The sequence below is a fragment of the Apibacter adventoris genome, assembly GCF_002964965.1.
In the GTDB taxonomy this organism is placed as follows: domain Bacteria; phylum Bacteroidota; class Bacteroidia; order Flavobacteriales; family Weeksellaceae; genus Apibacter; species Apibacter adventoris.
In genome coordinates this window covers 115,344-173,014 of the sequence record NZ_PSZN01000023.1, presented here as the reverse complement: position 1 = coordinate 173,014, position 57,671 = coordinate 115,344, and the positions used below count along the sequence as shown (strand labels likewise).

The 57,671-nt window shown below is 27.0% G+C and carries 47 protein-coding genes (2 of these 47 cut by a window edge); 35 read left to right on the top strand and 12 right to left on the bottom strand.

Going from position 1 to position 57,671, the window contains the following annotated elements:
* From C4S76_RS10475 to C4S76_RS10460, 4 genes are all read left to right on the top strand, one after another.
* Positions 1-472, top strand: the 3' portion of a protein-coding gene (locus C4S76_RS10475; RefSeq protein ID WP_105194413.1) for a DUF3341 domain-containing protein. 71 nt of this gene lie to the left of the window's left edge; the window shows 472 of its 543 coding nt (coding positions 72-543); its start codon lies off the left edge, out of view; its stop codon occupies positions 470-472.
* A complete protein-coding gene (locus C4S76_RS10470) occupies positions 447-1,127 on the top strand; it encodes a c-type cytochrome (RefSeq protein WP_105194412.1) in 681 nt (226 codons plus the stop codon). Before C4S76_RS10475 ends, C4S76_RS10470 begins: the two co-directional genes overlap by 26 nt.
* Positions 1,128-1,131: 4 nt before the next feature.
* Positions 1,132-2,472 carry a quinol:cytochrome C oxidoreductase gene (locus tag C4S76_RS10465; protein WP_105194411.1) on the top strand — a complete coding sequence of 447 codons (1,341 nt, stop codon included), beginning with the start codon at positions 1,132-1,134 and terminating at the stop codon, positions 2,470-2,472.
* Between the two features lie 275 nt (positions 2,473-2,747).
* Positions 2,748-3,254 carry a hypothetical protein gene (locus C4S76_RS10460; RefSeq protein ID WP_245915831.1) on the top strand — a complete coding sequence of 169 codons (507 nt, stop codon included), beginning with the start codon at positions 2,748-2,750 and terminating at the stop codon, positions 3,252-3,254.
* A 107-nt stretch (positions 3,255-3,361) separates the two neighbouring features.
* Here the strand turns inward: C4S76_RS10460 and der are convergent, their stop codons facing one another.
* Entirely contained in the window at positions 3,362-4,669 is a 1,308-nt protein-coding gene (gene der, locus C4S76_RS10455) for a ribosome biogenesis GTPase Der (RefSeq protein ID WP_105194410.1), read from the bottom strand.
* A gap of 157 nt (positions 4,670-4,826) precedes the next feature.
* Between der and C4S76_RS10450 the strand changes: the two genes are divergently transcribed.
* The 18 genes from C4S76_RS10450 (at position 4,827) to C4S76_RS10360 (ending at position 28,442) form a co-directional block, all read left to right on the top strand.
* Positions 4,827-5,321 carry an acyl-CoA thioesterase gene (locus tag C4S76_RS10450; protein ID WP_105194409.1) on the top strand — a complete coding sequence of 165 codons (495 nt, stop codon included), beginning with the start codon at positions 4,827-4,829 and terminating at the stop codon, positions 5,319-5,321.
* 3 nt (positions 5,322-5,324) lie between these two features.
* Positions 5,325-5,879, top strand: coding sequence for a dTDP-4-dehydrorhamnose 3,5-epimerase (gene rfbC / locus C4S76_RS10445; RefSeq protein WP_105194408.1), 555 nt, complete (start codon positions 5,325-5,327; stop codon positions 5,877-5,879).
* Positions 5,876-6,727 (top strand): dTDP-4-dehydrorhamnose reductase, encoded by an 852-nt coding sequence (gene rfbD / locus C4S76_RS10440; protein ID WP_105194407.1) that lies wholly within the window; start codon positions 5,876-5,878, stop codon positions 6,725-6,727. Before rfbC ends, rfbD begins: the two co-directional genes overlap by 4 nt.
* 17 nt (positions 6,728-6,744) lie before the next feature.
* Positions 6,745-8,283, top strand: a complete 1,539-nt coding sequence (locus tag C4S76_RS10435) for a lipopolysaccharide biosynthesis protein (RefSeq protein ID WP_105194406.1) — start codon at positions 6,745-6,747, stop codon at positions 8,281-8,283.
* A 10-nt stretch (positions 8,284-8,293) separates the two neighbouring features.
* Positions 8,294-9,127, top strand: a complete 834-nt coding sequence (locus C4S76_RS10430) for a glycosyltransferase (protein ID WP_221405014.1) — start codon at positions 8,294-8,296, stop codon at positions 9,125-9,127.
* A gap of 22 nt (positions 9,128-9,149) precedes the next feature.
* Positions 9,150-10,607, top strand: coding sequence for an O-antigen ligase family protein (locus C4S76_RS10425; protein ID WP_105194405.1), 1,458 nt, complete (start codon positions 9,150-9,152; stop codon positions 10,605-10,607).
* The gene (locus tag C4S76_RS10420; protein WP_105194404.1) at positions 10,607-11,476 is read left to right on the top strand and encodes a glycosyltransferase family 2 protein; all 870 of its coding nucleotides are present in this window, start codon (positions 10,607-10,609) and stop codon (positions 11,474-11,476) included. Before C4S76_RS10425 ends, C4S76_RS10420 begins: the two co-directional genes overlap by 1 nt.
* A gap of 54 nt (positions 11,477-11,530) precedes the next feature.
* Positions 11,531-12,487 carry a glycosyltransferase gene (locus C4S76_RS10415; protein WP_105194403.1) on the top strand — a complete coding sequence of 319 codons (957 nt, stop codon included), beginning with the start codon at positions 11,531-11,533 and terminating at the stop codon, positions 12,485-12,487.
* 4 nt (positions 12,488-12,491) lie between these two features.
* Positions 12,492-13,655 (top strand): glycosyltransferase, encoded by a 1,164-nt coding sequence (locus C4S76_RS10410; RefSeq protein ID WP_105194402.1) that lies wholly within the window; start codon positions 12,492-12,494, stop codon positions 13,653-13,655.
* Positions 13,656-13,832: 177 nt separating this feature from the next.
* Positions 13,833-14,897, top strand: a complete 1,065-nt coding sequence (locus C4S76_RS10405) for a glycosyltransferase family 4 protein (RefSeq protein ID WP_181044108.1) — start codon at positions 13,833-13,835, stop codon at positions 14,895-14,897.
* A 41-nt stretch (positions 14,898-14,938) separates the two neighbouring features.
* A complete protein-coding gene (locus C4S76_RS10400) occupies positions 14,939-16,405 on the top strand; it encodes a glucosyltransferase domain-containing protein (protein WP_181044107.1) in 1,467 nt (488 codons plus the stop codon).
* A gap of 151 nt (positions 16,406-16,556) precedes the next feature.
* Positions 16,557-17,651, top strand: coding sequence for a DUF1972 domain-containing protein (locus tag C4S76_RS10395; protein WP_105194399.1), 1,095 nt, complete (start codon positions 16,557-16,559; stop codon positions 17,649-17,651).
* Entirely contained in the window at positions 17,636-18,820 is a 1,185-nt protein-coding gene (locus C4S76_RS10390) for an O-antigen ligase family protein (protein ID WP_146105735.1), read from the top strand. The genes C4S76_RS10395 and C4S76_RS10390 overlap by 16 nt, the downstream gene beginning before the upstream one ends.
* A gap of 67 nt (positions 18,821-18,887) precedes the next feature.
* The gene (locus C4S76_RS10385; RefSeq protein ID WP_105194397.1) at positions 18,888-20,303 is read left to right on the top strand and encodes an exopolysaccharide biosynthesis polyprenyl glycosylphosphotransferase; all 1,416 of its coding nucleotides are present in this window, start codon (positions 18,888-18,890) and stop codon (positions 20,301-20,303) included.
* 542 nt (positions 20,304-20,845) lie between these two features.
* Entirely contained in the window at positions 20,846-25,150 is a 4,305-nt protein-coding gene (locus tag C4S76_RS10375) for a CusA/CzcA family heavy metal efflux RND transporter (protein ID WP_105194395.1), read from the top strand.
* 9 nt (positions 25,151-25,159) lie between these two features.
* Positions 25,160-26,296, top strand: a complete 1,137-nt coding sequence (locus C4S76_RS10370) for an efflux RND transporter periplasmic adaptor subunit (protein ID WP_105194394.1) — start codon at positions 25,160-25,162, stop codon at positions 26,294-26,296.
* 118 nt (positions 26,297-26,414) lie between these two features.
* A complete protein-coding gene (locus tag C4S76_RS10365; RefSeq protein WP_105194393.1) occupies positions 26,415-27,671 on the top strand; it encodes a putative DNA modification/repair radical SAM protein in 1,257 nt (418 codons plus the stop codon).
* A gap of 15 nt (positions 27,672-27,686) precedes the next feature.
* Positions 27,687-28,442 carry a TIGR03915 family putative DNA repair protein gene (locus C4S76_RS10360; RefSeq protein ID WP_105194392.1) on the top strand — a complete coding sequence of 252 codons (756 nt, stop codon included), beginning with the start codon at positions 27,687-27,689 and terminating at the stop codon, positions 28,440-28,442.
* 257 nt (positions 28,443-28,699) lie between these two features.
* Here C4S76_RS10360 and C4S76_RS10355 read toward each other — a convergent pair whose 3' ends face one another.
* A complete protein-coding gene (locus C4S76_RS10355) occupies positions 28,700-31,144 on the bottom strand; it encodes a TonB-dependent receptor (protein WP_105194391.1) in 2,445 nt (814 codons plus the stop codon).
* A gap of 250 nt (positions 31,145-31,394) precedes the next feature.
* Here C4S76_RS10355 and C4S76_RS10350 point away from each other — a divergent pair, with 250 nt between their 5' ends.
* The 5 genes from C4S76_RS10350 (at position 31,395) to C4S76_RS10330 (ending at position 34,963) form a co-directional block, all read left to right on the top strand.
* The gene (locus C4S76_RS10350; protein ID WP_105194390.1) at positions 31,395-31,772 is read left to right on the top strand and encodes an NADH-quinone oxidoreductase subunit A; all 378 of its coding nucleotides are present in this window, start codon (positions 31,395-31,397) and stop codon (positions 31,770-31,772) included.
* 20 nt (positions 31,773-31,792) lie between these two features.
* Positions 31,793-32,338, top strand: a complete 546-nt coding sequence (locus C4S76_RS10345; protein WP_105194389.1) for an NADH-quinone oxidoreductase subunit B — start codon at positions 31,793-31,795, stop codon at positions 32,336-32,338.
* Positions 32,339-32,848: an NADH-quinone oxidoreductase subunit C gene (locus tag C4S76_RS10340; protein WP_245915830.1), complete on the top strand. Its 510-nt coding sequence runs from the start codon at positions 32,339-32,341 to the stop codon at positions 32,846-32,848. It begins immediately after the preceding gene.
* 26 nt (positions 32,849-32,874) lie between these two features.
* Complete coding sequence (locus C4S76_RS10335; protein ID WP_105194388.1) at positions 32,875-34,122, top strand: NADH-quinone oxidoreductase subunit D; 1,248 nt, start codon at positions 32,875-32,877, stop codon at positions 34,120-34,122.
* A 166-nt stretch (positions 34,123-34,288) separates the two neighbouring features.
* Positions 34,289-34,963, top strand: a complete 675-nt coding sequence (locus C4S76_RS10330; RefSeq protein ID WP_105194387.1) for a MarC family protein — start codon at positions 34,289-34,291, stop codon at positions 34,961-34,963.
* 200 nt (positions 34,964-35,163) lie between these two features.
* Here the strand turns inward: C4S76_RS10330 and C4S76_RS10325 are convergent, their stop codons facing one another.
* The gene (locus C4S76_RS10325; RefSeq protein ID WP_105194386.1) at positions 35,164-35,481 is read right to left on the bottom strand and encodes a heavy metal-binding domain-containing protein; all 318 of its coding nucleotides are present in this window, start codon (positions 35,479-35,481) and stop codon (positions 35,164-35,166) included.
* Positions 35,482-35,687: 206 nt separating this feature from the next.
* Between C4S76_RS10325 and C4S76_RS10320 the strand changes: the two genes are divergently transcribed.
* From C4S76_RS10320 to C4S76_RS10300, 5 genes are all read left to right on the top strand, one after another.
* Positions 35,688-37,733: a S9 family peptidase gene (locus C4S76_RS10320; RefSeq protein WP_105194385.1), complete on the top strand. Its 2,046-nt coding sequence runs from the start codon at positions 35,688-35,690 to the stop codon at positions 37,731-37,733.
* Between the two features lie 581 nt (positions 37,734-38,314).
* The gene (gene ggt, locus C4S76_RS10315) at positions 38,315-40,063 is read left to right on the top strand and encodes a gamma-glutamyltransferase (RefSeq protein ID WP_105194384.1); all 1,749 of its coding nucleotides are present in this window, start codon (positions 38,315-38,317) and stop codon (positions 40,061-40,063) included.
* A gap of 366 nt (positions 40,064-40,429) precedes the next feature.
* Positions 40,430-40,648 (top strand): hypothetical protein, encoded by a 219-nt coding sequence (locus C4S76_RS10310; RefSeq protein WP_105194383.1) that lies wholly within the window; start codon positions 40,430-40,432, stop codon positions 40,646-40,648.
* Positions 40,649-40,726: 78 nt separating this feature from the next.
* The gene (locus C4S76_RS10305) at positions 40,727-41,419 is read left to right on the top strand and encodes a GLPGLI family protein (protein WP_105194382.1); all 693 of its coding nucleotides are present in this window, start codon (positions 40,727-40,729) and stop codon (positions 41,417-41,419) included.
* 15 nt (positions 41,420-41,434) lie between these two features.
* Entirely contained in the window at positions 41,435-44,056 is a 2,622-nt protein-coding gene (locus tag C4S76_RS10300) for a carboxypeptidase-like regulatory domain-containing protein (RefSeq protein WP_105194381.1), read from the top strand.
* Positions 44,057-44,060: 4 nt separating this feature from the next.
* Here the strand turns inward: C4S76_RS10300 and C4S76_RS10295 are convergent, their stop codons facing one another.
* Genes C4S76_RS10295 through pepE form a run of 5 tightly spaced genes read right to left on the bottom strand, consistent with a single transcriptional unit; the run spans position 44,061 to position 48,290 of the window.
* Positions 44,061-44,507 carry a YqaA family protein gene (locus C4S76_RS10295; protein ID WP_105194380.1) on the bottom strand — a complete coding sequence of 149 codons (447 nt, stop codon included), beginning with the start codon at positions 44,505-44,507 and terminating at the stop codon, positions 44,061-44,063.
* Between the two features lie 20 nt (positions 44,508-44,527).
* Positions 44,528-45,277 (bottom strand): lysophospholipid acyltransferase family protein, encoded by a 750-nt coding sequence (locus tag C4S76_RS10290; RefSeq protein WP_245915829.1) that lies wholly within the window; start codon positions 45,275-45,277, stop codon positions 44,528-44,530.
* A 3-nt stretch (positions 45,278-45,280) separates the two neighbouring features.
* A complete protein-coding gene (locus tag C4S76_RS10285) occupies positions 45,281-46,249 on the bottom strand; it encodes a type I phosphomannose isomerase catalytic subunit (protein ID WP_105194379.1) in 969 nt (322 codons plus the stop codon).
* A 50-nt stretch (positions 46,250-46,299) separates the two neighbouring features.
* A complete protein-coding gene (locus C4S76_RS10280) occupies positions 46,300-47,553 on the bottom strand; it encodes a DUF6080 domain-containing protein (RefSeq protein WP_146105734.1) in 1,254 nt (417 codons plus the stop codon).
* Positions 47,554-47,579: 26 nt separating this feature from the next.
* On the bottom strand, positions 47,580-48,290 hold the full coding sequence (gene pepE, locus C4S76_RS10275; RefSeq protein ID WP_105194377.1) for a dipeptidase PepE: 711 nt from the start codon (positions 48,288-48,290) through the stop codon (positions 47,580-47,582).
* A gap of 90 nt (positions 48,291-48,380) precedes the next feature.
* Here pepE and C4S76_RS10270 point away from each other — a divergent pair, with 90 nt between their 5' ends.
* On the top strand, positions 48,381-49,004 hold the full coding sequence (locus C4S76_RS10270; RefSeq protein WP_105194376.1) for a hypothetical protein: 624 nt from the start codon (positions 48,381-48,383) through the stop codon (positions 49,002-49,004).
* Positions 49,005-49,133: 129 nt separating this feature from the next.
* Positions 49,134-49,922, top strand: coding sequence for a patatin-like phospholipase family protein (locus tag C4S76_RS10265; RefSeq protein ID WP_221405013.1), 789 nt, complete (start codon positions 49,134-49,136; stop codon positions 49,920-49,922).
* Here the strand turns inward: C4S76_RS10265 and C4S76_RS10260 are convergent, their stop codons facing one another.
* Positions 49,923-50,684, bottom strand: a complete 762-nt coding sequence (locus C4S76_RS10260) for a Kdo domain containing protein (protein WP_105194374.1) — start codon at positions 50,682-50,684, stop codon at positions 49,923-49,925.
* Between the two features lie 158 nt (positions 50,685-50,842).
* Between C4S76_RS10260 and porW the strand changes: the two genes are divergently transcribed.
* Positions 50,843-53,347 (top strand): type IX secretion system periplasmic lipoprotein PorW/SprE, encoded by a 2,505-nt coding sequence (porW, locus tag C4S76_RS10255; RefSeq protein WP_105194373.1) that lies wholly within the window; start codon positions 50,843-50,845, stop codon positions 53,345-53,347.
* 253 nt (positions 53,348-53,600) lie between these two features.
* Here the strand turns inward: porW and aspS are convergent, their stop codons facing one another.
* The 3 genes from aspS to C4S76_RS10240 all read right to left on the bottom strand — a co-directional run.
* The gene (gene aspS / locus C4S76_RS10250; protein WP_105194372.1) at positions 53,601-55,352 is read right to left on the bottom strand and encodes an aspartate--tRNA ligase; all 1,752 of its coding nucleotides are present in this window, start codon (positions 55,350-55,352) and stop codon (positions 53,601-53,603) included.
* 71 nt (positions 55,353-55,423) lie between these two features.
* Positions 55,424-56,323 (bottom strand): CorA family divalent cation transporter, encoded by a 900-nt coding sequence (locus tag C4S76_RS10245; RefSeq protein ID WP_105194371.1) that lies wholly within the window; start codon positions 56,321-56,323, stop codon positions 55,424-55,426.
* A gap of 47 nt (positions 56,324-56,370) precedes the next feature.
* Positions 56,371-57,671: the 3' portion of an ArnT family glycosyltransferase gene (locus C4S76_RS10240; RefSeq protein WP_105194370.1), read on the bottom strand. The gene runs 343 nt beyond the window's last position; the window shows 1,301 of its 1,644 coding nt (coding positions 344-1,644); its start codon lies off the right edge, out of view; its stop codon occupies positions 56,371-56,373.

Sequence of the window (57,671 nt, the reverse complement as noted above, 5' to 3'; positions counted from 1 at the left end):
GCTTAAGGATAAGGGAATTAAAATCTCTGAGGTTTATACTCCTTTTCCTGTACATGGGTTAGATAAAGCTATGGGATTGAAAGAATCCAGATTATCAGAATGTGCATTTTTTTATGGAGCATTAGGACTTACGGTAGCCTCCTTACTTACATGGTTTACTATGAATCATGATTGGCCTCAAAATATAGGAGGAAAGCCAAGTTTTACATGGGCAGATAATGTACCAGCCTTTATTCCGATTATGTTTGAATTAACGGTGTTTTTTGCAGCTCATCTTATGTCTATTACCTATTTGTTTTTAAATAAACATTATCCGGGACAGAAAGCTCAGAACCCTGATCCAAGAACAACAGATGATAAATTTTTGATAGAATTAGAAAATCAAGATTACGAACAGGTAAAAGAAATTTTAATAGCTACGGGAGTAGAGGAAATTACTGTAAAAAATGTTGAAGATGAAAAAGTTAATTAAATATATTTTAATAACTATTGGTGTATCCTTTGTTATTACTTCATGTAGTAAGAAAAAACCAAGTTTGGTATATTTTCCTGACATGTATTATCCTGTAGCTTATGATCCTTATCAAGAGGCTGTGGTAGCCTATGGAGAACAAAGTTCTACAGTTCCGTTGTTTGCCAATCAAGATGGGAGGACGGCTTTATCTCCGGTTCCAGGAACAATATCTCAAAATTCTGATGGTGTGCTGCCAATGGATTTACCCAATACTGCAGAAGGTTATGAGGCTTCAAAATTAATTAAAATCTCTCCTTTAAATCCTGCAAATAGAGTAAAAGATTTAGCTAGAGGAAAAGATTTATTTAATAAAACTTGCGCAGCATGTCATGGTACATCGGGAGATGGTCAAGGAAATATTGTACAGTCAGGAGCTTATTCAGGAGTTCCGGCCTATAAAGACAGAGCTTATATTACTGTAGGATCTGTATATTATGTAATAGAACATGGAAGAAATGCAATGGGGTCTTATGCAGGTCAATTGTTACCTGGGGATAGATGGAGAGTTGCTGAATATGTTATAAATGAGTTTGGTGTAAAACAAACACCATCTGAAAATGCTTCTTCTCAAGTAGCCTCTTCAGAATCAACAACACAAAACAATGTAAAATAAAGTTATGAGATATCAATTTTCATCTAGGCTTAAATTAATTTCTGTAATATTAGTTATTATAGGATTGATAACTTTTGGTGTAGGATATTATCAAAATGATCACATAGATATAAAGGAAATAGAAACAATTTTACATAATAATGAGAAAATAGCTAACTCACAACCTATGAACTCTGCCTATATACATGATAAACCTCTTTCTCAAGAGCATATTAATCATGCTTTAGATCAAGTTCATAATAGGCCTTGGGCAGCAATATTTATACCTTTAATGTTATTTTTTGGAATATCTGCTACTGCATTATTTTTCAATGCTATTCAGCATGCAGGACATGCAGGATGGTCAATAGTAATAATACGTGTAATGGAAGGTATAGCTTCTTATTTACCGGTTGGAGGAATATTAATGTTAATTTTTATAATACTTTCTTCATATGGAGGAGAACATGGAGGCTTAAATCATCTGTATCATTGGATGGATCCTTCTTTAACCGATCAATCTTCTCCACATTTTGATTTACTGATAAAATCTAAAGAACCTTTCTTAAACAGACCTTCTTTTGTTATTCGTACATTGATTTATATCTCAGGATGTATATTCTTCTTATTTAAGATCAAATCTTTGACAAAAAAACTAGATGAAACCAAATTATTTTCAGATAATCAAAAAGTTTATAATTGGAGTGTAGGATTTATTGTTTTCTTTGCCTTAGCCTCTGCATGTTGGGCTTGGGATTGGTTAATGTCCATAGACCCTCATTGGTATTCTACATTATATATGTGGTATGCTATGATAAGTTGTTTAGTTTCATCGATAGCAGTAATGATTATTATTTCTGTTTATTTAAATAAAAAAGGAAATTTGCCGGCTTTTAATAATAATCATTTACATGATTTAGCTAAATTTTTATTTGGATTTAGTTTATTATGGTCATATTTATGGTTTTGTCAATATATGCTTTATTGGTATGCAGATGTACCCGAAGAAACCGTTTATTTTTTTGGCAGATACAAATTATATAGTGAAACCTATTTTACTATGTTAATTCCTAATTTGGTTCTCCCTTTCTTAATCCTGGTAAGCAGTAAAGTAAAAAGAAGTTTCGTTATTGTTCCGATAATGGCAGTGATAGTAATTCTTGGACATTATATGGATTTCTTTAATATTATAATGCCAGGTACAGTAGGTGCATATTGGAATTTTGGATTATTAGAAATAGGTTCGTTTTTATTTATATTAGGGTTATTTATTTATACAGTTATGTACTCTATTAGTAAATTAAATCTTGAAGCTAAAGGAAATCCTTATTATCATGAAAGTGAAATTTTTGAATATCCTTTTTAAAAGGTGAAATAATATTTAAATTTTATTTTACAAAAGAGGCTATAGATTTTCTATAGCCTCTTTTATTTTTATAAAAATTAAAATTCAATCAAATATTTATCTTATATATATTTATTAATTGTATATTTGTATCCTATTATGATATAAATATACAATTAATACAATTAAAAATATATAATATTATGATTAAAAGTAAATTATCTTTACTGTTTGCTTCTTTGTTTTTTATAAGTTGCTTAAATTTTGCACATTCACAAATTCAAGAAGGTAACATTATGTGGGGTGGCTCCTTTACTAATATGGATTTTGGTTTGAAAAAGGGACAGTCTTGGAACATTGGGATTACACCAAAAGCAGGCTATTTTATTAAAAATAATTTAGCAGTAGGTGGTTATGGCAAAGTTAATATTAGTAAACAAGGAACCGGAAGTACAACCAAAACAGAATATGGTGTTGGTGCGTTCGGTCGTTACTATGCTAGTAATAAAGATATAAATAATTTATTAAAGCATGGCCGTTTCTTCTTTGAAGCAAATGCAGGTTTTGAAGGCTCTAGTCAAAAACATGAGCCTACAACCAATGGATTTGGATTTGGATTTGGTCCGGGTTACTCCTATTTTATAACTTCTAATGTGGGATTAGAAGCATTGGTTAAGTATGAAGGGCTTACAGGTGGAGGAAACACTGGATATCAACATGATATTACTTTTGCAATAGGATTGCAGGTTTATATTCCATCTTCAAGAGTCAAAAATGCTGTACAAAATCCCAATCAATTATAATTAAGTTTTAAATTATTAATAAAAAGAATTACTTTGTATTTCATGAATAGTCAGAATATTTTTTTCTGACTATTTTTTTTCTGAAATTTTTTCAAGAACGTATGAGCTTATTTTTGCCTAAAATACACTTCAATAGGAACACCTGTAAAATCAAAATTTTTACGTAGTTGATTTTCAATAAATCTTTTATAAGGTTCTTTTATATATTGAGGTAAATTTGCAAAAAAAGCAAATTGAGGTGTATGAGTTGGAAGTTGTGTACAATATTTAATTTTTATATATTTTCCTTTTATACTTGGAGGGGGAGTTGCTTCTATAATAGGAAGCATGATTTCATTTAATTTACTAGTTTTTATTTTTCTATTTCTATTCTCATAAACTCTCATAATATATTCAACAGTTTTATAAACTCTTTGTTTAGTTAAAGCTGACACGAAAATAATAGGTACATCTGTGAATGGGGCTATTTTTGTTCTAATATTATGCTCGAAATGTTTTAATGTGTTAGTTTCTTTTGATACTAAATCCCATTTATTGACTACAATTACAATTCCTTTTCTAGATTTTTGAGCTAAATATAAAATATTTATATCTTGTTTTTCCCATCCTTGTGTAGCATCTACCAATAATACTACTACATCTGAATCTTCAATGGAACGTATTGAACGCATAACAGAATAAAATTCAATGTTTTCATTAACTTTTGTTTTTTTACGTATCCCTGCGGTGTCAATTAAAACAAATTTGTATCCGAATTTATCATATAGAGTTTCTATACTATCTCTCGTCGTTCCAGAAATATCAGTCACTATATTTCTTTCGTTTTCTAATAAAGCATTAGTTAAAGTAGATTTTCCAACATTTGGCCTTCCAACGATAGAAACTCTAGGCAATCCCTCAAAAGGATCAACGTAATTTTCATCTTTAAAAATGTTAACAATATCATCTAATAAATCGCCTGTGCCACTTCCGGTCATACCAGCAATTGTATAATATTTATCAAACCCCAGGCTATAAAATTCCATAGCATCGTTTTCCAGCATAGCATTATCTACTTTATTCACTACTAGAAAAACAGGTTTTGTTGTTCTTCTTAATAAATTGGCTACTTCATAATCCATATCTGTAACTCCTTCTGTCACATCTACTAAAAAAACAATAGCGGAGGCTTCCTCTATAGCAAGTTGAACTTGCTTTCGTATTTCTCCTTCAAAAATGTCTTCAGAACCTGTAATATATCCTCCGGTATCTATAACAGTAAAATCTATACCATTCCAGTCACTTTTACCATAATGGCGATCACGAGTAACACCGGATATACTGTCAACTATAGCTTCTTTTTTTTGTAACAATCGGTTAAATAAAGTGGATTTTCCCACATTAGGTCTACCTACAAGTGCTATTATATTCGCCATATTCAAAAATTTATGCAAATGTAAAGAAAAAGTATAAGATTGATTGTAAATTCCTTAGTGTCTACTATTGTTGGGGGATTAGATTTATAGGGGAAAATGCATAAAGTAATTTAATAAAAAACAATTAACTTTGTTATATTTTAAATTTTAAATAAACATGATAAAAGAACCGGAATCTGGACACAGAGTAAGATTTATGGATTGTGATCCTATTGGGCATTTATCTAATATACGATATTTCGATTATATGTTAGATGCTAGGGAGGATCATTGTCTGGAAAATTATCAGATTGATAATTTTGCTCAATCAAAAAAAACAGGACGTTTATGGGTAGCTTTACAGAACCAAATTGCTTATATCAAAGAAGTGAAATTTAATCAATTTGTAAAAATATCCAGTAAAATTATTAAATTTACAGACAAAACAAATACTGTGGAAATTTTAATGTATAATGAAAATAAAACAGTAGTACATGCTGTTTTATGGACTACGTTAATATATTTTAATTTAACTACCCGAAAATCAGAAGATCAACCGGAAGAATTTTTAAATCTATTTCAAAATGTATGTGTAGATATACCAGAAGAACTTTTTGAAGATAGAGTCATGAGTCTAAGATCGTGGAATAAACAGAATCTATCCAAGCATTAGTATATGAATGTTACTGAAACTAAATTAAAAGGTTGTTTTATTCTTGAACCGCAAATTTATAGTGATTCCAGAGGTTATTTCATGGAAACTTTTAATCTAGAAAAATTTACAGAAAAAATTGGTTATAAACCTAATTTTGTTCAAGATAATTTATCGGTTTCTACATATGGAGTAATTAGAGGATTACATCAACAATTACCACCATTTGCTCAGTCTAAATTAGTTTATGTATTAGAAGGAAAAGTTTTAGATGTAGCAGTAGACATTCGTAGGGGATCTCATACTTTTGGACAATTTATAACTATAGAACTATCATCAGAAAATAATAAACAATTATTTATTCCTAAAGGATTTTTACATGGTTTTTCTGTATTGTCTGAAAAGGTAATTTTTGCGTATAAGTGTGAAGGTTTTTATAATAAAGAGAGTGAATTTGGAATTAATCCTTTGGATAAGACTCTTAATATAGATTGGAAGATTAAAGAAGGAAAAGAAGTAATATCAGAAAAAGATAAGCAAGCTATTTCTTTTAATGAATTAAACCCAGTTTCTTTATGAAAAAGATATTAGTTACAGGAGGAGATGGCCAATTAGGTCTTTCTTTAAAACAAAAGATAAAAGAAAAACCACCAGTTAATTGCTCATTTGTTTTTACAGATGTTCAAGAATTAGATATTATGGATGAAATATTTGTAAAAACTTATTTCTTTTCTAATAAATTTGATTATGTAATCAATTGTGCTGCCTATACTGCGGTGGATAAAGCAGAAACAGATACTGGTAATGCAAAAAAATTAAATGCAGATGCGGTTAAATATTTAGCTAAATCTTGTTCATCCCAAAAGGCTACATTAATCCATATTTCAACAGATTATGTATTTTCTGGTGAAGAGCCTTTTCCCAGAAAAGAAGATGATCCTACACATCCTTTAGGAATATATGGGAAAACAAAATTAGAAGGAGAAGTAAATGCATTACAATATAATTCCAGATCTTATATAATAAGGACTGCATGGTTGTATTCGCCTTATGGTAATAATTTTGTAAAAACCATGTTGAAATTATTTAAAGAAAAAGATCAAATTAATGTAATAGAAGACCAATTAGGTTCTCCTACAAATGCATTGGATTTAGCTGAAGCGATATTAACTATTATTCAGAATGATATAGGTTCTTATGGAATTTATCATTATTCAAATGAAGGGGAATGTAGTTGGTTTCAGTTTGCAGAAGAAATAAAAAAACTAAGTAAATCCAATAATATTAAAATTAATCCAATACCCACTTCAGAATATCCTACTCCGGCAAAACGACCTAAATATAGTTTATTGGATAAAACTAAAATCAAATCTACTTTTGGAATTTCTATTCCTGAATGGAAAGAGAGCTTAAGAGGGATGTTTTGAATAAGAAAGAAGATTAAATGTCAGGAAGAGTAGAAAAGAGTTTAAAAAACACTAAAATATCAGCAATATTTTATGGGGTGACTCTTTTAATAACTTTTATAAGTAGAAAAATTTTCTTAGATACTTTTGGTCCAGAGATTTTAGGCTTAAATACAACTATAAATAATCTATTAGGATTTCTTAATCTAGCAGAGCTAGGTATAGGAACAGCTGTTTCTTATATGTTATTTAAACCTTTATATGAAAATGATCATAAAAAAATTAATGATATTATTTCTATACAGGGATATTTATATAGAAAAATTGGAATTATAATAATAATTTTAAGTTTATTAATCCTACTCTTATTTCCATATATTTTTAGAAAGGCACATGTTGGGTTTTGGGTTCCATATGTTACATTTATTGTTTTTTTAGCTAATCCGTTGTTTAGCTATTTTTTATCATATAAACAGATTCTTTTTACATCAGATCAGAAAGAGTTTAAGAATACTCAAATAATTCAAACAACCAAAATTGTAAAGAATATTTTACAGATAATTGTAATTTTTTTTGTTAGTGAAAGTTATTATTATTGGTTGGTTATAGAATTTTTAAGTTATTTTGTTATGGCAATTCTTATAAATAGAGAGGTTAATTATTCATATCATTGGTTAAATATTGCCAAATCTAAAGGAAAGGAATTACAAAAAAATTATCCAGAAATTATTATTAAAACCAAACAGCTTTTATTTCATAGTATAGGTAATTTTGTTTTAACTCAAACTAGTCCGTTAATTATTTATTTTTATTTAACATTAACTATAGTAAATATATATAGTAATTATCAGATTATTATTCTAGGTCTATTAGCAGTTATGAATATTATTTTTAATAGTATGATTGGAGCTATTGGTAATTTAATAGCTGAAAATAATAAGGAAAAAATATATAGGGTATTTTGGGAGATTTTTTCTATAAGATATTTTGTGAGTTCTGTTTTATGTTTTGGATTATATTCTCTAGTTAATCAATTTGTTGCAATTTGGTTAGGGAATAAATATATTATAGATGATATTTCACTCATTATAATGGTAGCTAATGTTTTTATTTTATTAACAAGGACAACTGTCGATCATTACATTGTAGCTTATGGATTGTATCACGATGTTTTTGCCCCGATAGTTGAAATTGTATTAAATCTTAGCTTATCATTTGTTTTAGGTTATTATTTTGGACTTCCAGGAATTCTAGGAGGGGTATTTGTTAGTTTATTTATTGTTATAGGGGTCTGGAAGCCTTATTTGCTTTTTCGGTATGGGTTAAAAGAAAAAGTATTAGTTTATTATTTTAATAATATTAAACTTTTTTTAATTTTTTTGTTTTCAGGACTTTTTACTTTATTTTATATTGGGGATATTAAACACTATTTTTCTAATAAATATTTAAACTTTGTTTGTGTAGCTGCAACAAAACTAACTATATTTATTCCTATTATATTTATATTATATTATATTTTTGATAGGGGGACACGTTGTTATACAAAAAGATTTTATAAGAAATTCTTTAAATCATAAAAAGAAATAAATGCAAAAAATAAAAGTATCAATTATTGTTCCTTGTTATAATAAAGGGAAGTATCTTGAAGAAACTCTTAGAAGTATTATAAATCAAACGTATGAGTATTGGGAATGCATAATTATTAATGATGGTTCTAAAGATAATACTGAGGAAATATCCTTAAAATATTGTAAAAAAGATGTTAGGTTTAAATATATTTATCAAGAAAATTCTGGAGTTTGTGTAGCAAGAAATAAGGCAATAAATAGAGCTAAAGGATTATATATACTATGTTTAGATGCAGATGATATAATTTCAAATAATTTTTTAGAAAAAACAGTTTTTTATTTGGATAATGATGATACGATAAAAGTAGTTTCAACGAAGGTGATAACGTTTGGATTTAAAAAAGAGGTTATAAATTTACCCAAATTTAGCCTTGAAACTCTAGTTGGACGAAATATATTTTGCAACACATCACTTTTTAGAAAAGAAGATTTTATTAGAGTAGGCGGTTATAATGTAAATATGTCTAAGGGTCTTGAGGATTGGGATTTTTGGATATCTATATTGGAAAAAGGAGGAACAGCCGTATACGAAAATCAAGCAATTTTATTTTATAGAATATTACCTAAATCTAGGAATAATTCTTTAAAAGAAAAAGAATATAGGAAATTAAAAAAACAAATCTGGGAAAATCATAAAGAACTTTATGGTTCTTATTATTTAGATCCTGCTTTAGATGATTGCTATTTGAAAATTTATTTATCTAGGGAATATCGATTAGGAAAAATCTTATTAGCTCCATTTAATTATATTTCGGGTTTATTTAGATTAGTTTTTTTTAAATTATTTGGTTAAATAGTTATAATATTATTAATTTATGAGTAATTTTATTACATCTTATGCAGGGGTTCTAAAGGGCTTCATTTTTATTTTTTTTATTTTTTATACTTTTATTATTATTATTACAAAAAATAACAATAATAAAGTTAAATTAGTTTTATTTGCATTAATATTCTTTCAATTAGATATTACTATATTATCCATTTTGAACCCTATAGATCGATTATGGTTTATTTCTTTGTTTATTTCATCTTTAATTAATTATAATAAGTCTAAAGAACAGTTATTAAGGAATCCATATTTAGTATCTGTTTTTATTTTTTTTGTAATTTTTATTTTTTTAGCAATCTTTGATCAACGTTATTCTATAGTTAAGAATTTAATAAGAGCTTGTTTGTATGTTGTAGATAATTTTGGTATTTTTTTGTTGTTAGGTATTTTTATTGAATCTAAAAAAGATGCCATTAAAGTATTGAAATTTTTTTATTACTGCATGTTAATCTGTTCGTTTTATAGCATTGTAATTCTACTTTTTAGAGTTAATTTATATAATGATTTTTTTAGTGAATTGTATGGTACACATAACGTATCAAAGAGTTTGATAGATAGCTATAGAATGGCTATCTCTTCTTTTGTAATAAATCCACATCGTTATGGTTTGTTTTTAAGTATAGCTATAATAATACGAATAGCTTTGTATAACCAAAATTTTTCAAACTGGAAGTTTTCTAAACTTCAAATCTTTTTTTTACTTATACTTATTTTAAGTAACATAATGTCAAATTCAAGAGCTTCTTATTTAGCACTAATTATAGGATGTATTATTTATAGTATTTTTGGCTTGAATAAGCAAGGAAAAATTATTCTTTTAAGTAGTTTATTTTTGTATATGCTTATTGTTAACTCTTATACAAGAATAAGTTTTAAGAATATGCCACAAATAACAATTTTTAAGGAAATAGGGGCAAATACAAAAATAGGGGCAAATACAAAAATAGAGGCAAATACAAATTCATCTAACAATGAAAATAAGAAAATGCAAGTTGAAATAGAAGAAGAAGTAGCAGGAAGTACTATTGAAATGCGTATAGAACAATTTAGACTTTCCGTAGAGCTGGTAAAAGATGAAATTTTAATTGGTAGAGGATTTAGATGGTTAAAAGAAGAATTTGGATTAGATTCTACTAAGAAGGATTTTGTAATGAAAAAAGGATATTATGGATTTGAGAGTTTTATATTTGTTACTTTAGTAGAAACAGGAATATTAGGTTTAATAGCATATTTTATAGTTTTTGGAAGAATTATTTTGTATAATTTTTTAAAAATTATTAAATTTAGAAAGGATGAAAATCAAGTTATTAGTTGTTCTTTATCACTAAGTATTTTTTTAGCATATTTTGTATTTATTATAACTACAGGAGAGGGGCATATGACTCCTATAACATTATCTTTAATAGCAATCTTAACTAAATATATTCAAGTAAAAGCAACTTAATGAATAAAAGTATTTCTTTAGTTCTAGCTACTTATAATGGGGAAAAATATATACTAGAGCAATTAGATTCTATAATGAATCAGGAATTGCTTCCTAACGAAATTATTATTATAGATGATTGTTCTACAGATAGAACATATTCTATTTTAGAATCATATAATTTTAAAGAAATAAAAGTTCAAATTATAAAAAATGAAAAAAATGTAGGGCCCATAACTAATTTTAAAAGAGGAATCAATTTAGCAACTAGTGATTTTATAGCATTATGTGACCAAGATGATATATGGTTGCCGAATAAATTAAAATTATCATTAAATGCAATTTTAAAATTAGATTTTAATAATATACCATGTGCTATTTTTACAGATTTACGGTTAATCGATGAGCACAACAAACTTATAGCAAATTCACTCCATAGTAAATGGAATATTGATCCTTCAAAATTTGATTTTTTTTTGATATTGACATCCAATGTAGTTACAGGTTGCACTCTTTTATTTAATAAGTTGATGCAATCAGAAATACAAAGTATGCCTGAAGATATACTAATGCATGATTATTGGATTGCTTTAATAGGATATAGTATAGGGCAGATAAAATATGTAAAACAAGAAACAGTATTGTATAGATCTCATAATGATAGTGTAACATCAAAAAAACAAAGTTCCTTTATTATGAAGATGAGGGATTTTAGAGAAGTTAATCAAAAACAATATGAGCAGTTAAGAAAATTTATGAAACAATATAAATTTTGTTTACGTATAGAGGATAGAGAGATTGTAACTAAATATTTGAAAATGAGAAAAAAAAATTATATAGAACAAAGAATAATTATAAAGTTTTGGAAATGGGGAATAAAATTAGTTTAATATTGTTTTTAAAATGTTAAACAGATGAGTATAATAATTAATAAGAATTAAGTTATGTCTGAGACAGTTGCCGTTGTAATATTAAATTATAACTCATATGAAGATACTAATAATTGTATAAAATCTTTTCTTAAAGCACATCAAAACTATAAGAAAGTATTTTCATTTATAATTGTTGATAATAATTCGACTAATAATTCAGTTGAGAAAATTAATAAATTTATTATTCAAGATATAAAAAAAGAAGTTCATCAACTTACTGAAAATTATGAAAGAAATATTTTAAATAATTCATTTTTTACTATTTTAAAACTAACAAAGAATTATGGATATGCAAAAGGTAATAATTTAGGTATAAGATTAGCAATTAAAAAAGGAGCAGAGTATTTATTAATATTAAATAGCGATATTATAATAACAGAAAATATATTAGATCCCTTAATGAAATTTAAAAAAACGCATGCAGGGTATGCATTGGTATCCCCTATATTATATACTAAAAAAGATATTATTGATTATAATTGTGCTAGAAAATCACCATCAGATTTTGATATTTTTATAGAATTTACTTTTTTAAGAAAAATCCCTTTTTTTAAAAAAATTATAGATAAACGTTATATATTAAAAAATGTTGATTTACAAAACATTGATTTTATAGATATAGATTTACCCTCTGGATCATGTATGTTTTGTGAAAGCGCCTTAATGAAAAAAATTAATTTTTTTGATGAAAACACTTTTTTATATTATGAAGAGAATATTTTATATGAAAAAATTAAAAGTGAAGGATTAAAAAATGCTTTATTATTAAGTGTATCTGCAATTCATTTAGGAGCTCAAACAACTAGTAAATCTAGTAATTATCAAATAGTAAATTTTAATTATCAAAGTGCATTATATTATCTCAGAAAATTTAGAATACACACATATTTTCTTATTGGCTATTTAAAAATCAGACAAAAATTAATTTTAAAATACTTAAAGTTTAAATCTATAAGAAAGAAAAATTAGTATAATGAAAAGAATAATATTTGATTTAACAGCCGTTCAACCTAATGATACAGGAATTTTTCATGGAGGAGGAAAATATGCAAAAACAGTTTTTTTAGAATTAATAAAATCTATTCCTTCGGACTATTTATATGTTTTATATGATTCTAAACAGTTTATAGAAGAATTTTTACTATACGAATGCGAAGCATATGGGGTAAATATATTAGATATTTCTAAGCATTCATTAAAAGAACTTATTTTTAAATATAATATAAAAATATTTTATACATCCATTCCAAGTTATTATATAAAAGAAAAATTTGATAATGAATGTAAATTTGTTTGTACAATTCATGATTTAAGAGAAATTGAATTAGTGACAGACACATATGAAATAATGTACACTAAAGGTTTAAAGAACATTTTAAAATTATTTATAAAAAAATATTTTCCTAAAATATATATTAATCATCAAATAAGTAAATATTATGAATTTCTAAAAAATAATTCTACAGATTTCATTACTGTTACAAATTATTCAAAATATTCTTTATTGACTATATTCCCATTTTTGAAAGAAGAAAATATCCAAGTATTATATAGTCCATTGTATACAATAAAAGAAAATTCAGAAAAATATATTAGTTTAGTAGAAGAACCCTATTTTTTATTAGTAAGTGGAGATAGGTGGGTGAAAAATAATTATCGAGCTATAAAAGCATTAGATGGATTGTATTCTAAAGGATTAATAAATACTTATAAAGTATTACTTACAGGCTGTAAAAAAAAAAATATTTATAAAAATCATATAACTAATAAAGATAAATTCATATTTATAGATTATGTAGATGAAGAATTGTTAGATAAATTATATAAAAACTGTTATGCTTTTATTTATCCTACTTTAAACGAAGGGTTTGGTTATCCTCCTTTAGAGGCCATGAGATATAAAAAACCAGTATTATCATCGGCAAGTTCCTCATTATTAGAACTATTAGAAGATTCGGTTTTATATTTTAACCCCTATACTATTATAGAGATTCAAAACAAAATAATGCAAATATTAAATTTGCAGATATATAATAAATATTCTAAAAAAGCATATAATAGATATCTAGAAGTAAGGAATAGACAAGATGAAGATTTGAAAGGAGTAATTGATTTTATTGTAAAAAAGATAAAGTAAATAGAATTATAAACACTTTTTTATTTATATGTCATGTTTTCGAATGGTAATGGCGATTGTAATAGGGTAGTTGTGAAATTAATAACATGTATAAGTAGGGATAATTTTGTAGTGTACAAATTGATTTTTTATAAAATTTTTATATAATATAAGTAGATAGATTAGATGAAAATACTTATGATTACTAGACCAAATTTGTATATATCTCCTGGGGGAGATACAGTACAGGTTGAAATGACAGCAAAATATTTAAGAAAATTAAAAGTTTCTGTAACCATAGGATTGTCTAATCATTGCTTTAAATATGATGATTATGATATAATCCATTTTTTTAATATCATCAGACCTGATGATATATTGCCACATATTAAGCATAAAGTTCCATTTGTAGTATCAACAATTTTTGTAGATTATTCAGAATATGAAAATTTAAAAGGAAGATTTATTTTTAGAATATTTTCATTAGGACAAATTGAATATATAAAATCTATTGCTAGATGGATAATAAATGGGGATAAAATAAAATCTAACTATTTTTTATTTCATGGTCAGAAAAAATCAATAAAAAAGATAATATCAAAAGCAAGCATGCTCTTGCCAAATTCAAAACATGAATATTTACGATTGGTAAAATACATTGGAGATGTAAGGGTTCCATATAGAAAAATTGTTAATGCAATTGATGATAAAATTTTTAATTATAAAAATTCTGAAATTACTGATTTTAAAGATACAATAATTTGTGTAGGAAGAATTGAAGGGCTTAAAAATCAATTAAATCTAATTAAAGCTCTAAAAAATACAAATTTGTCTGTCCTAATAATAGGAAAGCCTTCTCCTAATCATATTAAATATTATAATAAATGTAGAAAAGAAGCTCAAGGTTTTCAAAATATTTGTTTTATAGAACATATTTCTCATGAAAAATTAGTTAATATTTATAAATCAGCAAAAGTACATGTATTGCCTAGTTGGTTTGAAACTACTGGTTTAAGTTCTCTGGAAGCAGGAGCTATGGGCTGTAATATAGTTATAACTAAAAAAGGTGACACCGAGGAATATTTTAAAGATATGGCTTTTTATTGCGAACCAGATGATGTTAATTCAATAAAGGAAACTGTATTAAAGGCATATTATGAACCAATTAATCCAAAATTAAGGGAATATATATTAAAAAATTATATTTGGGAGATAACAGCTCAAAAAACTTTAAGCGCCTATAATGAAATATTAAAAAAATAATTGTTTATAATATCATAATAATGTTACAAAATCTAAAAAAAATGGAATTAAAAAAAAATGAAATAAATATATGTTTATTTTCATTATGTATAAGTTTATTAACTTATGGATATGGATTAATGAATTTTAGCTTACCTATTGATGCTCAAGAAGAAGTTATTAATCCTAATTTTATGTTATCTGTAGGGAGGTGGGGAATTTGTTTAATTAGGTATCACTTATTTCATGGCTATACTCCTTATTTTACACCTCTTGTGAGTCTTGTATTGTTATGTTTATCATCGCTAATGCTAATTAAGTTACTAAATATTCAAGGTATTTATGCTTATGCATTTTGCATATTATATTTAACTTTTCCGCAATTAGCATATCAATTAGTTTTTATTACTCAAGCAGATGCAATAGCACTTGGATATGTTTTATCCATAATTAGTATTTGGCTATTCATTAAATCTATAGAAATATCAAATAAACGAAAAGCAGTAATATATTTTTTATTCGCATGTTTCATAGCTATGTTTACATTATCGATATATCAAGCTTTTATTTTTGTTATTCTTGTTGTTTATTTATCTTATTTATTATTTAAAGATTCAAGAAAAAAACTTTCATATAAATATGAAATAAGTAAAAGTATTGTTTTTATTTTATTTATTGTGGTGTCCGCTTTATTTTATGTTATATCTTTAAAATTGGTAGGGATAAAAGGATATGATGATTACATAGAATCAAGTTATACTTCACATAATAGTTTAAAAAATACAATTTTTAATTTTATTAATTTATTAAAGATCCAGTTATTGGGTAAAGCTTATTTTGGAAATTCTCTTTATATAATAGCTACTCTTTTGTTTATCTTAAGTATATTTAAATATTTTCTAGAAAAAAAAATATTTCAATTAAGAACAATTATTTTAAGTGCTATATTAATTCTTCCATTTTTTATTTCTTTATTTATAACAGGAGGTTATCATCCTCCAAGATTGTATTTAGCAACTAATATATCTTTCTCAATAATAATAATTGACTTTTTTTTGAAAATAAAGAAACAAAACATGACAATTGTTTTAGTTAGCTTTGTTGGGGCTATTAATGTACTTTTTATAACACAATTATATTATTCTCAAAAACGTGTTAGAGATTTTGAGGTAATTGAGGCAAATAAAATGGACTTAATAATTAGAACTAAATATCCAGAGTTTAAAGAAAATATAAATCCAGTCTATTTTCATGGAGGATTGGAGAAAGCTAATAGATTTAAGCTAAATAATTCTGAAGTATTTGGTGGATCTTTTTTACAATGGAATGGAGGAAATAATGGTTTAATATTAGGTTTTTTCAGATATTATAATATTGCAAATTATAAAATGATAGAAAAAGATGATTTCATAAAAATTAAAGATTCAATAAATAATATGCCTATTTGGCCTGATTATGGATCAGTAAAAATGGTAGAAGGAGTTGTTATTATTAAGTTAGGAGAAGAATATGGATATTTGCATTTTTGATAAAAATGGTAAGTAAAAATATTTTTTATTCCTTTAATTTAAAAATTTCTTTTAAATGACCTTTTTTTATGAATTGCTTAGACAGTAGAATGAATAAAAATAAATATAATAATATTTATTATATTTGGTTCATTATATATCTATTAAGCTAATGAAAATAGCCATTTTAGGTACTAGGGGTATTCCTAATCACCATGGAGGATTTGAGCAATTTGCAGAATTTTTTTCAATATTTTTACAACAAAGAGGGCATGAAGTCTATGTTTATAACTCGTCTTTACATCCCTATAAAAAGAAAATATATAAAGGAGTCAATTTAATTCATTGTACAGATCCGGAAAATAAAATAGGAACGGCTGGACAGTTTATTTATGATCTAAATTGTATTTTAGATAGCAGGAAGAAAAATTTTGATGTAATTCTCCAATTAGGATATACAAGTAGTAGTATTTGGCATTTTTTACTACCTAAGAAATCTGTTATTATAACTAATATGGATGGATTGGAATGGAAAAGATCAAAATATTCAAAAAAAACACAAAAATTTTTGAAGTTTGCAGAAAAATTAGCAGCAAACCATGGAGGGTATCTGATAGCAGATTCTGTAGGAATACGGGATTATATAAAAGAAGAATATAGAAAAGAAACAAAGTATATAGCGTATGGTGCAGAAGTGTTTTCTGATACAAAAGAAGTACTGTTGAATAAATTTTATTTATCTCCCTATCAGTATCATTTATTGATAGCCAGAATGGAACCTGAAAATAATATAGAAACTATTATTGATGGAATAATTGAAAATAAAAGTCAAAAACCGTTGATACTTGTAGGAAATTATAAAAATACTTCATTTGGGAAATATTTATATGAAAAATATAGTAATAATTTTAATATAAAATTTATTGGAGCAGTTTATGATATAGAAATTCTAAATAACTTGAGATATTTTTCAGATATATACTTTCATGGTCATTCGGTAGGTGGAACTAATCCATCTTTGTTGGAAGCAATGGCATCCAATTGTTTTATAGTTGCTCATGACAACATATTTAATAAATCTATATTGGGAGATGATGCTTTATATTTTTCAACATCTAATGATATCTCTCAAATTTTAGTATTTCAAACTAAAACGAATAATTATAAAAAAATTAATTCCAATTTAGAAAAAGTTGCAAAAAAATATTCTTGGGAAAATATAAATCAACAATACTTGGATTTTATATTAGAATGCTTAAAAAAATAAATATATCTTCTACGTTTCTATCTTTTGCTTTAATTTCATTAATTTTTGGATATGCAATCAGTAATATCTTTATAATATTATTGGTAATAACAGGGATTTATTATATTATAAAGAATAAAAAATATGTTTTACATAAATATCAGATACCGATCTTACTTTTATTTATATATCAATTAACAACTTTATTATGGTCTATTAATAAGAAATCTACTATACATCATTTACAACTAGAATTGCCTATTTTATTACTACCTATTTTTGTATCTCAATTCCCAAAATTAGATAGAAATGATATATATAAAATTATTCGCTGGTTTTCTATAGGCCTTATTATATATTTCCTTTCTTGTTTAAGTAATGCCTTTTTTATCTATCAAAAAACTTATAATATAGAAGTATTTTTTTATCATCCACTTGTTTCTCTGTTTAATAATCACGCAATATATATATCATTGTATTGTTCATTTTGTATTTTAGGGCTTATTAATATTAAAAAGCCAAATGTTTTTGACTTATTACTTATCTGTTTATTATTTTTATTTTTACTATTATTAGCATCAAAAAATATTATTATATCTGTTTTCATTATTCAAATTATAATATTTTTTAGTAATAAAAAATTTTGGAGAATAAAGTTCATTGCTTTATTAATATTTTTTATTAGTGGTTGGTTTTTGTTTTTATATGATAATCCAATAAGAGAAAGATTTTTAGAAGAATTAAACTATTTAGATTTTTCTCAGGTTCTATTTTCAAAAGATTTTCAGGAATATCATTGGACAGGAACGAATTTAAGGGTTTTTCAATTACGATTGGGCTATGAAATCCTAGAACAATATCATAAATGGATTGAGGGATTGGGACTGGGAGCATCTCAGAGTATATTAGATATATGTTATAAAAAATATCATTGTGAGCAATATTATTCCTATAACTTTCATAATCAATACATGCAGACACTAGTAGAAAGTGGGTTATTAGGTCTTTTACTATTAATAAGTCTAATATTATACTGTTTTTATATATCCATCAAAGATAAAAATTTATTTATATTTATATTTATTTCTTTAATATGTTTATTATTTATAACAGAAGTAGTTTTTTTTAGACAAAAGGGAGTAATTTTTTTTAGTTTGGTGTACACGATTTTTTTTAGTATTAAAAAATGAAAATTATCATAGTTATATAATAATAAGTCTATATTTATTATTTTTGAATACTATAAAAATAGGTTTAATGATACAGCATATACGCTATTCAAAAAATATTTTTCTTATCCTACAATTATTAGATTTAGTTTTCTTTATTTCTTTCTTTTTATTGTTTTTAAAATATCAATACTTACAAAATGGAGAAGTTAGAACTATTGAACAATTAATAAAATTACATTATAAAGCCCTAATTCTTTTTATATTTAGCTGGTGCTTTATTTCTATAAATACAAATATTTATAAAATAAGCAGGTTAGATAGTTTATTTTCAATATTAAAAAATAATTTATATCAGACTCTATTATTTAGTATAATAGTATTTGCTGTATCAGGTTTTAAAACCAGTGATTTATTTTCACCTAAACTTTCAATAATTTACTTAGCGATATTGTTCTTTTTCAATTCTTTAACAAGAACATTCTTATTTATATTATTGAAAATCTATAGAAGTTTGGGGGGCAATATTAGAAAAGTAATTTTTATAGATGAAAATTCAAATACGCAATCTTTTATAAATTTATTATCAAAAAGAAAAGATTATGGATTTGTAAATTATGGAATATTTTTGTTTGATATTAAATCTGATTTACGACAAAAAAGATATAATTTTGATTTAAATGATTTAAAGTGTTTTCTTTTAGAAGAAAATATTCAAATAATATTTTTTTCATTAAATGGTAAGCTATCGGAATCAATTCAGGATGAAATAGTTTTATTATCTCAAAAATGTCATATAGATATTAGATTTATCCCTAATACTTTATACGATCCCTTTAATAATCTTAAATTAAAATATTATGACACTTTTCCTATTTTAACATTTGATAATTTCCCATTAGATAATATTTGGAATCGTATATTAAAAAGAATTTTTGATATTGTTTTTTCATTATTTATAATCGTTTTTTTATTTAGTTGGTTATTTCCTATTATTATTTTTATAATTTTAATAGATAACGGAAAACCTATATTTTATTTACAAAAAAGAGTAGGATTATATGGGAAAATTTTTTATTGTTATAAGTTTAGAACAATGAAAAAGAGTAAAGAAAATGATATAAAAGCTACTGTAAAAGGAGATTCAAGAATTACAAGAATTGGTAAAATTCTAAGAAAAACAAGTTTAGATGAATTACCTCAATTTTTTAATGTTTTATTTGGAAATATGTCTGTAGTAGGACCAAGGCCACATATGGTTTTACAAGATGAATATTATAGTGAAGAAATGAGAAGATATACTTTAAGACATTATGTTAAACCAGGAATTACAGGATTAGCACAGATTAAAGGTTTTAGGGGGCAAATTAGCTCAAAAGAAGATATACAAAAAAGAATTATTTCAGATATTTATTATATAAAGAATTGGTCTTTTATATTAGATATATTTATAATTATACGTACATTTTTCAAAACAGTAGGAGGAGATAAAAAAGCATTTTAAATTTACTTTCAAATTATAATTTTTAATATTGTGAAAATTACATAGAAAATCACTATTAGAATTTTATATACTATTAATTCATAATATAATTTCAACCAACATAAGGTGCATTTTGAAATTATTATTCATTATTATTTACTTTATATGACTTAAAAAAATTAGACTCATAGAATCTAATAAAAAAACTAAGATATAATATAAAGTATGAAAAATATGAATATTTTTAGTTTTCTAATTAAGAATATTATGCTTTACTATTTTATGTGTTTTCAACATATTTTTTATGTATTCTTATCTACACATTTTATTAAATTTAATATGGGTTTTTATAAATAAATCTTTAAAAAATAGATTAATAAATTCCCTTTGATTTAGATAATTAATTGTTTCAATGCATTTTAAATAAATTTTATTAATTATTGATAATTTATTTACCGATATAATTTTTATTGTAAATAGAGTTTGCAATTTGGTTGCAAAAATCATTATCTATTTTTATATTATTTAATAAAATATAAATTAACTTAAATAAAGCTTTATTTATGTTTGAAAAAATTATCCAAATCTCAATTAATAATAAATGGTTAATAATTATAGGAGTTTTAATATGGTTAATTGCTGGAATTTACTCTATTAAACATTTAGCTATAGATGCAACTCCGGATATTACTAATAATCAGGTACAGATAGTAACCACATCTCCAACTTTAGTACCTCAAGAAATAGAAGAATTAATAACCATTCCTCTTGAGTCTGAATTACGAAATATTCCAGGTGCTTTAGAAGTGCGATCCATTTCAAGATTTGGACTTTCTATTATTACAGTTGTTTTTAAGGATAAAGTACCAACTTTGAATGCAAGACAATTAGTAGAAGAACAAATTAAGCTAATAAAAGATGAAATTCCTGAAGGATTGGGGGAACCAAAATTAATGCCCATTACTACTGGGTTAGGTGAGATTTATCAATACGTTCTCAAAGTAAAGCCCGGATTTGAAAAAAAATATGATACTGAAAAATTAAGAACCATTCAAGACTGGATGATAAAAAGACAATTAAATGGTATAGAAGGAGTAATAGAAATTTCAAGTTTTGGAGGAAAAGTAAAAGAATATGAAGTGTCTATAGATCCATTAGCTCTACATAGTTATAATCTCACATTAGATGAAGTGAATGTAGCATTGAAAAAGAATAATCAAAATTCAGGTTCTGGTTATATACAACAAGACCACAATCTTTTCTATATCAGAACAGAAGGAGTATTGAAAAAAAATCAGGATATTGAAAATGTTGTAGTAACTGTGAAAGAAAATGTTCCTGTAAAAATATCAGATATAGCGAAAGTTAAGATTGGTTCAGCACAGAGGTTTGGTGCTATGACAATGGATGGTAAAGGAGAAGTAGTAGGAGGAATTACTTTGATGTTAAAAGGTGCGGACTCATATAAAACAGTTCAAAATGTTAAAGAAAGAATAGCGAAGATACAAAACTCATTACCGGATGGATTAGAAATATATCCTTATTTAAATAGAGCCAATCTAATAGATAAGACTATATCCACTGTAACCCAAAATTTAGTAGAAGGGGGCTTAATAGTTGTTTTGGTATTAATCATATTACTTGGAAATTTACGAGCAGGACTTATTGTAGCTTCTGTAATTCCTTTATCCATGTTGTTTGCTCTTATTATGATGAATATTTTTGGTGTTTCTGCAAACTTACTATCATTAGGAGCAATGGATTTTGGTATTGTTGTAGATGGAGCCATAATTATAATAGAAAGTGTTATACAAGTTTTATATACAACATATTTAAATAAAAAATTAACTCAAAAAGAAATGGATAAGATCATAGGAAAAACAGCAGGGAATATTTATAAATCAGCAGCTTTTGGAATTTTGATTATTATCTTAGTCTTTGTACCAATTATGTCGCTTACAGGTATAGAAGGAAAAATGTTTAGACCTATGGCCATAGCTGTGAGCTTTGCAATTTTAGGAGCCTTTATTTTATCACTTACTTATGTTCCTGTAATGATTGCTTTATTTCTAAACAAAAAAATAGCTTCACAAAAATCCATTGCAGGTAAAATAATTAATACATTAAAATCACTTTACCTACCTATATTAAAAAAAGTTCTACAGATGCCTTATAAAATAATAGTCGGAATATTTGTTTTATGGATTTTTTCTTTATGGATTTTTTCTCGGTTAGGGTCAGAATTTGTCCCCACTCTTCAGGAAGGAGATATAGCCATGCAAATGAGTATACAACCTGGAAGTTCTTTAAATGAAAGTATTTCAATGACTACTAAAGTAGAAAAAATTCTTAAAACTAATTTTCCGGAAGTTTTACATGTAGTTTCTAAAATAGGTACCGCAGAAGTACCTACTGATCCTATGGGTATAGAAGATGCAGATATTATGATAGTTTTAAAAAATAAAAAAGAATGGGTATCTGCGAACAATCAAGAACAATTAGTACAAAAGATGAAACAAAAGTTATCTTCTATACTTGGGGCTTCTTTTGAATTTTCTCAACCGATTCAACTCAGATTTAATGAGTTAATGACAGGAGCAAAAGCAGATGTTGTGGTAAAAATATTCGGTGAAGATCGTGAAAAACTTAAAGAGCTGGCAAATACAATAGCAGGAATAATAAAAAATTTAAAAGGAGCTGGAGATGTTAAAGTAGAACAGACAGAAGGTTTAAAACAAATGAAAATTTCATATAATCGTTTAAAAATGGCTCAATATGGTTTAGATATAGAAACGTTAAATCAGATAATCAAATCTACCGTAGCAGGGCAAAAAGCAGGAGCTATATTAGAAGGAGAAAAACGATTTGATTTGGTTGTAAGATTGGATGAAAGATTTAGAAATAATTTAAATTTAGAACAAATATATGTTCGCACATCATTAAATTCTTTAATTCCAATATCAGAAGTAGCTACTATAAATTTTGAATCTGCCCCTATGATGATATCCCGAGAAAAAGCTCAGAGAAAAATAAATATAGGAGTTAACGTAAGAGGAACAGATATGGCAACCTTAGTTAAAAATGTAGATAGTAAAATAAAAGAAAAGATACAATTACCACCTGGTTATCAAATAGAATATGGAGGAGCTTTTGAAAATTTGCAAGCAGCCAAATCCCGTTTAAGTATAGTAATTCCTATAACCTTAGTAACCATTTTTTTCTTGCTATACTTAGCTTTTAAAAATATTAAAGATGCTATATTAATATTTACAGCAGTACCTTTAGCTTCTATTGGAGGAATCATAGCTTTGTGGTTAAGAGGTTTACCTTTCAGTATATCTGCAGGAGTAGGCTTTATAGCTTTATTTGGTGTAGCTGTACTTAATGGAATTGTTTTAGTAAGTGAGATAAATAAGGTTAAAAATTTCGGTAAAATAAAATCTTTAAAAGAAATTATAATAGAAGGCGCTTTAACACGTTTACGTCCGGTTTTCATGACAGCAATGGTAGCCACTTTAGGATTTTTACCTATGGCTTTATCAACCTCGAATGGAGCTGAAGTACAAAGACCTTTAGCTACAGTAGTAATAGGCGGATTAATAACTTCTACCATGCTCACACTTCTTGTAGTACCGTCATTATATTATATTATAGAAAAAGGATATAAAAAACAGATAAATAAGAAAATAGCAACATTTGTATTATTTTTTTGTGGAAGTATTCTTACAATGAAATCACAAACAAAAGTTTCATTGCCAGAGTTACTTAGAAGAGCATCTACAGAAAATTTAGATATAAAACATGAAGAATTACAAATACAGAAAGAGACATTAGAAAAGAAATATGCATATACGACAGGTAGTACTTCTTTCTCTTTAGGTTATGGACAATATAATAGTAAAGTAGCAGACTTTCAACTTGAGGTTTCACAAGATTTAGGAAATATATTTTCTTATAAAAAAAATCAACAACTATCTGAATCTAAAATAGAATGGTTGTTGGCTCAATCTTTATTAAAAAAACATTTAATACAATTTCAGGTTGAGCAGCTTTATAACCAATGGCTTTATACAATAGAAAAAAAAGCACTTTTTAAGCAAATAGATTCTTTATATATAGTTGGATTGAACAGAGCACAAATTAGATATGAAAAAGGAGAAACAGACTTTATGGAAAAACAATTTTTTAAAGTGGAAGTTGAGCAAATTCTACAACAAAAAATAAATAATGAAAAAGAATATCTTGACATAGAAAATCAGTTGTATACTATTTGTCATATAAATTCAGATGAAACATTAATTCCCGTAGATAGTTTTTATAAAATAAGTAATTATACTTATTCCGATAGTTTGAACAGAGTTTTTTTACAAGAATATGAAAAACAACAAGAAGTAAACCATAGTATTCTATCTTTACAGAAATCTCAACGTTTGCCGGAAATATCTATTGGAGGAATTATGCAAAGTTTAGATCAGGATTATAATTATTATGCAGGAGTTATAGGGATTAGTATTCCCTTATTTAATAATGCTTATAAAAAATCTAAGGAACAAATCTTAGTGGATAATTATATGATTGATAATAAAAAAGAACAAATAAACAGAACATTAGATTTGAAAATTAAACAGCTCAAAGAAGAAGAAAGAATTTATAATAAAGAGTTGGTATTTTTTGGAAACAGACATTTACAAGAATTAAAAAAAATGAGGGAGGTAGCTACTATCAAATATAAATATGGAGAAATAGATTACCTTCAATACTGTAGTATGTTAAAATCTTCTGTAGAGGCCAATCTTACATATCTTGACTTAAACAATGTATATAATCGGATTTTAATAGAATTAAAATATATAACACAATCCAAATAAAATTATAGAATGAAAAAAATAATATATATAAATATTCTTTCAATATTCTTATTATTAGCCTGTTCTAAAAAAGAAAAAAAAATTCATACAGAGGAAAAAGAGCATAAAGATGAAATAATTCTCACATCAGAACAAATAAAAATGAATGGGATTAAATATGGTAAGTCAGAAATCAATTATATAGAATCAAAAATTCTAGTTACCGGGATAATACACGCTCTACCTCAGAATAAATCGACAGTACATCCTCAAATAGATGGATTTATAGATAAAATAAACTTTTTTACTGGAGATTATGTAAAAAAAGGACAGGTTATGGCTACCCTAAAAAATCCTTCATTCATTACTTTGCAAAAACAATTTTTGGAAAGTTATTTCAATATGAATTTAAATCTTAAAGATTTTCAAAGAAAAAAATCATTACTTAAAGCTGATGCAATTAGTAAGAAAGCTTACGAACAGGCACAAGCAGCCTATGAAGTTTCTACTGCAGAATATCAAAGTTTAAAATCAGAATTACAATTATTAGGATTCAATCCTCAATACATTCAAAAAGTATGCAAAATAAATCCGGTTTTACCGATTATTAGCCCCCGTAGTGGATTTGTTCAAGCTAAAGAAATATCTTCGGGGAAACAAGTTACTACAGCAGATGAATTATTTGAAATAATTAATCAAAACGAATTACAAATTGAGCTAAATGTTCCGGTGCAATATGCTTCTGAACTTTATGTAGGTCAAGATGTAGAATTTAGACTACCAGAAATACAGAATAAAATTAAAGGTAACATTCATCTTATAGGAAAAGTAACCAATACAGAAAACAATACTGTACAAATCCATGTGAATATAAACAATAAACTACCTTCAAATAATTTTTATGAAGGAAGATTTGTAAATGCAGAAATAATTAGAAAAACTAAAGAAGTTTCAACATTACCAGTAGAAGCTATTTTTGAAGAAGAAGGGAAAAAGTATATATTCATAAAAAAAGCAAATAATAAAATAGTAAAGAAAGAAATACAGACAGGAATATCTAATGATAAATGGATAGAAGTTATCAACTTAAGCAATAATCAGGAAGTTGTTACCTCAGGGGTTTATTACTTAAAATCCGGTGAAATGGAAACAGGCCATAATCATTAAATTTTTTAATTTTTATTTCATTAGGTTTGATGTTTAAATGTTTGATAATCATTTATTTGGTTGATAATTTTAAGGCTTTATTTCAATAAATAACTTATGTTGACTAACTTTGTATTATATGAATGATAATATAATCCATAAGCTCGTAACTCTTGCAGATTCAGCTAAATATGACGTTTCCTGTTCCTCAAGCGGAGTAGCTCGTAATAATAAATCAGGAACTATAGGATCAACCTCAAGTTGGGGTATTTGTCATACATTTACTGAAGATGGAAGATGCGTTTCATTACTAAAAATAATGCTCACTAATTATTGTATGTATGATTGTGCTTATTGTATTAATAGAAAAAGTAATGACATAAAAAGAGCTGCTTTTAGTGTTAAAGAATTGGTAGAATTAACCCTTGAGTTTTATAAAAGAAATTATATAGAAGGTTTATTTTTAAGTTCAGGAATAATAAAAAATCCGGATCATACTATGGAAAAAATGATTAGGGTAATCAAAGATTTACGAACAGTGCATAGCTATAACGGATATATTCATATGAAAAGCATACCTGGTGCCAGTAGAGAATTAGTAGTTCAAGCAGGCTTGTATGCAGATAGATTAAGTGTTAATATAGAAATTCCTACAGAAAAAAATTTAAAGTTTCTTGCTCCTGAAAAAGATCATAAAAGTGTATTTAGACCTATGAAATTTATAGAACAAGGAGTCATAGAATACAAAGAAGAAAAAAATAAAAGTAAATTTACTCCTAGGTTTACCCCTGCCGGTCAAAGTACACAAATGATTATTGGAGCTACCAATGAAACAGATAAAGATATATTACAGACCTCCTCATTATTATATTTACAATCTAGTATGAAAAGGGTTTATTACTCTGGATTTATTCCGGTTAATGCTTATGACAATAGACTTCCGGTTTTGCATCAATCACCTTTAGTACGAGAAAACAGATTATATCAGGCAGATTGGTTAATGAGGTTTTATCAGTTTTCAGCAGAAGAAATAATAGATGATAATAATCCTAATTTAGATTTAGAAGTTGATCCTAAACTCTCTTGGGCACTTCGTCATCCTGAAATATTCCCTATAGATATAAATAAAGCTGAATATAGGACTATCTTAAGGGTTCCCGGTATAGGTATAAAATCAGCGAAAATTATCATAAATGCACGCCGATTTGGATATTTAGATATGTATCAGTTAAAAAAAATAGGTGTCATTATGAAACGTGCACAATATTTCATTATATGTAAAGACGCTATTAATCAAACTATCAATGAAATTACTCCAAGGAAAGTTCGAGAGATTCTATTAAAAAAGAAAAAAACTAAAAATCCAAACCAAATTTCATTGGCTTTTCCTCTATAAAATCATTAATTAAAAATGACAGTATTTTATTATGATAAAACAATTAATGGCCTTTTATCCAGCATTTTTGATGCATATAAACTAAATATTTTTCCAGATATTATTTTAGGTATAGGAGACATTCCTCCTTTATTTATCAATAGTGAGATACAAGTAGAAACTCATGAAAAAAAATACCATCGAGTTTGGAATTTATTACATAAACAATTGCCTGCAAATTGTATAAACATGTTAACTGCTGTATGGTTGTCTGAAGAAGAAAAGAGTGATAAACTAATTTTTGATTACATAATTAAAGCTATTGATAGTCAATTTTTATATATTAATAATTTAGGAGATTCTACTATATTAGAAATTCATAAATTAGCTAAAAAAGTATATAAAGAAGGACATTCAATAAAACAATTTGTTCGGTTTCAAAAAACAAAAGACAATATTTACTTTGCTCCTGTTTCTTTACAATATAATTCACTTCCTTTGGTAATAAATCACTTTAAAAACCGTTTTTCTTCACAATTATGGATTATATATGATGTAAAACGTAAGTACGGTTTTTATTTTGATAAAAGAAGAATAGTGGAAATATCATTAGATAAGGAAATAGAACAGACAAATAAAGAATTATTTCATGAAGATGAACAGATATTTCAAAAATTGTGGAAAAGTTATTATAAGGCACTTGCTATAAAAGAAAGAATCAATTTAAAATTGCAAAAACAACATATGCCTAAAAGGTATTGGAAATATCTTATAGAAAAGCAAAAAATATAAAATAATTTTAAATTATTATTTGACTGGGTAAATTAAGAATAAAATATAATTTTTTTTTGTAAGTGATTAGAAGTATTTTTCTCAGATATAAAAATATATAAAACTAAAAAATTCATCTTATTTATATGATAATAAAAAGAACAGATTAACAGAGATCAGTTTATGAATTACTTCAAAGAAATATTTGTCCTATAAACTTAGAAAGCTATCTGTCATTAAACAGATAGCTTTCTAGGAAATAAATTATTGTATGAAAATTAGAATTTATATGAAAGTTGAACTTTAAAATTTCTTGGATCAATTTGGTCAATAAATCCTCCTCTATAATAAGAAGTATATCCAACTTCATCAAATATATTGTTGAAAAACACTTGTAATCCTATATTTTGATAAGTATAACCTAATTGAGCGTTGAAAGTTGTGTATTCAGGCATATTAAATGGAGCTTTAGGATAATTATTTCCATGAGGATCAGCTCCCGCAATAGAATAATCATTAATCGGACGGTCTCCAACATAATAAACTCCTACTCCTATACTTAAATTTTTAAGAGTTCCTTTATTAAATAAATATTGCACCCATCCGTTAGCAGTATTATATGGAGTATTCATTGGTCTTGATCCATTATGGTAGGCAGGGCTATTTTTATATTTAGCATCCAAATAAGAATATCCGGCAATAACCTTTAAATTATCAAATATTTTTCCGGTTACCTCCAAGTCCATTCCTTTTCTTGTTATATCTCCGGCAAATTCATATAGTCCGGTTCGTGATCCATTAGCATCATAAATTTGATAAGATAAATCATTATTTCTTATATGGAAATAACTAACATTAAAAGCTAATTTTTTATTGAACCAATCAGATTTAACCCCAAACTCCCATTGATTAGTAGTAGAAGCTCCTAAAGTACCACCATCTGGGGTTGGATTATTAGCAGAGCGTAAATCGGTTGTAGTAGCATAGTTTCCAAAAACACTTATATTTTCAATAGGGGTAACCATTAATCCAAAGAAAGGATCCCAAGCTTCATTGGCTGCATTTGGATTTACACGAATTGAATTTTGGCTATATCTTAAAGCTAAGTTAGCTCTAACATATTTATTTATTTCTATTGCCTCCTGAACCATAATGCCATATACATCAGATTTTGAATTTGTTTCTTTAGAATCAGCATTGAATGAATTTTTATTTATACCGTTAGGTAAATTGTTAGGAATAGGTTCTAAAATATTAATTACATCAATAGGAATAGTTGAAACAATTTTTGATTTTCCTGTAGCTGGATCAATTAAATTCGCTTGGTGAGTAGTATTGCTTTTATCATTTCTTTTATAATCAAAACCAACTTGGAATGTATGTTTGATTTTACCGGTATATAATTCTTTTCCGATTAAATCAATTTGAATTACCTTATTTTTGTCTTCACTTTCAGACCAGCCTAAACCTCTGCTTCTCAATAAATAATCTTTACTGGCTGCACGTATAATAGATCCCATTCCATACGATTCATCTTTATAATCAGAAGCAGCATATAAAGCTCTTAAACTTAAATTATGACCTAAACTTCTGACAATTTTTGCAGAGTACGTAGTTGTTTTAATATTTTCATTATCAGTACCCCATCCGGTAAATTTATTATGAGGCATCTCGTATAAGTGATTTTCAGTGTCAGGACCAAAATTTACAGTACCTCTGTCAGGAGTATGATTATTATTCATATAATCCAATTCCAAAGTGATCTGTGTCTTATCATCCGGTCTCCATTCAAAAGAGGGATTAACATATATACGATTACTATTCACTCGAGATTTATAGCTGTCTGCTCTTTGGTAAGCCCCATTAATACGAAATGCTGCTGTTTGTTTTTTATCTAATACAGTCTGATAATCAAAGGTTGGACGGAAAAGTCCCCAACTTCCACTCATTAACGAAACATTCCCACCGTTTAAAAACTGTGGAGTTTTAGTAACTACATTAATAACACCGCCCGGACTTCCTAAGTTATTACCTATACCTTGAGTGATAGAAGCAGATCCCTTTAAAACTTGAATACTTTGGACACCTTGCATATCGGTCATCAGAGATGCAGATCTGAAATCAGAATCCACTTGTATACCGTTTTTTAGTACAGGAGTCCCTCTATATCCTCTTATAGACATACTTTCCATACCTCCACCATAAGTTCCGAATAAAATAACACCGGGAACATTCCTTACAGCATCCGTAATATTTTGCGCTCCTTGTTCTTCAATGATTTTGTTTGTAATAACTGAGATATTTTGAGGCATTTCCCTAGGGCTTATTGGGATACGAGTAATTACATCCATACCCTTAGGTTGATTTCCAGCGCCGTATACGTAAACATCTTCAATTTCCTTTTCATTAGTTGAATTTTCTGTACGCATTGTAATCACTAATGAACGAGTTTCATTGTTTGTAACCGAAATTTTTTCAGAATATTTTTTAGAATCAGGACTTATAAAAGTAACTTTATGTTCGCCTTCAGCTAGCCCAGATATTTCAAATTCACCATTACTTAGGGTAGTTTGATCTAATTTATTTCCGTCAATATAAATAACGGCATTACTAATGGGCTGATTATCTGGTGTAACCAATACCCCTCGTATTATAGAGTTATTTTGTGCTAACATAAGCTGGCACAAGAATAGAAAAATTAAAAATAGGTGTGTTTTTTTCATAAGAAATTAAATTTATGTAATTTTTTATTTTGGACAAATATAATTCTTATTTAGACTAATTACAAACAGATCGCATGATATATATCATGTTTTATTTGAGAATTCCTTTATTGAATATAGCTTAATGATAATATGATCTTTTTAAAAAAGGTTTTTGAACTAAAGATACAAAGGAAAATAAATTTAAATTTCGATTAAAAAAATAGTAAATTTGCACTAGCTTGAATTATATACTATAAAAATAGAAAAAATGAGTTTACCTGTAGATTATGTGCCTGTTTTAATACAAGTTGCAGTTGCTTTGGGTTTTAGTATAATAGCATTAATTGGCTCGGCAATGTTAGGATCTAGAGTACATGGAAAAGTGAAAGATGATACATTTGAATGTGGGGTAGCCTATGAAGGAGATGCACGTTCTCCTTTTTCCATAAAATACTTCCTTACAGCAATTTTATTTGTTTTATTTGATATTGAGATAGTCTTTTTTTACCCATATGCATTAAATATAAAGGAATTTGGCATAGAAGGTTTTTTTGAAGTAGTAACCTTTATATCTATATTTTTGATTGGCTTTATATATGTAGTTAAAAAAGGAGCTTTAGATTGGGAAAAAGCAAATAAAATTTAGTGGTTTTAATTAAAAAGAAAATGTCTAAAAAAGTTACAATAGTTGATCCTCCGGAAGGATTTAACGGTCCTGGTTTTTATGCCGGACCTTTAGATAAAATAATAGGTATGGCCAGATCTTATTCTTTATGGCCATTACCATTTGCTACTTCATGTTGTGGCATAGAATTTATGGCAATGCAGGCTGCTAATTACGATTTGGCACGTTTTGGTGCCGAAAACATGAGGTTTTCACCCAGACAGGCAGATTTGTTAATGGTTTGTGGAACTATTTCTAAGAAATTAGCACCGGTTTTAAAACAAATATATTCCCAAATGGCAGAACCTAAATGGGTGATGGCCGTAGGTGCTTGTGCTTCTAGTGGAGGTATTTTTGATACTTATTCAGTATTACAGGGCATTGATAAGATTATTCCTGTGGATGTATATGTTCCTGGGTGCCCTCCTAGACCGGAGCAGATTATAGAGGGGTTTATGCAGATTCAGGATATGGTTAGAAAAGAAAGTTTAAGAAGAAGAGATTCTCAGGAATATAAAGAGTTGTTAGAATCATATAATATATCATAAATGGAACAAACAACAATTGATAATGAATATGTATCTAAACTGTTAAAAAATAAATTTGAAGGAGAAATTTTAAGAATATATGAACCAGATGGTATATTAACTATAGAATTTAAAAAAGAAATTCTGTTATCTTTGGTGAAATTTATTAAACAGCATGAGATTAAAATTGATTTTTTAACAGATATTTGCGGTATACATTATCCATACCATACACAAGCTGAATTAGGAGTTATATATCATTTACACAGCTTTTCCAACAATTTTAGAATAAGACTAAAAACCTTTTTTTCAGATAATAACCCGGAAATCGATTCATTAACCTCTATATATAAGTCAGCCAATTGGCAAGAAAGGGAGACCTTCGATTTCTATGGAATCCGATTCAAAGGACATCCTAACTTGGTTAGGATATTAAATGACGAAACTATGAAATATCATCCCCTACTGAAGCAGTATCACTTAGAGGATACAACTCGTACAGACAAAGATGATGCAATGTTTGGACGTTAAATTTGAATATATTAATAAAATTAAAAATGTCTCAAGGAAATTCAGATAATAATGATTTAATAAATCTTTCAAATGCTTTAAACCCTTATATAGTAAAAGAGCAGATAGACGGTGAGTTACAACATATTAACTTAGGACCTACTCATCCATCTACACATGGGATATTCGAAAACCAGCTTTTAATGGATGGGGATATCATTGTATCCTCAAATTCTACAGTAGGATATATTCATAGGGCATTTGAAAAAATATCAGAAAGGAGAACCTATACACAGATAACAACATTAACGGATCGCTTAAACTATTGTTCTTCACCTATAAATAACATAGGATGGCATTTAACTGTAGAAAAACTTTTAGGAATAAAAGTTCCCAAGAAGGTTGATTATATGCGAATAATCATTATGGAGTTGGCTAGAATAGCAGATCACTTAGTATGCGATTCTGTTATGGGAGTAGATACAGGAGCATTAACAGGTTTTACATATGTATTTCAAGATAGAGAGAGAATATACGATTTATATGAGCAGGTTTGTGGAGCAAGGATGACGACTAATATCGGAAGAATTGGTGGGTTTGAAAGGGATTTTAGCCCTAAATTCCATGAATTAATTAAAGAATTTATTTCAGGATTTCCAGCTAGATTAGAGGAATTTGCCAGACTATTAGAAAGAAATAGAATATTTTTAGATCGTACAGTAGATGTAGGAGGAATATCTGCTGAAAAGGCACTTAATTATGGATTTACAGGTCCAAACTTACGAGCTGCCGGTGTAGATTATGATGTGCGAGTAATGACTCCATACAGCTCTTATGAAGATTTTGATTTTATTATACCCATTGGTACTTCTGGAGATTCTTATGATCGTTTTATGGTAAGACTACAAGAAATGAGGGAAAGTATAAAAATCATAAAAAATGCTTATGAAAATTTACCTGAAGGAAATTATCATGCCGAAGTTCCTGATTTTTACTTACCCGATAAACCGGATGTATATACAAAGATGGAAGCATTAATTTATCATTTTAAAATTATAATGGGAGAAACTAAAATTCCAACCGGAGAAGTATATAATTCCGTTGAGGGAGCAAATGGTGAACTAGGTTTTTATTTAGTGAGCGATGGAGGAAGAAGTCCCTATAGGTTGCACTTCAGAAGGCCTTGTTTTATATATTACCAAGCATTTGAAGAGTTGATAAAAGGACATATGTTATCAGATGCAATTATTACATTAGGAAGTTTAAATGTGATTGCTGGAGAATTAGATGCATAAAAACTAAAAATATTTAATGAACTGATATAGTTTAATCCCCATTTTTAATATGGGGTTTTTAATTTGTTTAAATAAATTTGATTTTTATTAAATTATTAATAAAAAAAAGTTGTTTAAAAGCAAAAAAAAACGAAATTCGCAAATTGAAAAATAAGTATTTAATTAAATGTTGCAAGATATTATTCAAGTATTTTCAGCGGCTTTCATAGCATTATTTCCCGTAGTAAATCCAATTGGAAATGCTTTTATTGTTAACAATTTTTTGGAAGGATTAAATGATATACAACGTAAACATATAGTTAAACAAATTACCATATATTGCATTTGCATTGGAATAGGGAGTTTAATTATAGGAAGAGCTGTACTATTGCTTTTTGGTCTATCAATACCCGTAATTCAGTTAGGAGGAGGGCTTATGATTTGTAAAACGGCTTTAGGCTGGTTATCAGATGCCGGAAGATCACAAATAAGAGAAAACAAGCAAAAAACTATTGATAATTTAAACTACAATAATATCCAGAAAGATGTTTTTTACCCGATTACTTTTCCTATAATTATGGGGTCTGGAAGCATATCAATCATATTTACCTTGGCCGCTAATTCATTAGCTAATGATAATGTTACTTTGGGTTTAATTAATTATATTATAATAGCCCTTGTAATTTTAATTCTATGTGCCCTTGTATATTTTTTTCTTTCAAATGCTACAAAAATTGTGAGTAAAATAGGAACTACAGGTAACCAAATAATTAATAAATTGTTAGCATTTTTTACTTTTTGTATTGGTATGCAAATTGCTTTGACAGGAATTTCAAAAATATTTCATATAAATATTTTGTAATAAGATTAGGTTATTATTATAAATGAAACCTTAGATAATAAAAAATCTTTTTTCATGGTCTTAATTATATGAAATAAGGAATAAATGGATGATATCCAAATTCATAGAAAAAATATTTCATTTTCTAAATCTAGCAAAAAATTATTTTTTTATTAGATATGATCCTTTATATAAAACTCATTTTATAGTTTTTGGGAAAACTAGATAATTACAGCTGTTCCACTTAAAGAGACCATTAGCATACTTCCTCCGGCACCCAATGCTTCGTAATCGATATCGATACCGATTATAGCATTAGCTCCCATTTTAATAGCTCTTTCTTCCAATTCCTTCAAAGCCGTATTTTTAGCTTTAATTAAAACTTTTTCATAAGAAGTAGATCGTCCACCAAAAAAATCAGTAATACTAGCTTTCAAATCTTTAATAAAATTAGCTCCTATAATAGTTTCTCCGGTCACAATTCCTTTATATTCTTTTATGGTACAACCTTCAATAGAGTTTGTGGTAGTTAAAATCATAATATTATAATTTAATAAAGTAAAAATATTAAATTCATAGAAAATAATGAAATAAATGAATATATAGTTTTTTATGATAATAATGAGAAAAAATATATATTTCACATTAGTTAAGATTAAAATGCCTATAAGAAAAAAATCATTTATATTGTCTTTATTTTTAATTACACTTAATTTTGAAGCTCATAACAAACAAGAAATAAAAAATGCAGATTCCAAAAGCAAAAAAAATTCCTAAAGAATTAACTATTCATAATGATACAAGAATTGATTATTATTATTGGTTAAATGATAGAGAAGATCCCGAAGTTATAAAATATTTAGAAGAAGAAAATGCCTATACGAAAGAACAAATGAAGTCTACTGAAAAATTACAAAAAGACTTATTTGATGAAATGAAGAGTAGGATAAAAGAAGATGACGAAACAGTACCATATAAATATAATCATTATTGGTATATTACTAAATATGTGGAAGGAGGAGAGTATCCGGTATATCTTCGTAAAAAAGAATCATTAGAGGCAGATGAAGAGGTGATGTTTGATGTTAATGTTATGGCTAGTGGGTACAAATTTTATCAGATGGGGGGGATTGCTGTGAGTCCGGATAATACAATGGCTTGTTTTTCCGTAGATACGGTTAGTCGTAGAATTTATACCATTCAAGTAAAAAATTTAATAACAGGAAATATACTTTCAGATAAATTAGAAAATACAACAGGGAATATAGTTTGGGCAAAGGATAATAAGACTCTTTTTTATACCGTGCAAGATTCACAAACTTTACGATCTTCAAAAATTTTCAAACATGTACTGGGAACCCAGCAAAAACAAGATATCTTAATATTTGAAGAAAAAGATGAAACTTTTAATGCTTATGTTACTAAAACTAAATCACAGGAATATATTGTAATTGCTTCTGGTAGTACCGTATCAGATGAATATAGATATATTCCAGCAAATGAACCGGAAGCTCAATGGAAGATTTTTCAAAAAAGAGAAAGAGGGTTAGAGTATTCATGGGATCATTTTCAAGATTCTTTTTACATATTAACAAACAAAGATGGAGCTACTAACTTTAAACTTATGAAAACTCCCATTGATAAGACAGGGAAAGATAATTGGATAGAAGTAATACCCCATAATGAGAACATATTGTTAGAAGATTTTGAACTTTTTAAAAATTATCTTGTAACAGAAGAGAGAGTGTGTGGACTAACCCATATTAAAATTAAAAGTTGGGATCATACCATTGAATATGAGCTACCGTTTGCTGAAGAAGTATATACTGTAGGAACTTCTGTAAATAGAGATTTTGATACAGAAATATTAAGATATCGTTACTCTTCAATGACTACACCATGGAGCGATATAGATTTTAATATGCGAACAAAAGAAAAAACTTTATTAAAACAACAGACAGTTTTAGGAAGTTTTAACAAAGAAAACTACATTACAAAAAGATTATGGGCTACAGGAAGAGATGGGGTAAAAATACCTATGTCATTAGTAATGAAAAAAGATACCCAACCTTCTAAGGATACTCCATTATTACTTTACGCATATGGTTCATATGGATATTCTATGGATCCTACATTTAGTTCTGTAAGACTATCTTTATTGGATCGAGGATTTATTTACGTAATAGCACACGTTAGAGGAGGAGAAGATTTAGGCAGGCTTTGGTATGAAAATGGGAAAATGCTTAATAAAAAAAATACATTTTTTGATTTTATTGATTGTGCAAAATATTTAATAGATGAAAATTATACTTCTTCTGATCATCTTTATGCTAATGGAGGAAGTGCTGGAGGTTTATTAATAGGAGCAGTAATAAATTATGCTCCGGAAATTTTTAAAGGTGTAGTAGCAGATGTTCCCTTTGTAGATGTGGTTACAACAATGTTAGATGATACTATACCTCTAACTACAGGGGAATATGATGAATGGGGAAATCCTAAAGATAAAGAATATTATGAATATATAAAATCTTATTCTCCGTATGATAATGTTGAGAAAAAAGAATATCCAAATATATTGGTTACTACAGGACTTCATGATTCGCAGGTACAATATTGGGAACCGGCTAAGTGGGTAGCTAAACTTAGGGACATGAAAACAGATAACCATCTTCTTTTATTAAAAACTCAAATGCATGCTGGACATGGTGGAGCAAGTGGACGTTTTGAATCCTTAAAAGAGGTAGCTTTAGAGTATTCTTTTTATTTTTCATTAGAAGGGATAAATAAGTAAAAAGAATAAATTATTTTTTAATAAAATGTGTTTTATCTATATAATTTGTATATGAAGATGGTATTTGATAATTAGTTTTATTATTAATACTTATTTTACTACAGAATAAATACTAAAATAAAAGTAATATGCATTTTACTAGAAGATGTATATTAAAAATTATAAAACATATAAGAATAAAAAGGATTGTAAAATAAAGTTTACAATCCTTTTTAATTATGTTTTATAAGAAAATGTATACTTTTTATATAATTAATAATGAGAATTAATCTTGTAAAAAATATATAATATTTTTGATTAATTATTGTGAATTATTTAATTTAAATTAAGTATATATTTTTTTAATATTTGTTAAATAAACGTTATTTATGAAAAGGTGTCTAGTCGTTTATTTGTATATTTTAATGCAGTGCCTTTTAATTAAGTGGGGTAATTTATTGTAAAATAAGTAAAATATTTTTTTAATATAAAAAAATATTTTACTTTTATTATTTAGTTAAAATTAATGAATATTATAAAAAAGTATGAATTATATAATTATTATAATTTAACTTCATATAATTGCAAACAAAACATTGGTTATGAGATCATTTACAGTTTTATCAAAAAAATTGATTACTAGTACTTTTTGTTTAAGTACTATTATATTATTTGGACAACAAGTTACTGAGGAAGGTAAATATTGTGATACCCCTTCCCGTTGCGATAATCCGATGGTTACACATGGAATAGTAACTTCACCTAACTATTTAGCCTCTCAGGCGGGTTTAGAAGTTCTACAAAATGGTGGAAATGCAGTAGATGCAGCTATTGCAATAAGTTCGGTACTTGCAGTAGTTTATCCTCAGATGACAACTTTGGGGGGAGATAATTTCTGGTTAATTTATAATTCTAAAACAGGAGAATTAAAAGCATTAAACGCCAGTGGTCGCTCTGGAGAAAAAGCTACAATCGGTTTTTATACAAAAAAAGGGTTGAAAAAAATTCCATCACGAGGATACCTTGCCGCAAATACTGTTCCGGGAGTAGTATCAGGTTGGGATGAAGCCTATCGTTATGCTAATAAAAGTATGGCTCATAGCCTGCCTTGGAAAGATTTATTTAAAAGATCAATAAATTATGCTGAAAATGGCTTTGTAGTAAGTCATTCACTGGCATATTGGAGTAAAGTAAATGTGAATCCTTTAGATAATGAATTTCGTAATTTACAAAGATTTTCTAATTTTAAAAATACGTATCTTAAGTCAAATGGAGATCCATATATGGTAGGGGAGATTTTAAAACAACCTCAGCTGGCAAAATCTATATCACTAATTGCTAATAATGGTGCCGATGTTTTTTATAAAGGGAGTATAGCAAAAAGTATTGTAAAAGACTTACAAACCAACGGTGGTATCTTAACTATATCTGATTTTGAAAATCATAAAGCTGATTGGGTGAATCCTATTTCTGTAAATTATAGACAATACAAAGCGTATAACTTTCCTCCTAATACTCAGGGATTTGCTTCCTTAGAAATATTAAATATATTAAATAACTTTGATGTAAAAAGTCTAGGTGAAGGGAGTGCTGATTACTATCATCTTTTAGTTGAAGCTACTAAACAAGCATTTGCAGATCGAGATGCGTATTTGTCAGATCCCGAATTTGTTTCAATTCCTTTAGATCGGTTATTATCTACGTCACATGGAATAAATCAGGCCTCTAAGATTAAAATGGATAAAGCAGCTGAAATTGTAAAACCTTTAGATCCGAAAGGAGATACAGTATGGTTAGGGGTAGTGGATGAAGACGGGAACGCTGTATCTTTAATACAAAGTATTTATCATGATTTCGGATCTGGTATTGTTGCTGGAGATACCGGTATTTTATTACAAAATAGAGGTTGTTTTTTTTCACTTGATCCGAGTCATGTAAACCATTTAGAGCCTAAAAAACGAACATTTCACACCCTGAACCCTGCGATGCTTATGAAAGAGGGAAAACCTTATTTGGTATATGGTACGATGGGTGGAGAAGGGCAGCCACAGACACAAGCGGCTATTGTAACTCGAATAGTAGATTTTGGTATGTCTCCTCAAGAAGCTATAGATGCTCCTAGATGGTTGTATGGAAGAACATGGGGAGCTTCATCTAATGATTTAAAAATTGAAGGAAGAATAACAGAGGGGGTAGTTCAGGATTTAAAAAGAAAAGGGCATTTGATTAAAGTGGTCGATAACTATACAGATGTTATGGGGCATGCAGGGGCAATATTGATAGATCCCAAGACTAAAGTTCGTCAAGGGGCTTCAGATCCCAGAGGAGATGGTGTAGCGATAGGATATTAATTAATGATATCTTTTAAAAAAAAGGTCTTTATAGAAAAAGCTATAAAGACCTTTTTTAATTGTAAATAAGATTAATGAAAAGATTTATACCATTCCATGTAAATATAAATAAATAATAACTGTAAGTATTTTAAATTGAATTTATTTTATTTCAACATAAAAATAATTTTCTATATATTAATATTTACGGTGTAGTATTGGTTAATTATCATGTTTTCAATATATTATTTTTATATTTGTAATAAAAATAATGTAAATGTTATATTGGTAGTCGCGAATATTAGTATAGTTTATATTATTTAAGCCGGAAAACCGAAACAGCGGCTATAAAATTTCTGAAAGTAGGTTTTTTATAAATTAAATCATATGAAAAAGTTATTATTTTCCGCAGCGATTGTTGTTGCAGGATTAGCTTCCTCAACTTCTGCAAAAGCAGAAATTACACCATTAGTTTCTGAACCTTCAAGCAATGTATTTACAACAACTAAAAAAGTGTCTGTTGAAGCTGAAAAAACATATAAATGTTTTTATTGGTGCACTTATTGGTATAAAGGAGTTTTATATCATAAATTTCTTTGTTTTTAAAATTAATTTATAGTAGAGACCCAATGTTTTTAATTTTTAACATTGGGTTTTTAATATTTGGTTTAAAATTATTTATATATGAAAAAAATTGTTTATATATTTTTGTTTTTTACATATGCAGGTTTGCTGTCTCAAACTGTTAAAATTACATACCAAGCTTTTGCTAATGTTAATGATTATAAAGAACAAACCACAGATTCTGAAATAATAAAAAGTATGGATGCTTTTCTTGCACAAGAATTTATATATGATTTATATTATAAAGACGGAATATCTTTATTTTTAAAAGAAAAAACTAACCAACATGATAATAGTGAGAATAAAATTATAGAAGTAGGTGCTACAGATCAAACTTACAAAGACCAAAAAGAAAATTTATATGTTAAACAAGCTGATTTTTTCGGCAGGGATTTTTTAATTACAGATAACTTACTTCCAATTGATTGGGTTCTTATAGACGAAGAAAAAAAAATTGGTCCTTATTTATGTAAAAAAGCAATAACTTCTTCTGATGATACTACAGTTGAAGCTTGGTATTCTCCAGACATAGCAATTCCCGATGGACCAATGGATTATTGGGGGCTTCCGGGCCTTATTGTAGAATTACAATATAAAAATTTAACCTATAAATTAACTTCTATTAATTATAAAACTAATTATTCCATTTCTAAACCTACAAAAGGGAAAGTAATAAAAAAATTGGATTTTCAAAATATTGAAAAAGAAAAATTACAAGAATTAGAAAATGGGATATTCAATGATAATTACTAATGCTATTATGAAAGAATGCTTTATAAATATATAGTATCGAATTTATTTTTCTTTTTAAGTTGTTTTCTTTTTGCTCAAGAAAATTTTATAATTAGAGGAAAAATAACTAATAATGATGCTAAACCGATTTCATTTGCCACAATACAACTTATAAATACAGACACAAAAAAAGTCATAAGTTTTTCAATATCAAATAGTCAAGGGAATTATTCAATTAAAGTAAATAACCAAGGGAATTATATTTTAGAAATAAGTCATGTAAATTATTCAAAGATATCTGAAACTTTACAAGTTAATGAATCTTATACTACTAAAGATATAATTTTAGAATCTAAAGAAAAAGAGATAGAAGAAGTAGTTATTATTTCAAAAGCAATCACTGCAAAAGAAGATACAATTTCTTATAATCTAAATTCATTTACTAACGGGCATGAAGAGAAATTGAAAGATATTCTTAATAAACTACCCGGTATTGAAGTTGAAAACGGTAATATAAAAGTAAATGGTAAGCAAGTTGATAAGCTATTGGTAGATGGAAAAGACTTTTTTGGAAATAATCATAAAATAGCTACAGAGAATTTAAATGCTCAGATGATTAAATCAGTAGAAATTCTAAATAATTATAAAAGTTCTCAAATAGCAAAAAATATAGAAGGAGGAAATCAAACAGCTTTAAATGTAGGTATAAAAAAAGAATATAAAAATAAAATAACCGGAGAGGCTTCTTTGTTATCTGCATATGAAAGCAAGTATAATGCTCAATTAAATCTATTTAAATTTACTAATAATCTAAGTATAAGTTTTATTGGGAATGCCAATAATACAGGACAGGAATCTTTTACTATTGATGATTATTTAAAATTAAATTCAGATGTTAGAAATGATTTAATGAACAGTGAACTTTCCTCTTTTAAAGAAATGGATAATTTTTTGCCTAATTTTTTATTGTCAGATAATAATGTAATAAAAAAAGAGAACCAGATGGGAAGTATAAATTTATCATATTTACCTTCAGAGAAAATTAAAATTACGGGATTTACATTATTAAATAATACCAGGCAGAGAGAAAAAATTTTATCAGAAAGAACTTTTTTAAATAGTAATTTCCATAGCATAGATAACAATAATTCAAAAGGAAACTTTCTTTTTAATCAAACTCATGTAAAAATAGATTTTGAAATCAATAAAAATAATTCTTTAAATTATTCTGTCTCTATAGAACCGACAAAAGATCATACAGATAGGGAAATAAGCCAAGAATCATATGAGAAAATTCTATTTAATGAAAATATGAAAAATAGAAATATGAAATTTGGCCAACAGATTAGCTATTTATCTAAAATAGCTAAAAATAAACTGATAACATTTAATATATATCAGGAAAGTAATTCATCAAAAGGAGATTTTTTTCTTTTATCTTCTCATTCCTTATATGATTTTAATATCAATAATTTAGTACAAAATAGTACAAAAAAAGATAGAGAATGGGGAGTGATAGGTAAATACAGCCAAAATATCGGGGAAATAGTTGTAAGAAATAGTATGGGCTATTTATGGAAGCAAAATTTCTTTAAAAATTCTATAATTGAAAATAATATTAGAAATCATATCAGCTTTCATACCGATTATAGTTTCATTAAGCCGGCGATTTTAAAAAATAAAAATTTTTTACAGTTTTTGCTAGATTTTGAGTTAAGAAATTATAATTTAAAATTAAATAAACATAGTTCAAATTCATTATTTTTTTTACCGCAGGCTAAAATAAAATTAGAGTTTAAACAAACTCATACACTAGCATTGTTTTATAAAAGAGAAGTGGATTATATAAGTGCCGATAAACTTAATTCTTATGAAATTTTATTAAATTACTCCAGCATATATAAAGAAAGTTTTATTAAGGAAAGAAAGGAAATAATTAATAATACAATAGGATTAGAATATTTATTTTTAAATTTATTCGATGGTAATTTTTTATCTGCAAATGTAAATTACTCCCGAAAAGCAAATTCTCCGATATCAAATAGTTCTTTAAACTCTCAGTATACAATTTTAAATTACATTAGTTCATCCGACCAAGATATATGGAATACATTTATCAATTTTGAAAAAAAATTGAAATTCATAAAATATAAATTGAAGATAAATGTTAACTACAATTTTATAAAGTCAAGTACTTTTACAAATTTTCAAGAAATACCTATGAATACAAATAGGGTTAATGGAGATGTGAGTTTTCAGACTTACAATAAAAAATCTATAGTCAATTATGATTTTGGGTCAAAATTTTCTTACCTAAATACAGATTACAAAAATCAAGATATATCATTAAAAAATTCACAAATAATACCCTTTGTTAATTTATATTTTAATTTTGGAGAAAGTTTAAAATTTAGTTTAAAAAATAGCTATGAGTTTTATAAAAGTGGTTCAATTTCTAGGGATAAATATAATTTAGGACTTAAAGTAATATATAGAAAAGAACATACTCCTTGGAAATTTTGGATTGAAGGATATGATATTCTTAATATTTCAGGTTCTGAAATTGTAGAAACTTCCACAGATGATAATATATTACAAAAAGAAATATATCATAAGCTTCCTGGATATGCAGGTATAGGCATAAGTTACAGTTTATAGCGTTTTATTTTGTTATCCATACAATACCACAGGTAATTAATATATACCTTATCATTTTTCCTAAAAACATAGAAATACTTACGATATAGATATTAGCTCTCATGTAACCTAAAGCTATAGGAATAACATCTCCAATGATTGGCAAAAAAGAAAAAAAAGCCATAGCAGCCCCTTTACCATCCAGCCAATGATATATTTTATTTATTTTTTCCGGTTTGATTTTAAGATATTTTTCTATCCATTCCAGTTTTCCTAATTTACCTAAAAAATAATTGGTCATTCCTCCTAAAAAATTACCCAAAGTAGCTAATCCTATACAGAGCCAAAGATTTCCGCCTAAAGCTAACATACCAACCAAAACAGCTTCAGAACTAACAGGCAAAAAAGTAGCAGCTAAAAAAGAGGCTAAAAATAATCCCCAATACCCATATTCCACTAAACTATCAAGCATCTAAATCTTTTAATGTAATATTATTTAATTTGAGGGTGATTTATAGGATCACTTTTAATCTTGTTATAGATTAATTCATAGGCTTTTTGCTTCAATAAGTCTTTATTGTCAAAATCTTTAGGATGTAATATGGCTAGTCGTTCTGTTCTCACTTTTCCGGGATATCCTAAGGTATTAACAAAGGGAAACATATTTTTTAAATTATGAAAAACGTATACAACAATAGGTTTGTTGCAATAGGTTGCAGTAACAAAGGGTCCATCTTTAAATTTACCAAGAATAATATTACGATTAGGAACTCCTCCTTCAGGGTAAAGAACTACATTTTTATCTTCTTTTAGTGTTTTTTTTACTAAAGGGAATACTGCTTCCCGGCTTTTTTTATCGGACCTGTCAACTATTATGGAAACTTTTTTGTAAATTCTTCCAAAAATAGGATATTTTTCTAATTCTTTTTTTCCAACAAAAACTATCGGATGATTAGGGTGTAAGATATACATCAGGGCAACATCCATAGCAGAAGTATGATTTGAAATCAATATATAGTTTTCTTTAGGATCTAGTTTTTCTGAATATTGTAAGGAATAAGTAAATCCGCTCCCGTAAAAAAGTATATAGGCCCATAACCGCATAAAAAAATAAGTTAAACGATTATTTTTCTGGTAAGATAAAATATAGATTATAGTACCTACAGATAAAGTACAAAATATGGCAACTATTATAAACCATAGTTTCCATACTAATACTAAAGGAACACGAAGGTATTTCATAATTTATTCGATATGAACTTCTAATAATTTTGTATGAGTATGTGAGATAATTTCAATATTCTTTAAAATAGCAGGAATTAATAAACTTTGCCCCTTATATATTTGTACTGTTGATGTATTACTTAAAATATTACACTCTCCTTCCAGACATATTAAAATTCTAAAAGATTGAGGTAAATCTTCTAATTTTTGATTTTTTGCAGAAATATTATAACGGGTTGTTGTAAAATAAGGGGAATTTACCAATAAAGTATTTTCTTCTTTTTTGTTATAAATCACATTCGGATTTTCAATATAAGAAAAATCGGCTACATCCATGGCTTGTTGGGTATGTAATTTGCGAGGCTCTCCATTTATATCTATTCGGTTGTAATCATATATTCGATAAGTAATATCTGAGGTTTGTTGAATTTCAGCCAATGTAATTCCTTTTCCCATTGCATGAACCCTTCCTGAAGGTATATAAAAAACATCATCTTTTTCAGGGTGTATTTTTCTAAGAATATTTTCTACATTTCCGTCTTTTATACTTTTAGCATATAATTCTTTGTTTATCCCTTTTTCAAACCCTATAATAATTTCAGCATCTTTTTCGGCATCTAAAATATACCACATTTCAGTTTTCCCAAAAGAATTATGATGTTTTTGGGCATAATCATCATTAGGATGTACTTGTACAGAAAGCGGTTGATCTGCATCTAAAAATTTAATCAAAAGTGGAAATTGATCTCCATATTTTTGATAAACTTGAGTGCCCAATAATTCTTCTTTATATTTAAAAACTAAATCCTGTAAATTTGTTCCTTTGTATTTTCCGTTAGCTACTAGGCTAATATATCCTGGGACTGTTGAAATTTCCCAACTTTCTCCTATTTTACTTTCTGTAATATTTTTCCCGAAATATTTTAATTTATTTCCTCCCCATATTCTATAATGGAAAGTTGGTTCAAACAATAATGGATATAATGACATTTTTTTATGAATATTAAGAGAATACAAAAATACTATTTTAGAGATAGATTTTAGATTTTATAATATTTATTTACAAAATTTATAAATTCTGATAATCTAAATAAATTGTTTATAATTAAATATAAAGTTAACAATCCTAAAAATATAAATAACATTTTGTAAATTTTTTTGTTATTTCTCAGAGCATAAAATAACCAACCAAGTAATAGAGGAACTACAAATACCCAATGTCCACCATAAATAAAAGAGACCCATAAACCAAATTTCATAAAACCATGAATGATGATATCAATTAAAAAAGAAAACCCAAGAATATAGAGAAGTTTGTTTTTCCTATTTGAAATCAAAGAGGCTATCATAAATAAAAAAATAGATAGGCAGAATATATATTGTAAAGTTTGATCATATATGTGATAATATAAAGCTTTGTATTGAATTTTAAAAAACCTAAGATTTTTTTCAACAAAAGAGGGAAAAAGCATATTTCCACCAAAGAAATAAGAAGTAATCATATTCCACCAGGTTTCACCTTTAGGATTGGAAAATTTTTCATATTGAGCTGTGGATTTTGATAAAATTTTCATATAATCCCAATCTCTTCTCCATAGATATAATAATACAAAAATCCCAATAGAAAAAAGAGTTTTTAATGCAGCTGTTAAAAATTCTTTAAGATTAAATTTTTTATTTTCAAAGAATAGAGGGATATAGGTTTTCGGAAGATTTGTAATAGTTTCTCCTCCTATAAAAATGCCCATGATTGTATTAAAAATAAGTGGAATTTTTTTTTGCCTATTTATAAATAGTGCTGAGATATAGGTGTAAAATGATAGTAAAAAGATTGAAAAGGTGTAGGTCTCCGGAGTGAAAGATAATAAAATATTTGTAGAAAAAAAGGTGTAAAAAATTATAATTAAATATGTTGTTTTTGTTTTTAGGTTTATAATATTTGTAAGGTATTTATATACAAATACAATACCTAATGATACATTTACAGCGCAAAAAACAGTAAAAATTATATTGAAAAAGCCCAAATTATTATTTATATGGTAAAACCAATTTGCTAAATTGAAAATGGGCATAATGAAATAATAAGAAAAAGGATGTTTTTCAATCATTCCACCTGAGAGGATAATTGATCTGTTATCAAAACTGAAATAAATATCCCAAGGTATTTTTTCATTATAAATAATGGTACTATAGAATGAAAAATATAACCCTAAAGGAATATATAAAATTAAAAGCATTAAAAAGATAATTCCCTCATTACGTGTAGAGGGAAATAGTATTTTTATAAATCTCAAAAAACAGTTTTTAATATTTATATATTTCATTTATTGAATAGAAAATCAAAACTGTCTGAGGAACATAATTCTTTTGGTTTTTCACCATACTTAAAAATCCTTGCAAATTTATTTCCTAAAAGTTGTAACTTATTATTTTCATATTTTAATATTGAACCCTCTCTCAAACCAACAACAAATATTTGGTGATTTTCTTTTATAAATTCTTCAATTCTTTGTTCACGCGTTTCTCCACTATGACCTGTAGGGTTATCATCTAAATAATGAGGGTTAATTTGAAAAGGAATCAAATTTAACGTATTAAAACCATTAGGATCCAATATAGGCATATCATTAGTTGTTCTTAAAGTAGGACAAGCAACATTTGAACCGGCACTCCAACCAATGTAAGGAGTCCCAGATTTCACTTTTTCTTTAATACAATCCATCAATTGATATTCATTTAATAATTTAGTTAATTTCCAAGTATTTCCTCCGCCTATGACGATTACACTTGCTTTATTAATAGAATCAACCGGATTGTTGTAGTGATGTATTCCCTTTACCTGTAATCCTATTTTTTCCCAAGCCGTATTTACTTTTTCTTCATATTCATCATAAGAAAATGTTACGGCAGCATAAGGTATAAATATGATATTTGAGGTATCACCATCTAAAAATTCTTTAACTGATTTTTTTGAATAACCTAAATAATCTTCCCCTACATTTGTAGAATTACTTAGTAATAGAAGTTTCATTCTTATATTTGTTTTTTAATTTAATAATTAACAAAGTTATGATTTAATTAACTTATAGTCTTTTATTAGATTGCCTAATTTTACTTAATAATGACAGAATTAAGATCTATTATAAAAAAACTAACCGGTAGACCTACAGGAAAAGCAGCAGGAATTAAGCTATCCGAGTTGGAAATGACGGAACTTAAATTAGGATATACCTTGCCTGAAATCCTAAAAGAACTCTATTTACTTGCGGGTAAAAATTATATGCTGATGGAATCTTTTCATCGTTTTGCTTTACCTAGCCAGTTGGAATGTGTTGATGGAAAAATTATATTTTTAGAAGAAAATCAGGAATTATGTTATTGGGGATTTGCTGTTGGTGCAGAAAATCCCTCTGTATTTCAATTAACTGGAGAAGATGAAGTGTATGAAGAAAAACTTAAGTTAGACGATTTTATAAAACTTATTCTTTATTACCAATGCGCACAGAGTGGATATGAATATTGTGGAATGGCAAATATTACTAACGAAGATCTAGAAATTTTTTCTCATACAGAATGGGAAGAAGTAATCCATTATAATGGATTACAGATTTATTGGAAAAAAGATTGCCTTCTTTGGTATTTTTACGAAAAAGATTATGAAGTAAAAGATTATATATATTTTTCAGCGCGTACATTGGAAGTATATCAACAACATATTATAAAATACAATTTAGAAGAAATTTGATCAAAATTTTGTTATAATAAAAAATAATTTTTTGAATATCATAATAAAAGCATTTTTATAAATTGTATTTAGATATTTAGTATAAATAAAATCTTAATTTTTAATAAGATAATTTTTATGAATTCTGATATGAAAAAATATAAATTAGGAATAGTTCTAAGTGGGGGAGGATCTAAAGGATTTGCTCATTTAGGTGTGTTGCAGGCTCTGATTGATAGAGGAATTATTCCGGATGTAATTGCAGGAACAAGTGCAGGTGCTTTTGCAGGAGCTCTTTTTGCTGATGGAAATGAACCTAATCAGATGCTTACTTTATTTAAAGAAAAATCATTTACAGAATTTGCTCAGTTTTCTATTCCTAAAGGAGGTGTATTTAAAAGTGCACCTTTTAAAACATTTCTTGAAAAAAATTTAAAAGCTAGAACTTTTGAAGATTTAAAAATACCCCTTAATATTGTTACAACCAATATTGAAAATGGAAAGATAAAAGTTTTTAATTCGGGACCTTTAATTCCATGTATTATTGCATCATGTTCTGTACCGATTATATTTCAGCCTGTAGAGATTGATAAAAACTATTATGTTGACGGAGGACTTCTAAAAAAATTTCCTGTTTCAGTGATACGGGAATTTTGTGAAATAATAATAGGTGTTAATGTTTGTCCAACCACATCCATAAAATATAAGAATACACTTTCATATATTGCAGAACGATCTTTCCATTATATGTCAAATGCTAATATGCTACAGGACAAAAAGCTTTGTGATTATCTTATAGAGTCTGATATTCCATCTAAATATGGTATGTTTGATCTTAAACATGTAAAAGAAATATTTGATAAAGGAGATAAAATTGCATTTAATTTTCTTCAAAAACATGAGAAAAAATTGAAAAAAGATTTTCCTTCCTTTACATAGTTAATGACGGAAAAATATAGTTTTCAAAAATTTTTTAAATTTTGCTTTTGACCTGATTTTCCTATTAAATTCTTTTTGATAATGGTATATTTTTTCTTGTACTTCTTTTAATTTATATCCGGATACTTTTGAGTATTCATTTATAAATATATCTAAATAAGGTTGTTCCTTAATGTTGTTTGATAAACTTTTCATTTTTATATCAAAGGATAAGTTTTTATGAAATTCCATTCGGTTTAAATCGACTAAATACATTTCATAACAATTTCCTTTTCTTATTACCAATGTATTTCCGGGTGTATTATCCTTTATATATATTCCTTTTTCATGTACTTGATATGAAAACTGAGCATAAGCCTTTATGCAAGATTCAGCATCAGCTTGCTCATAAACTTCTCTTATAGTAAAATCATAAGGAGTACACTGAGAAATATAATAGCTGGAAGTAATTCCAATACAGTCAGAATTTTCTATATAGGCTATTGGTTCAGGATTTAAAATTCCTAATTGTAATAATTTTTCACCATGTTCAAAAGAACGTTTTGCTTTAGATTTTCTAAAATATTTATAAACAATTTTATTTATTAAATGAGGCTTTTTAAAAGATTTAACAGCTATAAAATTTTCATGAAAAGGTATTTTTTTAATAATATTCCTTTCAGGATTTCCTAATATATGTGTATAATCATCAAAATTTTTTATGATTTCTGAAATAAGGTTTTTATCTTTTATATATTTATTCGATACTACAAATTTTTGCATTAATAACTCATTTACAAATCCAATTTATTTAAATAATTAAAAGTATTCCAGAGTGGAATGATAGTAGAACGTTAAAAGAGAATTATCCACTATTTTGAAACAACAAATATAATATATTTTCGTTTTTTAATTAGTTTTGTTATAATTTTAAATTCTAAATGAAAAAAATTAGTTATACTCTACTTATCGTAACTCTGTTTTTAGCCTGTTCTACTAAAAAAAACGGAATTACCCATCGTACATATCATCGGTTAACTTCCTGGTACAATACTGCTTTTAATGGGCAAGAAACATTGAAAAAAAATTTAAAAGATAAAGAACAAAGTTATATAGATAATTATGCTACTCTTTTAAAGGTAGAACCTATAGATCCTTTTGATAAAACTGATGAATTTTATATGGAGGAAATTTTAGATATACCGGGTAATAAATTTAGAAGTACAACGAAAAATGTATTAAGTAATTTAAGTAATTTAGATGAGCAAGGTGCGGTAAATTCAATAAAAGGTGCATTAAGTGGAGCTTTAGGAGGAGGTAAAGATAATCAGTCAAAAGCAGAAGGATTAAACAGAGTGATTCAAAAAGGAAAAAAAGCCGTAGAAAGTCATTCTATGTTAATAAAAGGGAAAGAATATAATTCTATGCTAAGTGATGTCTATTTATTATTGGGAAAAGCATATTATTATAAAAATGATCCTTTTGAGGCATTGAATTATCTTAATTATATGAATGCTACCTTAGTGAAAAATAGAAGGGTTAATGAAGCTAAAATTTATATAGCCCTAGCTCAGGTACAGGCAGGCAATTCCTTTCAGGCTGGTGAAATATATGAAGAGTTAGCAAAAATCAAATTATCTAAAAAAGATAGAAAACTATATAGCAGATCCTATTCACAATTTCTAATTGATGAAAAAAAATATGAGGAAGCTATAGAAGCATTAAATGATGCAAAAAAATATAATAAGGGAAAAAATAATAGAGGGAGATATTGCTTTATCCAAGGGCAATTATTTGAAAAATTAAATTCAAAAGATAAAGCAATTGAATATTATCAAAAAGCATATGATAAAAAACCATCTGCTGAATTGGAAATTAAATCGCAGATAGCTTTAGCCCGACTTTTTACAGGAGATTCCATAGCTTATTTCAATAAAATACTATTTTTAAAAAAACTATTTAATAAGGGTTTGTATCAATCCAGAAAAAATGAATTATACTACGCAATGGCTTTGGTTTCATTAAATACAAAAAAAGAAAAAGAAGCTTTTACTTATCTCAAGCAATCTATAAAAGAAAATGAAAGTGACCCTCAAACAAGAGCATTAGCTTATCAAGCTATAGGAGATATTTATTTTTCTAAGCCTGATTATATCAATGCGGGGGCGTATTATGATAGTGCTGTGGCAAAATTTACAGATGTAGGAATGAAAAATAAATTATTGACCAAAAATAAATCTTTACATGAATTAATAAAAAAATATTATTTAGTAAAAAAAAATGATAGTATTTTGTCTATAGTCAAAATGAATACAGAACAGAGAAATGAATATTTTCAAAAATATATAGATAAAATAAAAACAGAAGAAAACCAAAAAAAGGCTGAGCTAGAAAAGATTTCAAAAAGTGAAAATAACACTTTATTTGTTACCGAAACTCTTATTGATAATTCGGATTTTACACAATCACCAGAAAAAAATAATGGAGGGAAATGGTATTTTTATAATAATAATGTAAAAAATAAAGGGCAATCAGATTTTATAAGATTATGGGGAAATAGAACCTTAGTAGATAATTGGAGAAGGGGTAGCGGAATATCCGGAACCAATGATATGAAAAATGATTTATTAGCGATTGGAGAAAATAAAAATCCGAGAAGATTTGATGTGAACTATTATATTGAACAAATTCCCAATAATCAAGCTGTAATAGATACCATAAAAATACAAAGAGATACAGCAGAGTTATCATTAGGAATTATTTATCAAGACAAATTTTATGATCTTAAATCTGCAACTTCAACTTTAGAACATTTATTATCAACACCACCTTATGATCAGTCGGTTACTATGGCAGCAATGTATAATTTATATAAATTTAATAAGGATAAAAATCCAGAAACAGCAAAAAAATATGCAGATTTGGTGTTGTTAAAATATCCTGATTCTAAATATGCTGAGAGTATTTTAAATCCTAGTGTTGATGTTTTTAAATCGAGATCTTCCGATGCAGTAATATTTTATGAACTTGCATATAAAAAATATGAAGAGGGAAACTATAAAGAAGTAAAGAGTATGGCTTCTCAGGCATTAGAAAAATATCCAACGGATGAGATAATTCCAAAATTCACTCTTTTATCGGTGTTTTGTGATGCAAGGTTAAATAACAAAAAGGATTTTATGGATGGTTTGGAACGTGTTTCTATTCTTTTTGAAGATAAACCAGAAGGGAAAAAAGCGGCTGATTTACTTAAATTTTTTAATGAAAAAGAAAAAAAGAATGAAAATTCTAATACCCTAAATAAAGAGAGAAATAACGAAAATATCTCAACTCAAGACTTTTCAACTCAAGATATGGAAGATGATTCTTCAGATTTAGATTATGAAAAGGCAATACCTGATGATAAAGATTTAGAAAATGGACCCGGAATTATAAGAAAAAAATAAATCTAAATTAAAGAAATTAATAAATGCAGTAAAAACATGATTAATATCATGTATTATTATTTATAATTATTCTAAATAATGGTATATCTTTGTCAAAGATAAATGATAGGTGTTATGAAAATAATACTAAAAATCATTTTTTCATTTCTGTGTATTCACATAAATTGGTTTTATTTTTATTAGTTTGTAAAAAATCCTTGAAATTTATTTCAAGGATTTTATTTTTCAAATTATTGCAGAACTAGTTATTTATTCATTCTTTAATGATGTTTATTCCAAGTTCATCTAATTGTTTTTTACTAATAGGATAGGGGGCATCTATCATAACATCTCTTCCGGCATTATTTTTTGGAAAAGCAATATAATCACGAATTACTTCTTGACCTCCTAAAATTGCTGTAAATCGATCAAAGCCAAAAGCAATTCCTCCATGTGGTGGAGCTCCGTATTTAAATGCATTCATTAGAAATCCAAATTGAGCTTCTGCTTCTTCTTGTGTAAAGCCTAATAGGGAAAACATTTTCGCTTGTAAATCTTTGTCATGTATCCGTATGGAACCTCCTCCTATTTCATTGCCATTCAATACCATATCATAAGCATTAGCCCTAACTTTCCCCGGGTCGGTTTCTAAAAGGGCAATATCTTCAGGTTTTGGAGAGGTAAATGGGTGATGCATTGCTACATATCTATTTTCTTCCTCATCCCATTCTAAAAGTGGAAAATCAACTACCCAAAGAGGAGCAAATACGTCAGGATTTCGTAGTCCTAAACGTTCGGCAAGCTCCATTCTTAAAGCACTCAGTTGAGGTCTCACTTTCTGTGCTTCTCCTGATAAAATTAGGAGTAAATCTCCGGTTTGTGCGTTAGATTTTTGAATAACTTTTTTTAATTTTTCTTCTGTATAAAATTTATCTATTGAAGATTTTATACTTTGATCTTTATTGTATTTTATATAAACTAAACCTCGAGCTCCCACTTGTGGTCTTTTTACCCATTCGGTTAGTTCATCTAATTGCTTTCGGGTATAATCAGCACAATTTTCTACTTTTATTCCTACTATAAGTTCTGCTTCATCAAATACTTTAAAACCACTTTTTTTAAGCTCTTCATTAAATTCGATAAATTCCATTCCAAACCTTATATCGGGCTTATCATTTCCATATTTGCGCATAGCTTCAGAATAGGTTATTCGTGGGAATTTATCTATTTTGTAATTTCTTAATTCTTTGAGTAAATGTTTGGCTAGACCTTCAAATGTGTCTAAAATATCTTCTTGTTCAATAAAAGACATTTCACAATCTATTTGAGTAAATTCCGGTTGTCTGTCAGCACGTAAATCTTCATCTCTAAAACATTTTACAATCTGAAAATATTTGTCTAGTCCACCAATCATCAATAATTGTTTGAAACTTTGAGGAGATTGGGGAAGGGCATAGAATTGACCAGGGTTCATTCTTGAAGGAACTACAAAATCACGAGCCCCTTCTGGTGTAGATTTTATTAATACCGGGGTTTCTATCTCAAGAAAATCATGAGAAGATAAATAGTTTCTTACTAATTGGGCAACTTTACTTCTAAAAATAAGTTTGTCTTTTACCGGGTTTCTTCTGATATCTAAATATCGGTATTTCATTCGTAATTCTTCGCCGCCATCAGTTTCATTTTCTATTACGAAGGGAGGTACTAGCGAGGTACTTAGAACAGTTAATTTCTCAACTAATATTTCTATATTACCAGTAGGTATGTGTGGATTTTTACTTGTTCTTTCTATTACAGTTCCTGTTATTTGGATCACAAATTCTCGCCCTAATTTTTTTACTTGTTCCAAAATTTCTTTAGGGGTTCTTTGGTCATCAAATACCAATTGAGTGATTCCGTATCTATCTCTTAAATCTACCCAGATTACAAATCCTTTATCTCGAATAGTTTGCACCCAACCACTAAGGATTACTTTTTGATTAATATTAGCTTCTGTAAGCTCTCCGCAAGTATTTGTTCTGTACATACAGTTTTATATTATTTTATTTTTCTTAATCTTATGCAAAAATATAGTATCTTTATTTAATTGTTGAATAATTATAACCATTTTTTTCTTTTAAGCCAATAATAAATAATCAATGTTATTATTAGCATGATAATTAATATTACAGGATATCCCCATGCTTTTTCAAGTTCAGGCATATATTTAAAATTCATTCCATATATGCCGGCTATGAATGTTAATGGCATAAAAAATATGGAAAAAATAGTTAGAGTTTTCATTATGTCATTACTTTTAAGCGAAGCTAGTGATATGTAAAGATTTAGCAGATTATTGATATCTTCAATTACTTGTTCATATAGCGTTGATAATTTTACTTGCAGATCTTTGACATCTTGATGGGCTGGTTTTTCCTGTTTTGTAGGTTTTACAGAATTTATAACTTCATCTGTAAGTATGAGTAATTTCATGCATATATTGACTTTCCTTTTTAATAAGTACATATTTTGAAGAATATTACTTGAAGAATCAGGGGATTTTAGAAATACTTTATTTTCAAGATTTTCTACTTTACTTAATATTTTCAGTATAGAAGTGTTGTATGTATATAAGGTATTCCAAATTATTTTAATAACAATACTGTTAACTGTATATATTTTTTCTGTTTTTATATATTTTTCTATAATCTCTTCTAAAAAAGGAATTTCTATTCTATGTATGGTGATTAAAAGATGATCGTTATAAAATACAGCTATTTTATTTGTAAGGCTTTCAATATTAGTTTTTCTTTTAAGATTTTCATGTACTAATCTGACAATAAAGAAATTTATGGTATCCTGATTTTCAAATTTAGGTAAATGATTGGGTTCTAGGCTATCTGTCAACGTATAGTAATTCAGAGAATATTTGTTAGCAATTTTCTCCAGTTCTTTTGCATCAGGATTATGTAAATCTATCCATTCATAGTTAGATTGTTTGAGTTCTTTAATTGCCATATTATTCTCCTTATATTATATTCGTAAAAATAAGGAAAAAAAGAGTTTTATTTTTTAGAAATAATTAAAAAATCTCTTTCTAACCTAGATTTATATCCTTTATTGTTTGGAGGAACTATATTAAGATCTATATAAGATACTTTATTTACTTTATAGGAACGGTCTATTAATTTTATTATTTCACTTGTATTTTCTGATTGACAAAGTAACCCCATTTTATTATTTTTTTTCAGAATGTTATCAATTTCTGATAAATCAATGGTAGGTATTTTTTTTCCATAATCCCAGACAATTTCAGGAGTCATGTTTTTAAAGTCATATAGATCTATTTTAGGATCCATATAATGTCTTAAATTTTTAGCTGATTTGTAATTTGGATTGTATAAAAAACTTTTAGCTAAAGGAAAGGCAAAAGACATAACTGAACATTGTAGCGCAATGATCCAATAGAAAACTTGGTTAAATTTTTTGTATAATAGAAAAAATAAGATACCAATTCCTATAAAAAATAAAATAATAGAAGAAATAATCATCCAACTTGTTTGATTAATAATGTATTTTCTGAAAACAAAATAGAGAATTAGAGGATATAAAATGCCTATTGTACCCAGTAAACCAAAATTGAATATGGCCAAATATTGGTCTTTTTTTGATTGTAATTTTCTGAAATGGTTCCATAAATAATCAATATAAAACCCTGTATTGAGAGCTAAAGGAATGAGAGTAGGTAAAATGTATCTAACTTTTTTTTCAGGAATAATGCTTAATAAAATTAGGGAAAGTAAAGTCCATAAAAGAGTAAATTTATATAATTTAAGGTTAAATACTTTATTTTTCATGTAAGGATAAAGTAGAGCTAATAGGGCAGAGACAGCCCAAACCCCTGATTGTACGAAAAAACTCCAATAATAATAGATAGGACGTGAATTATATTCATTTGTCCAACGAGAAGTTTCTATTTTAGCCATTTTAGCTAAAGGTTCAGGATCTGCCCAATGTATATATGCAGACCAAGACATACCTATTCCCAATCCTAAAAAGCAATATAATATTAAAGCCAGATTATATTTTTTTTCTCCTTTAAATTTATATTTATATACAATTCCATAAGCAATAAGAAAAGGGAGCAAAAGTGCATATAAAGAAACAGGACCTTTACTTAGTAATGAAAAAGCCAAGCATAAACCTCCCCATATAGCATTTTTTAGAGGGTATTTATTCTTTTTTAAAATACCCCATAAATAAAAGATAGAAATAATCATAAAACTGTGGCAATACATATCCCATTGATTATCTCTGCCAGCAAAATAAATATAAAAAGATGTTATAACTATTAGTCCGTTATGAA

What these genes read in the sequence shown, in the direction of transcription:
- C4S76_RS10325 (WP_105194386.1), bottom strand. Translation starts at nt 35,481, where the DNA reads ATGATTTTAACTACCACAAACTCTATTGAAGGTTGTACCATAAAAGAA.
- C4S76_RS10260 (WP_105194374.1), bottom strand. Translation starts at nt 50,684, where the DNA reads ATGCAAAAATTTGTAGTATCGAATAAATATATAAAAGATAAAAACCTT.
- C4S76_RS10305 (WP_105194382.1), top strand. Translation starts at nt 40,727, where the DNA reads ATGAAAAAAATTGTTTATATATTTTTGTTTTTTACATATGCAGGTTTG.
- C4S76_RS10355 (WP_105194391.1), bottom strand. Translation starts at nt 31,144, where the DNA reads ATGAAAAAAACACACCTATTTTTAATTTTTCTATTCTTGTGCCAGCTT.
- C4S76_RS10425 (WP_105194405.1), top strand. Translation starts at nt 9,150, where the DNA reads ATGAGTAATTTTATTACATCTTATGCAGGGGTTCTAAAGGGCTTCATT.
- C4S76_RS10390 (WP_146105735.1), top strand. Translation starts at nt 17,636, where the DNA reads ATGCTTAAAAAAATAAATATATCTTCTACGTTTCTATCTTTTGCTTTA.
- C4S76_RS10385 (WP_105194397.1), top strand. Translation starts at nt 18,888, where the DNA reads ATGATACAGCATATACGCTATTCAAAAAATATTTTTCTTATCCTACAA.
- C4S76_RS10415 (WP_105194403.1), top strand. Translation starts at nt 11,531, where the DNA reads ATGTCTGAGACAGTTGCCGTTGTAATATTAAATTATAACTCATATGAA.
- rfbD (WP_105194407.1), top strand. Translation starts at nt 5,876, where the DNA reads ATGAAAAAGATATTAGTTACAGGAGGAGATGGCCAATTAGGTCTTTCT.
- der (WP_105194410.1), bottom strand. Translation starts at nt 4,669, where the DNA reads ATGGCGAATATAATAGCACTTGTAGGTAGACCTAATGTGGGAAAATCC.
- aspS (WP_105194372.1), bottom strand. Translation starts at nt 55,352, where the DNA reads ATGTACAGAACAAATACTTGCGGAGAGCTTACAGAAGCTAATATTAAT.
- C4S76_RS10365 (WP_105194393.1), top strand. Translation starts at nt 26,415, where the DNA reads ATGAATGATAATATAATCCATAAGCTCGTAACTCTTGCAGATTCAGCT.
- C4S76_RS10335 (WP_105194388.1), top strand. Translation starts at nt 32,875, where the DNA reads ATGTCTCAAGGAAATTCAGATAATAATGATTTAATAAATCTTTCAAAT.
- pepE (WP_105194377.1), bottom strand. Translation starts at nt 48,290, where the DNA reads ATGAAACTTCTATTACTAAGTAATTCTACAAATGTAGGGGAAGATTAT.
- C4S76_RS10395 (WP_105194399.1), top strand. Translation starts at nt 16,557, where the DNA reads ATGAAAATAGCCATTTTAGGTACTAGGGGTATTCCTAATCACCATGGA.
- C4S76_RS10465 (WP_105194411.1), top strand. Translation starts at nt 1,132, where the DNA reads ATGAGATATCAATTTTCATCTAGGCTTAAATTAATTTCTGTAATATTA.
- C4S76_RS10405 (WP_181044108.1), top strand. Translation starts at nt 13,833, where the DNA reads ATGATTACTAGACCAAATTTGTATATATCTCCTGGGGGAGATACAGTA.
- C4S76_RS10450 (WP_105194409.1), top strand. Translation starts at nt 4,827, where the DNA reads ATGATAAAAGAACCGGAATCTGGACACAGAGTAAGATTTATGGATTGT.
- C4S76_RS10435 (WP_105194406.1), top strand. Translation starts at nt 6,745, where the DNA reads ATGTCAGGAAGAGTAGAAAAGAGTTTAAAAAACACTAAAATATCAGCA.
- C4S76_RS10350 (WP_105194390.1), top strand. Translation starts at nt 31,395, where the DNA reads ATGAGTTTACCTGTAGATTATGTGCCTGTTTTAATACAAGTTGCAGTT.
- C4S76_RS10340 (WP_245915830.1), top strand. Translation starts at nt 32,339, where the DNA reads ATGGAACAAACAACAATTGATAATGAATATGTATCTAAACTGTTAAAA.
- C4S76_RS10430 (WP_221405014.1), top strand. Translation starts at nt 8,294, where the DNA reads ATGCAAAAAATAAAAGTATCAATTATTGTTCCTTGTTATAATAAAGGG.
- C4S76_RS10370 (WP_105194394.1), top strand. Translation starts at nt 25,160, where the DNA reads ATGAAAAAAATAATATATATAAATATTCTTTCAATATTCTTATTATTA.
- C4S76_RS10420 (WP_105194404.1), top strand. Translation starts at nt 10,607, where the DNA reads ATGAATAAAAGTATTTCTTTAGTTCTAGCTACTTATAATGGGGAAAAA.
- C4S76_RS10270 (WP_105194376.1), top strand. Translation starts at nt 48,381, where the DNA reads ATGACAGAATTAAGATCTATTATAAAAAAACTAACCGGTAGACCTACA.
- C4S76_RS10295 (WP_105194380.1), bottom strand. Translation starts at nt 44,507, where the DNA reads ATGCTTGATAGTTTAGTGGAATATGGGTATTGGGGATTATTTTTAGCC.
- C4S76_RS10460 (WP_245915831.1), top strand. Translation starts at nt 2,748, where the DNA reads ATGTGGGGTGGCTCCTTTACTAATATGGATTTTGGTTTGAAAAAGGGA.
- ggt (WP_105194384.1), top strand. Translation starts at nt 38,315, where the DNA reads ATGAGATCATTTACAGTTTTATCAAAAAAATTGATTACTAGTACTTTT.
- C4S76_RS10300 (WP_105194381.1), top strand. Translation starts at nt 41,435, where the DNA reads ATGCTTTATAAATATATAGTATCGAATTTATTTTTCTTTTTAAGTTGT.
- C4S76_RS10245 (WP_105194371.1), bottom strand. Translation starts at nt 56,323, where the DNA reads ATGGCAATTAAAGAACTCAAACAATCTAACTATGAATGGATAGATTTA.
- C4S76_RS10285 (WP_105194379.1), bottom strand. Translation starts at nt 46,249, where the DNA reads ATGTCATTATATCCATTATTGTTTGAACCAACTTTCCATTATAGAATA.
- C4S76_RS10360 (WP_105194392.1), top strand. Translation starts at nt 27,687, where the DNA reads ATGACAGTATTTTATTATGATAAAACAATTAATGGCCTTTTATCCAGC.
- C4S76_RS10290 (WP_245915829.1), bottom strand. Translation starts at nt 45,277, where the DNA reads ATGAAATACCTTCGTGTTCCTTTAGTATTAGTATGGAAACTATGGTTT.
- C4S76_RS10310 (WP_105194383.1), top strand. Translation starts at nt 40,430, where the DNA reads ATGAAAAAGTTATTATTTTCCGCAGCGATTGTTGTTGCAGGATTAGCT.
- C4S76_RS10410 (WP_105194402.1), top strand. Translation starts at nt 12,492, where the DNA reads ATGAAAAGAATAATATTTGATTTAACAGCCGTTCAACCTAATGATACA.
- C4S76_RS10320 (WP_105194385.1), top strand. Translation starts at nt 35,688, where the DNA reads ATGCAGATTCCAAAAGCAAAAAAAATTCCTAAAGAATTAACTATTCAT.
- C4S76_RS10375 (WP_105194395.1), top strand. Translation starts at nt 20,846, where the DNA reads ATGTTTGAAAAAATTATCCAAATCTCAATTAATAATAAATGGTTAATA.
- C4S76_RS10330 (WP_105194387.1), top strand. Translation starts at nt 34,289, where the DNA reads ATGTTGCAAGATATTATTCAAGTATTTTCAGCGGCTTTCATAGCATTA.
- C4S76_RS10345 (WP_105194389.1), top strand. Translation starts at nt 31,793, where the DNA reads ATGTCTAAAAAAGTTACAATAGTTGATCCTCCGGAAGGATTTAACGGT.
- C4S76_RS10265 (WP_221405013.1), top strand. Translation starts at nt 49,134, where the DNA reads ATGAAAAAATATAAATTAGGAATAGTTCTAAGTGGGGGAGGATCTAAA.
- C4S76_RS10470 (WP_105194412.1), top strand. Translation starts at nt 447, where the DNA reads ATGTTGAAGATGAAAAAGTTAATTAAATATATTTTAATAACTATTGGT.
- porW (WP_105194373.1), top strand. Translation starts at nt 50,843, where the DNA reads ATGAAAAAAATTAGTTATACTCTACTTATCGTAACTCTGTTTTTAGCC.
- C4S76_RS10400 (WP_181044107.1), top strand. Translation starts at nt 14,939, where the DNA reads ATGGAATTAAAAAAAAATGAAATAAATATATGTTTATTTTCATTATGT.
- rfbC (WP_105194408.1), top strand. Translation starts at nt 5,325, where the DNA reads ATGAATGTTACTGAAACTAAATTAAAAGGTTGTTTTATTCTTGAACCG.